We start from the raw sequence: 57671 nt of genomic DNA, 5'->3' as shown, positions 1-57671 counted from the left end.
TATTATCATGCTACCTATGTCGACTCCTATCATCATTGTGGCTGTCATTATGCAGGTGACAAACATTTGGAATGACTTTTTGATCGGCTTGGTCTTTGCTGGCAATGATAATCTCCCTATGACTGTACAACTGAATAATATAGTTAATACCACCACTGGTGAGCGAGCCTATAACGTAAATATGGCTGCCACAATTCTCACTTCACTTGTACCTCTAATTATCTACGTCGCTTCAGGACGTTGGTTTGTTCGCGGTATCGCCTCTGGATCAGTTAAAGGATAGTCTCATGGGAAACGTAAATATTAATAAGCTAGACATTAGCTATGACACAACATTTATTCTTAATCAACTGGATTTATCAATAGAGGACGGTGAATTTATTGTATTGCTTGGACCCTCAGGGTGTGGCAAATCTACTTTGTTAAATGCTATTGGTGGTCTTATTGATACGAGTGGAGGGTCCATTCATTTTGATGGTAAAGATGTAACTTGGACAGACCCTAAAGACCGCGGTATTGGTATGGTGTTTCAATCTTATGCTCTTTATCCAACCATGACAGTTGAGAAGAATATGTCATTTGGATTAAGAATTGCTGGAGTTGAAAAAAAGATTATCCAAGAAAAAGTGAATTGGGCGGCAAAGCTATTACAGTTGGAGCCTTTACTTAAACGAAAACCTTCTGCTCTTTCGGGAGGGCAGCGTCAAAGGGTTGCTATTGGCCGCGCCTTAGTCAGGGACGCAAGTATCTATCTTTTTGATGAGCCTTTATCAAATCTAGATGCAAAATTAAGAGCTGAGCTGAGGTTAGAAATTAAAAAGTTACATCAGAAACTTAAATCGACAATGATTTATGTAACTCATGATCAAATTGAAGCCTTGACTCTTGCTGACCGTATCGCAGTTATGAAAGATGGCATTATTCAGCAGTTAGATACGCCTTACAATGTATACAATAAACCTGCAAACTTGTTTGTTGCGACATTTTTAGGGTCGCCTGGGATGAACTGTCTTGAGGGGAGGTTGAGTAAAAAAGGAGGAGGGATAACCTTTATCTCTTCAGATATTTTGATAGATGTAAGTGACTATCAATTTATCAATTCACCTATGGAAGGGCAGAAAGTTACTTTGGGTGTTCGCCCAGAGAATATTGTTGTTCGGGGTGGTTGTGAGCAGGCTAAAAATGTTTTTAGTGGAATGATTGAATTAGTTGAGCCTATGGGGTCAGAAACTCTGATATGGTCTAAATTTAGTGCTAATCAGACTTTGTCTCATTGTGTTAACTCGGATCAAATTTTTACAAAAGGTGATTCTGTTCAAGTTCAGATAGAGGTAACAAAATGTTCTGTTTTTGATACTGAAACAGGCTTCCGTATTTAATTTGAAATAGCGAGTAGAAGGTAATGAATAGGGAAGATAAGAAAATACTTCTTATGGGGGTGTCTGGAACAGGTAAAAGTCTTATTGGTCGTCTTATCGCTGATGCTTTAGGGGTCCTGTTTATTGATGGCGATGATTTTCACACGGAAAATAATTTAAATAAAATGAACAGTGGTATTCCTCTAGATGATAATGATAGAGAGGGGTGGTTAAAAACACTTAACAATGAATTTGTACGCCACTCTAATCTTATTCTTGCTTGTTCTGCTTTAAAACCTGAATATCGGAATATGCTCAGGGAAAATAATCAAGATCTAATAATTGTTTACCTCAAAGGCTCCTTCGACATTATTTTAAGCCGACATAAGAAGCGGCAAGGACATTTTTTTAATGGTGAAAAAATGTTGAGAAACCAATTTGATACCTTAGTGGAGCCCTCTCCTGATGAAGCAATTTTCATAGAGGTTGATCAAGGTGTCGAGCATATATTAGAGCAAGCATTAGCTGAGATAAATAAATGCTCTAGTCCAAGTTAGAGTTGAGTTTGATTACCTCAAATGTTTCTTTATCAAGCCGCGGATTTGGTCATAACTTAGGTTTAGAGCTTTCGCGGCTTGTTTCTGGCTTTGTTGGTTTTGTTCTAATGCTTGAATAAGTAGCGCTTTTTCTAATTGATTTAGTCTTTGTTTAAAATCAATTTGCTGGTTTGATGTTTTAACTAGCTCGGTATGTTGAGTGTCTAAGGCTGATTGCTTGTCTGTTTCTTCTGCGACTTTTTCTTCGGTATTAGTGCTATTAAAATGCTGAGGAAAAGGGTCTATGATGATGTTCTCAAGCGGCTCGTTAGTTTCCCCTTGTCTAAAAACAGAGCGCTCAATACAGTTTTTTAGCTCACGAATATTGCCAGGCCAATTATGTTGTTTTAATGCCTCCATGGCTTTATCACTAAAGCCTGCAAAGCTCTCCCAACCTAGCTCTATGCTCATTCGCATAGCAAAGTAATCAGCCAGTTCTGCTATGTCCTCTTTGCGCTCTCTAAGAGGTGGGGTAGGGATAACATCAAAGGCAAGCCTATCAAGTAAATCCGCTCTAAATTCCCCTTTTGCAGCCATGTTTTTTAAATCAGCATTGGTTGCGGCAATCAAACGTACATCTACCTTTAAGGTTTTGTGGCCACCAAGTCGTTCAAATTCTCCGTACTCTATGACTCTTAATAGCTTCTCTTGCAGTCTAGTAGACATGGCGCCTAGTTCATCTAAAAAGAGAGAGCCCCCATCGGCGCGTTCAAAGCGGCCATGATGTATTTTTTGGGCGCCAGTAAAGGCCCCAGGTTCATGGCCGAATAATTCGCTCTCCATCAAGTCTTCACTAATAGTAGCGCAGTTAAGGGATACAAATGCCTGATCCCAACGGGGCGATAGATAGTGCAGCCTCTCAGCGATTAGCTCTTTACCTGTCCCTCTTTCACCTAGGACAAGTACAGGGCGATTAATGTTGGCAAGGGCAGATGCTTGCTCTAATGCTTGGGCAAGTGCGGCTGAGCTGCCTATTGCTCTTTGTGGGTTCGAGGTCATATTTAGCTTTTCATAAAATTAATGTGATTGAGTGGTTAATATAGCCTTTTGTGGAGGTTTTTAAAGCCACTTTAAGTGGTTTTATTGACCGTTTTAATTTTGTTTTTTCACAGAAAAATATCAGATAAATCTTATCTTATTGATTTTTAATGTTTTTTAAAACTTGGCACGTATCCTGATATAGCTGTAACAAATTCAAAAAAACTTAATGTTAAAAGTTAATTTTAAAAGGAGTAATACAATGGGCATATTTTCAAGAATGACAGACATTATTAACAGCAATATCACCTCTTTGCTGGATAAGGCTGAAGATCCACAAAAAATGATTCGTATGATCATTCAAGAAATGGAAGAAACCCTAGTTGAAGTGAGATCGAGTTCAGCTAGAGTCATTGCTGATCGTAAAACGGCAGCTCGCCGCCTTGCTAGAATTAAAGAAGAAATTGCTGAATGGACAGATAAAGCTATGTTGGCAATTGATAAGGGTCGTGAAGATTTGGCACGTGCTGCTTTATCTGAAAAACAGGCCACAGCAAAAGAAGTGGATGTAATTGAGCAAGAGTTAAGTGAATTAGATGAACACTTAGCCAGTTTGAACGACGAAATTTCCCAACTTCAAACTAAACTAGATGATGCCAAAGCGAAACAAAAAGCCATGCTAATGCGCCAAACCAGTGTTGAGAATCGCTTGAAAGTGAGAAGACAGAATCAGCGTTCTAATCTAGATGATGCTTTTGATAAATTCGAACGTTTTGAGCGTCGTATGGATACCTTAGAAGGTGAGCTAGAGTCTATGGATATTGGAGCGAATGCAAAAACGAATCTTAAATCTGAGATTGATGCTTTAAAAGAAAATGATGAAATTAATGATGAGTTAGCACAACTTAAAGCCAAGATGGCAAGTAAGTAATAAGCTAATTAATTCACGCTTTTTAACGATTAAATTATTAAGGATGTACCTATGAATATGGCTGTTTTCTTCTTTGTGCCAGTCATCATTTTTATGGGGCTTGTTGCCCCGCTTTGGCTTATCTTGCACTACTTTAGCAAAAGGCGTTCAGCAAAAGGGTTAGCGGAGGAAGATAGGGTGGAATTAGATGATCTTTTAAAAACCGCAGATCAATTGACGGATCGAATCGAAATACTGGAAAGGATTTTAGATGTAGATAGCCCTAACTGGCGAGACAAAGAAGCTCAAGGGGCATATCGCAATCAAGAAGGTGAACAGAGAGAGTCTTCTTCGGGGAGAGAATAGTATGAATAAGCATAAACTAAAGAACTTATGTCAGAAAATGTTCAATGAGAATAAACAAAAGGGCTGGAATATGAATCTTTATCGTAACCCTGATAAAGGCTATATCGGTGGTGTTTGTGCAGGTCTTGCAGACCACTTTGATATTGAACCTTGGGTTGTGCGTATTAGCTTTTTTGCAGGCTTTCTCTTTCTTGGCGGCTTTACTTTGTTTGCTTACATTGTGCTTTGGCATATTTTAAAGCCAGGGGGTGGAGAGCTAAAGTATGAGTATGATGAAAGGCGCCACCAGTATGGTCCAAAAAAGATGTTTAAGTATTCGGACTCGTCTTCAATTCGATTAAAGCGAGCAAGAGATAGAATGAATCAAGCGAGTCGTCGTATTGAAGAAATGGAAAAATATGTCACTTCTAAAAAGTATGATTTAGACCGTGAGTTTTCTTCAATGAAGGACAAGTAACAAGTAACAAGTATCTTTAAGCTTGTTCTCTGTTTCAGTAATAGGCTGTTATTTCTAAAAGGATAAATAACAGTGATAGTTAAGAAATCTGCTATCGGGTTTTAACTGACGTAAAGGAGGCTAGGATGTTAACTTGTCCCCATTGCCAAGGACACGATTTAAGGCATGTATTTAATATCTTTATGGGATCTTTTGGTAAAGCGACCTGTCATCTTTGCGGTAACGACTTTAGTGTGACAACGAAAGTCAGATGGGCTGTTCAGGCTTTGTGTTATTTCTCAGGTATGTGTACTTTATTGGCAGCCTTATTAATGCACTCAGCTTGGCCATTGATTATCTATGCTGCCATTGTATTGCAGCTTTTTATTCTGGTTATGTTTAGGTTTGACCTTGTTGAAGAAAAAACTAACCACCTAGATTTAATAAAACAACACTCAGATAAGGAGGATTAAACCTTATCTGAGTGTTGTTTGAATTTCTTGGTTTTTATTTAAACCTAATATTGAGCAAAGTAAGTCTTTGACTAGGTGATAGCACAATATTCTAGACTTTATTATTCCACTCAATACATTCTTCTAATGTAACGCCTTCACCACCAAAAATATCTAAGGCACTACCAATGGTTAGATCGACTTTTCCTTTTGAAAGTGTTTGAACTAAGGCGAGGTCTTCAAGTGTTCTGGCGCCACCGGCATAGGTCGTTGGTATCGAGGAATGCTTACCAAGCAACTCAACTAATTCTTTATCTATGCCTGCCTGTAAGCCTTCAACATCAGCAGCGTGAATTAAAAACTCATCACAATGATCGGCTAGCTCTTGAAGGTTTTCTAAATTGATCTGAGTAGAAGTGACTGTTTGCCAGCGGTCTGTTGCGATATTCCAACCGGTTTCTGTACGACGGCAGCTCAGGTCTAAAATAAGTTTTTCTGTTCCTGTTTCGCGTTTAATTCTATCTAATCTGTCCCAGGAAAATTCGCCATTTTCAAATATGTAAGAGGTAACGATAAGGTGAGATGCGCCGGCTTTTAAGAACTCGCTTGCATTTTTATGATTGACACCACCACCGAACTGCAAGCCATTTGGATAGGCTTTTAATGCTTTAATGGCTTCTTCTATATTACCTGGCCCTAAGGCGATGACATGACCACCAGTTAACTCATGTTCCTTGTAGAGAGCCGCATAATAAGCTGCATCATGTTCACTGATAAAGTTCTCTTTAGCGCCATGATCATTCAAACTGCCGCCAACGATTTGCTTCACTTTACCTTGATGAAGGTCGATACAGGGTCGAAATTTAGTCAATCTAATTGCTCCAAACAATGTCAAAAAAATGCATAAAATAAGCTGAATAAATATGGCCTGATTGTACCTTATTCAAACCTCTGCTTCCTCTAAATGTCTTTATGTTTAGGATAACTGTTACAATATGCCGCTTTTATCAAATCTAGACTAGGTAAATCACACAACTTTAGTCTAATGCCTGTCTATTTTGTACGGAAAATGTCCATGTTAAAAATATCAATTGCAGTTTCTATTGCGGATCATGAAATGGAGTTGACTGCAATTCGCTCTCAAGGTGCGGGTGGGCAAAACGTTAATAAGGTTTCTTCTGCAATTCATTTAAGGTTTGATATTAAAGCATCTTCGCTACCTGAGTTTTATAAAAGTCGATTGTTAGCGCTTAAGGACTCACGTATTACCAAAGAGGGTGTTGTGATTATTAAAGCACAGCAGCATAGAACTCAAGAGTTAAATAGAGAGGATGCGCTCGCTAGACTGAAAGCCTTGATTCTAGATGCAATTAAGGTAGAGAAGGTGAGACGGGCAACCAAACCAACTAAATCTTCGCAACGTAAACGCGTTGATCATAAAAAGCAAAAGGGCCAGATTAAGGCGTTGCGTAAAAAGAACTGGGACTAGGTCTGATTAGCCTATATAGACAGTTTTGAAATAGGGCTATCTAGCCCCATTTCTCTTTTCTAAATAGTGAAATAACAGGGCAATAATACCTGCTAAAAACAAGTATATCCCTGTCATTAAGAGTAATGGTTCATAGACGATATAAGTCTCCTGTCGTATTTTTGAAAATACTGCATAGGTGTCAATGAGAGTAATAGTTGCCACTAAAGGTGTTGCCTTGAGTTGTAAAATGACCTCTCCTCCGATGACTGGCAATGTGCGCTGTATGGCTCTGGGTAGCCAAATACGCGATAAGATTTTAAATGGTGGCATACCAAATGCCTTGGCCGCTTCTAATTCTCCATTAGGAACACCAGCAAAAGCCCCACGCATGATTTCTCCTTCATAAGCGGCAACAGATAGTGTTAAAGCAATAAAGGCATAAGGCCAAGCATCGGTTAAATAAGGCCAAAGAAATGATTCCCGCAACCAGTCTATTTCTGGAAAGATAGAACCAACACCATAATAAAGGAGCCATATTTGTAGTAATAGAGGTGTTCCTCTTATAAGAGTACAAAAGCTCTGGGCTAATTTTGCTAGAAAACTAGGGCCTGTTACTTGAACTAGACCAATTGGAATCGCGAGTAAGAAGCCCGTGATAAAGCTTGTTACTAACAAAATGAGGGTTCGCCAAAGGCCTTCTAAAATAGCGTCTTGATATTCCGGAATCCAGTACCAGCTAAGGTTGTTAACTAGCCCAGCTATCGAGCCTAATGTAATAACAATCAGTAGTATTCTATGAGGCATAAACCAAGCTTTTATTGCCGATAGATCAAGTATGGATGCCGCTTTTTTTTCTTGAGATAAGTTAGGTTGAATTAAAGGCTGATTATCCATGCATTTGTCCTTTATTTGAGCGACGAATGAAGTACTTAAATAAAGCATCCGAAACTAATGAGATACATAAGTAAAGCCCTCCTGCCACGGTCAGAAATAATAGCTGCTCTTTTGTTGCCCCTGCCGCTTGTCTTGCCGCTAATGTTAATTCAGTAAAGCCCACGACAGCGAGTAGTGCGGTATCTTTAGTTGCAATTAGCCAGAGATTGGAGAGACCAGGTAAAGCGTGAGGGAGCATAGCTGGCAAGCTGATACGGTATAGAATTTTGTATTTAGGCATAGCAAATGCGTGGGCTGCTTCTATTTGACCTGCTGGTATCGCAAGCATCGCTGAGCGTATCACTTCAGTTGCATAAGCGCCTTGAACAAACGATATGACCAGTACACCTGCGATAAATCCATTAATTTCAATGTTGCTTATCCCTAATAGGCTGAGCAGACTATTTAGCAAGTTTGGTAAAGCAAAATAAATTAATAAGATTAGAACGAGTTCTGGGATGGCTCGTACCGCCGTTGTGTAGCACGCCCATAAATCACGACAGACAATACTGTTACCTAGTTTGCCAAGCGCGCCCAAAAAGCCAATAACAAGTCCAAATAAGAAGCCTAGAATAGCTATCTCTAATGAGAGAAGAAGCCCAGATAATAAGGTGCCACCCCATCCTGGCGCTTCAAAAGCTAATAACTGCCAAACAGACATAGATTGATAATCAATAAACATAAGTCACCCTAACGTTAACAAGCAAAAACTAAGCAAGTTAACTTGCTTAGTTTTTGTTTATCTTATTCGCCGTAAATATTGAAGGAGAAGTAAGCTTGGGATATTTGCTCGTAAGTGCCATTTTTTCGAATGGCGTCAATGGCATTGTTAAGCTGCTCTTTTAGTTCTGGGTTACCTTTACGTAGGCCAAAACCAATACCTTCTCCTAATAAGGATTCATCATTAACCGCCATCCCCTTTAGATCGCAACAATTCTTTCCTTGCTCTGAATTAAGGAAACTTTCAAGGGTGAGAGCATCTGCTTGGGTTGCATCTATGCGGCCAGAGTAAAGGTCTTGGTTAGCTTCGTCTTGGCTCTGATACTCTTTAATCGTGGCATTAGGGTAATACTTTTTTGCAAACTTCACGTGAATGCTGGCGGCTTGCAAGCCGATTATTTTATTATCGAGTTCAGCTGGTGTACTGCCGAAACTTGCTTTTTTTGAACCTATGACGGAGGCGCCTGATTGATAATATTTATCTGAGAAATCGATTACACGCTTACGGTCAGATGTTATAGAGAGTGAGGCTGCAACCACATCTACTTTTTTGGCGAGTAATGCTGGAATAATGCCATCCCAAGCGGTAGCCACAATTTCACAATCTAGTTTGGCTTGTGCGCAAATTGCCTTAGCTATGTCTATTTCCCAACCTGAATAATTACCAGATGCATCTGGCACAGAAAAGGGTGGGTAAGGTTCGGTGGCAATACCTACTTTAATCGTTTGGGCTGCTAGTGTTGTTGAGAAAAAGCCAATAACAGAGGCGCTAATTAACGCAATAGATGCTTTTAGTTTCATGATTTACTTCCTCTAAATAGATTGTTTTATGTTTGGTATTTCTATTTTTCTTTTTGTTAGCAAACTGACTGGATGAATTGTTTTAGCCTTTCTGATTTTGGCGCATTGAATATCTCTGCTGCAGAGCCAAACTCTTCAACTTTGCCTGCATTCAAGAACATGACTTTATTGGCGACATCCGCCGCAAACTTCATTTCATGCGTCACTATGATCATGCTTCTGCCTTCAGTTGCTAAATCATGCATAACAGCTAAAACTTCACTGACAAGTTCTGGGTCTAAGGCCGAGGTTGGCTCATCAAAAAGCATTAGCTCAGGGTTGATTGCGAGAGCTCTGGCTATGGCTGCTCTTTGCTGTTGGCCGCCGGATAGGTTGCAAGGGTATTGGTGCTTCTTATCGTAAAGCCCAACGCGTTTTAGTAGCTGGTGGGCATTGATTAAGGCTTCATCTTTGGAAATGCCAAATACCTGAGTCGGCACTTCGATAATGTTTTGCTCTATATTCATATGCTGCCAAAGATGAAAGCCTTGAAAAACCATGCCAAGTTTCTGACGGATAAGGCGAAGCTGCTTTTGGTCTTTTGCAACCATGTCACCTTGTTTATTGCGAATGAGTTCAATCTTTTTACCGAAAATATGAATGTCACCAGCACTGGGTGTTTCAAGCATATTTATGCAGCGAAGCGTGGTGGACTTACCTGATCCACTGCCACCAATAAGCGCAATGACATCTCCTTTGTTTGCACTTAGATCTATTCCTTTTAGAACCTCCAATTCGCCAAAGCTTTTCCTTAGATTGGTAATTTCAAGAATGGTGTTGTTTGTATCTATCTCATTTATGGCCATGTTAGGAGTCTCTAAATGATTTCGAAAATAATTAAATTATGCGCTTGCATAAATTTATACACTTGCATAATAATGATGTCAACAGAATCACTTTGAGCAATAAGTGAACAAATAAAAGTGCAATTTAGGAGAATGAAAAAATGAAACTATTTGGTAGTCAGTCAATGGTTGCGCCGATTCAGCGTGTTCTTATGAGGCGCCCAGGAGCAAGCTTACTTGCTGCAGATGCAAAAAAGTGGCATTACGGCACTATGTTTGATGCCCCAAAGGCGATTGAGCAATATGCCGCTTTCGCTGATCTTGTTGCGCAGTCTGGAGCAGAAATTAGCTGGATAGAAGATGATAATGATGGACTTTGTGATGCAATGTTTACTCAAGATGCTTCTTTAGTCACTGATCATGGTGCTGTTTTACTAAACATGGGGAAGGTGTTAAGAGTGCCTGAACCTAACCTTCATAGACAGGCTTATCAAGCTGCTGGTGTTCCTATCTTGGGGGAGTTAACAGGTAGTGCAATGATAGAGGGCGGTGACTTCATTTGGTTGAATGAAAATACTATAGTGGTAGGTTGTGGCTTCCGTTCAAACCGTGAAGGCATTGATCAGCTTAATGAAATTTTAAATCCGTGTAATATTAATGTGATAGGTTTTGATTTGCCGGTATGGCATGGGGCTGAAGCTTGTTTACATTTAATGTCAATGATTTCTCCTCTTGATGAAAAGTTAGCGTTAATATATTCGCCTCTCATGCCAACGGCTTTTTATAATTTACTGTTGGAGGAGGGCTACACATTGATAGATGCGCCAGCGGAAGAGTATCTTGCAAGCGGTGGCTTGAACTTAAATGTTCTGCCAGTTAAGCCTAAAGAATGCATTATGATAGATGGATTCCCTTTGACTAAAGCTATGATGCAAGATGCGGGATGCAAGGTTCATGTGTTTGAAGGAGATGCTCTTTGCATTGCATGCGAAGGAGGGCCAACCTGTTTAACTAACCCAATATTACGAGGCTAAAGCATACCCAGTATGTCTACTAAAAGAAGAGAAGGAAATAATCGACGTCAGGAGCTGATTGAAGCCGCTTTAGACTGTATTGAAAATGAAGGCTTGCAAGGAGCAACAGTCAGAAAAGTGGCTGACTATGCTGGAGTAACCAATGGTTTGATTCGATTTTACTTCTCTAGTAAAGATGAGTTGATAAGGGCGGCTTATGCTGCCCTTTTGGAGAAAATTTATGCAAGTGCTAGGGTAAATATTGAGGACTCTCAATTACCAGCGAAAGAGCGCTTGCGCCGTTTTATAGAAGCGACCTTATCTTTCCCTATTGTGTCGCCAAGAACAGTCTTGCTATGGGCTAACTTTTTGCCTCTTACTTATATTGACGAGCAAATGGCTGCTATTAGAAGTGATGGTTATGTGGAAACAACTAATATTTTACAGCCATTGATAAAAGCCACGTTGGAAGATCATGAGCAATTAATTACAGATCAAGAGTCTGCTCGATCAGCGGTTAAGATTAATGCCGTTATTGATGGTTTATGGTTGGAAGGAAGCATGGCTGGTTATAAGTTTGAAAACGGTGAGTTGGCTCAGATGGGGTTAGAAACAGCGTCAGCCATTTTAGCGATCGAACTTTAAATAAAAGCCCTAATCAAACACTTGATAAGGGCTTTAGTAAAATAGGTTTTATGCCGTTGTTGTTTGTGCTTTTCTTAGCATGCTAACAAGTTCATCTTTTAAATAAACGCGGCGGTGTTTAGCTTTCTCTTCTTCTGCAGTGGTTGCTAATGTCACCTCGTTTTCCATATTTTCAATACTACGAGTTAGCTCATGGTATTCATCAAACAATTTTTTAAAGTGAGCATTCTCCATTTTAAGCTGGTGAATTTCATGCTTAAACTCAGGTAAATCATTAGCAAGAGTGTGGTGTTCTACAGGCATAGTGTCTTCCTTAATTTTTATGTTGATAATTATTTGATCCTGTTTAGAGCATAAGGCGGTATCAGAAAATTATCTTGATCTAGGTTAAGAAAAGCGTAAACCCACAAGCTTTGCTGAAGAATACTCATGTCATAAGGTCAATGACTGCAATCAAAGCAATGCTTAATGTCTGGCAGTATTGTTAATCGATTTTCATCAATGGGTTTGTGACAGGATTGGCAAAGACCATAATTATGTTCTTGTGTTTTTTGTATTGAAGCTTGTAATGCTTCTAAAGCCAAACGTTCAGATTTTTGACACTCATCTAGCACTTCATTAATCATGGGTGAAGCATTCTGCTGTTGTTTGATTTGCTTAATCCTTTCTAGCCTTTCTTTGTAACTATCTAAAAGTCTTGCTTCAGCTCGACTTATCGAGTGGTCAAAGGAGGCAATTTTAATATTTCGGGTAAGGCTCTGACTAACAGGGAAATAAGACATAAGATGCTCCTTTAAAGTTTTGCGGCTAGGGCATGTTTGACTAACATTGATTGAATGGTTTGATTTAGCACTTGGTGTCGTTTTTGATATTGACGTAACTTGTTGCTTGGGTGTGACTCGTCTAGCGCTTGGATCTGTGTTGTTAGTTGCTGGTATTCAATCGCCATGGTTTGAAATTCAGCGTTATACAAGTTTAATAGTCTGATCTCATCAAGATAGTGCGGGTGTTCAAGCATGAGATATGAAAGGTTATTGGCCATCTGAATCTCCTTACTCAGTGTTAGTTTTATGGTTATCAGCTTAGTTTACTTTTTTGATTAAAAAATAGACTAATTTAAAAGCTTTTCTTCGTCCTGATATGTATCAAGTTAACGCTTGTTTATGACACTTTATCGAAACTCAATATCTTATTTTGTGAGAAGAAATGCTTATTTAATGAGGGGTAAAACAGGTCTGTGATTAGCTTGATTCAGCTCTTAGGGGAAGGCGAAGCAAATAGATACTGACACAGATACCTATGCAGATGAGTGATAAAGTCGCCCAAAACTTTCCAACAAGAAATATAGATAGCCCCATACCACACCACATAAAAATAATGGCTCGATTGCGACTCTTTTTAGGTATGCCTTTGTCAGACTGCCAATCCTGAATAATAGGTCCAAAATATTTGTGGGCTGTGAGCCAGTTATGAAAGCGTGTAGATGATTGAGAAAAGCACCAAGCACTTAATAAAATAAAAGGCGTAGTTGGAAGAAGGGGAAGAACTACACCGATAATGCCAAGGACTAATGAGACCCATCCTGTTGCTAAATAAAGTAAGCGTTTAAAAGGGCTTTGTTTATGCTTAGCTGGTTTGGCCATGTGTATTGAGTGTCCTATTGGCAAAGCAAGTGCTTTTACAATAAACCCTATCGTATCAATTGAGAGAGTACAAACTAATTGTATAGGGGAAGCTTTAAGGAGCTATTTGCTTGTTGCTAACAACCCCTTAAAAATTTGATTAAACAAAAGATGACATGTCATCCATTGATTCAGGTGCTGCTAAGCTCCAACCACCTAGACGTTTCCATCTATTTACAATCTCACAGAAAAGCTCAGCGGTTTTCTCTGTATCATATTTTGCTGAGTGTGCTTCTGCATTACTAAATGGAATGGCAGCTGCTTCACACGCTTTAGCTAATACTGTTTGGCCAAATGCAAGACCAGCAAGACTTGCTGTGTCAAAGCTAGAGAAAGGGTGAAATGGATTACGTTTGATATCACAACGTTCGATAGCTGCATTTAGGAAGCCATGATCAAATGCTGCATTGTGACCCACAAGGATGGCGCGTTTACATCCAACCGACTTAAGCTCTTTTCTTACCTTACTAAAAATTTGGCCAAGCACTTCTGCTTCAACAACATCTTTACGTTCAGGGTCAAAAGGATCAATACCTGTGAACTCTAAGGCAGACTTTTCAAGGTTTGCACCTTCAAATGGTCTAACATTGAACTCAATAGTTTCATGGATATAAAGCTCGCCATTTTCATCCATTCTCAGGATGCTGGCAGCAATTTCTAATAATGCGTCAGTTTTATTATTAAAGCCTGCGGTCTCAACGTCGATAACAACAGGTAAGAAACCACGGAAGCGGTCTTTAATTTCGTGCATGGTGGAATTTTGGTGGTTTGACAAGACTAATCCTTAATGTGCCACTTGCTCGTAATGTTATTGCTGGATAGGATTGCAGCATAACACATTTGTTAGCTTGAACGAGATATCTAATGGGAAATGCGGTACTAAAAAAAATGAAAAATATACTAATACCAGCGGTTTGTGCGCTCGGTATTGGATTTAGTGCTTCGTCACAGGCAATAACTCGTTATCAATCTGACTTGACTGAAGCTCAATGGCTTCTTTCTGGTGATATTTTCTCCTGCAGTTTAAGTCATCCCATTATGTATTATGGGGAAGGACATTTTATTAAAAATGCCGGTGAACCCATGAAGTTTATTCTTAACCCAGGTAATGAAAAGTTAGGCCCAGGAAATGTCTATATTATTTCTCAGGCACCAAATTGGTCTCCTGGGTTAAAGCCTGAGACATTAGAGGTTTTGGCTTATCCTGGCTACGGAATGACGGTAGAGGTTGGTGGAAAGGTTGCAGAACGCATGCTTACCAGCCTGAATAAGGGGTTACATCCTGTATTAGCTGGCAGTGCTTGGGAAAGTGGTCGCGAAACCATAGAAGTTGCACTCACAAATATTAATTTTGCACCTGCCTATAATGAATTTAGACGCTGTATGGCGAGCTTGCTGCCTGTTAATTACGATCAGATCGCAAGATCGGCTGTGCTATTTCCTGAAAATGGCGTATTGCTTTCAACTAGGATGCAAGACAGATTGGATCTGGTTGCCTTGTATGTGGCGAATGACCCGAGTGTTGAATACATCTATATTGATGGCCATACAGATTCATTAGGTTCTCGAAGGGATAACCGTGAGCTTTCTAAAAAGAGGGCGGAAGCGGTGACTGCTTACTTGTTAGAGCAAGGCGTCGCAGTAGAAAAAATTATTTCTCGATACCATGGTGAGCGTTATCCAACAATAGATAACAAAACACGATCTAATCGTGAGAGAAACCGTAGGGTGACTATACGCCTCGAAAAATTCGATCCTTAATCTGTTGCGAACGGTGAATCAGGGCCTAGGATATCCATGCCAATGTTTATTTCTAGGTTGAATGTTTTTGTTTGCCCAGAGCAGCCTGCATAAACAATTGTCCATGCCTCTTCACTTCCTGGAGGAGGTATGCGCCAGCAAACGCCTTTGATATTGACGTAACGTGTGCCATCCGAGTCCTCTGTTATGGCGTATACTTCCTCTTCTACTTGTGCATTTTCATATTCTGCTTGAGCTTCTTTGGCTAGCATTAACTGGGTTTTAGTTTGCTCCGAAAAGACATTTTCTAATTCTTCACCAGTCGCTTCTAATTCGTAATTGCTATCAAAGTGATCTGCTTGGGTACTTTCTAAGCTTTGAGACAAGGTTTGTACTGGTGCTTCTAGCGTTTGCCCTTCAATGTGAAATGGTGCCGTGTCGTCAATCAATTTATTGTCTGTCTCAAACTCAGTAGGGGGGGCGCCTTCTAATGGATCTAATAGGTTGCTTTGGCTCGAACTTGATGAGGTTAAGTCTATGTAGCCCTCTATTTCAGTTGAGGTTTGTGAAACAGGAGCTTGTACTTGATTATCTGTTTTTACATTGGCTTCTTTTGGGGCGCTGTCAATCAAGCTTAAACTTAATTTAGGTTTTACTTGTGGTAAAGAGGGAGCGTCTTTTGGCTGATCAAAGCCAATAAACGGGGTTATCCAGGGTGAAAGAATAATAAGGTGCAAGCCGATAGCGATGAGTAGAATAACTAAAAAAGTACGCTTACTTGTTTTGGGTGTAGGAAGAGGCTTGTTCATGATTTCTTATGTGATTAAATTAAGTAAATTTTACCTCTTATAGCGCAGAGAATCGATGTTTTTTGACACTCTGAGTCTACTTGATAAAAGTACTTTTTGGGATTTTGAAAAGGGTATAAGGCTATAGCAAAAAAATGATGTGAAAGCAGTGGCTTTTTAAGCTTCGGGGTTGGGCTTTGAACGCTCCACACGTATACTGTTGGCATATAAATTATGAGAAAAAAATATGTCTAGGTTGATTGCTCTTGTATTTGTCACTTCCCTCTTGATTGCATGCGGTAATAAGGGGGCATTGTATTTACCTACGGCCGATAATGGGCCAGCTCAACCTAGCCAGACCAATCAATAAGGATAAAGTTTAGTGGACTTTTTTAATTATAAAGATCAAGCGTTAATGGCAGAAAACGTTTCTATCGCAAGTATTGCGGAGCAGCATGGAACACCTTGTTATGTTTACTCAAAAGAAACTCTAGAGCGCCATTACAAGGCCTATGCAGATGCATTTTCTTCTCACCCCTCTTTAATCTGTTATGCCGTTAAAGCTTGCTCAAATATCGCTATTTTGAATGTGCTAGCAAAAATGGGAGCTGGTTTTGATATTGTTTCTGTTGGCGAGCTAGAGCGTGTTCTACGTGCTGGTGGTGATGCTAGCAAAGTAATGTTTTCTGGTCTCGGAAAGCAAGCGCATGAGATGGAGCGAGCTCTCGAAGTGGGGATTCATTGTTTTAATATTGAGTCCGAGTATGAGCTGTACCGTTTAAATGAAGTTGCAGAAAAATTGGGTAAAAAAGCACCTGTTTCATTAAGGGTAAACCCAGACGTTGATGCTAAAACACATCCTTATATCTCAACGGGTCTGAAAGAAAATAAATTTGGCATTGATATTAATGACGCGGTACGAATCTACACGATAGCTCATGAGCTTCCGCATCTGAATGTAATGGGGGTTGATTGTCATATTGGTTCTCAGTTAACTGAGTTAACACCTTTTATCGATGCATTTGATCGTCTATTGAAGTTGATTGATGAGCTAGCCTTATCTGGTATCGAAATTAAGCATGTTGATTTAGGTGGTGGTTTAGGTGTTCGTTATCGTGATGAAGTACCACCCGTCCCTGCTGACTATGCCGCACTTGTTTTACCTAAAGTGGCGGATAGAAACTTCTCTCTTGCGTTTGAACCAGGTAGATCTATTGCGGCAAATGCTGGCGTGCTTGTTACTCAGGTCGAGTTCTTAAAGTGTTCAGAGCATAAAAACTTTGCCATTATCGATGGCGCTATGAATGATCTTATTCGTCCGTCACTTTACAGTGCTTGGATGGATATTGTGCCTGTGAAGTTGAAAGCTAAAGCGACAGAAAATAAAAAGGTTTATGACCTAGTTGGGCCTGTTTGTGAAACAGGAGACTTCTTAGGTAAAGATAGAGAGCTTGATTTAGAGGCGGGTGACCTACTCGCAGTTAGATCTGCAGGAGCCTATGGTTTTACCATGTCGTCTAACTATAACAGCCGTAATCGTGCTGCTGAAGTAATGGTTGATGGTGATAAAGCTCATCTTATTCGTTCTCGTGAAACAATTGATCATCAGCTAGCTGGTGAGCAAATTTTGCCAGAATAAAAGAAGGAGCCTAGTTTTGTTGCTTAAATTTACCAAAATGCATGGTCTAGGGAACGACTTTGTAGTGGTTGATGCGGTAAGTCGTAAAGTTTATTTTAATAAAGATATGATAGCTCGCCTGGGTGATCGTCATACGGGTATTGGTTTTGATCAACTACTTTTGGTTGAACCGCCAACTAACCCTGATATGGATTTTAGATATCGTATCTTTAACTGTGACGGTAGTGAAGTTGAGCATTGTGGAAATGGTGCTCGTTGCTTCGCAACTTTTGTTCAAGATAAGGAACTGATTGATAAAGACATTATCAATGTTGAAACCAAAAATGGGCCTATTCAGTTACGAGTTTTAGCGGGTGGTTTAGTTACGGTTGATATGGGGGTTCCAAGCTTTGAGCCTGCTGACTTACCATTCATAGGTAGTGCTAATGGGGATTTTTACGATATTCCCGTTGCGGGCTCACTTTATCAAATAACTCCTGTGTCTGTGGGTAATCCGCATGCTGTTCATAAGGTTGATAAGCTAGATGATGATTATGTGGAGCAGGTCGGTGCAGCGATTGAAAGCCATGAATTATTCCCTAACAATGTTAATGTTGGTTTTATGCAGCTTGTTTCTGAGTCTGAAATAAACTTAAGGGTTTATGAGCGAGGCGTTGGGGAAACCCAAGCATGTGGAACAGGAACCTGTGCTGCAGTTGTGGCTGGTATTAAACAAGGTTGGCTTGCAAGTAAAGTAAAAGCGAACTTATTAGGTGGTGAGTTAACTATCGAATGGCAAGGTGAAGGTCACCCAATTTTAATGACGGGACCTACCGCCAAGGTGTTTGAAGGCCAGATATATCTATAAAGAGGCAGTATGACCGAAGAAGCTAGCGTAATTGAATTCTTAAAAGCAAATCCAAAGTTTTTTCATGATCATTTGGATTTGCTAGAAACCTTGGATGTGCCCCATGCTTTGGAGCCAAATAACACGGTTTCTTTGATTGAACGTCAGGTGTTTTTATTACGTAAATCTGCTGAAGACTATAAAAGCCAGTTTGAGCGCTTAGTTGATGTTGCCCGTGAAAATGAGTCGATTATGCACAAGAGCCGTCGCCTTGTGTTAGCTGGCATGGTTTGCACTAACTTAGATGAGTTTGCCATCATGCTTGATGACGTCATGCGTGATGATTTTCATATTCAGCTTCACTCTTTGGTGCTTTTCTCAGAGAAAGAGTTAGATACTAATATTAGAGTGACACCAATGCATCAGGCAGGTCCAGTGCTTAAAGAGGTTCTGCTAAAAACTGGTTGCTATTGTGGTGCTTTGTCGGTTGATGAAGCTCAATATCTGTTTCAAGATAAAGCTGATCAAGTTATGTCTTCTGCTGTATTGCCTCTGGTGTCCCATTATCAAGGCGCGGATAGGTATATTGGTGTGTTAGCTTTAGGTAGTGAGGAGCTAGAGAAATTTAAACGTGAAAAAGGCGTGATGTTTCTTGAGTATTTGTCTGAAATTCTAAGTGCTATTTTAATAAGGTTGCTACCGTGACACGTTTAATTACCTTTGATCTTGATAATACCCTTTGGGATGTAGAGCCTGTGATAGTAAGAGCTGACCAGGCAATGTTTCATTGGTTTGAAGACAGGTTTCCTGGTTTTAATCAGGCATTTGATCAAGCGGCTTTATTTAAGCTTAAGCAACAGTTACTGGAAGATTCATCTGCTCTAAGAGCTGATATCTCGCGTTTGCGAGTGGAAGTGTATCGAGTGGCATTGCAGGATTTTGGTTTACCAAAGGAAGAGGCTGCTTTAGTTGCTCAATCTGCCTTTGATTACTTTCATGAGTGGCGTCAAAAAGTTGATTTGTATCCGGGTACTAAAAAAGTACTGTGGCAATTAGCTAATCATTATCGCCTAGCTGTGATTACTAATGGCAATGCTGATGTATTTCACCCTGATGTTGGTTTATCTGACTCTTTTGAATTTGCTGTAAGGGCAGACAAAGAAGGGATCGCAAAACCTAATGCGGATATTTTTCTAAAAACGGCCGAGCTAGCAGGTGTTGATGTTAGTAATCTGATCCATGTTGGTGACAATGTGCATGATGATGTGAACGGTATTAATCAGGTTGGTGGACGAAGTATCTGGTTTAATCGTCATGGTGCAAGGCGTTGGCAAGATAAATGGCCAAGCCGCCCAGATGCTGAAGTGCATGCTTTAGAAGAGTTACCAGAAGTAATTGCTGATATGATTGCGCAAAATTAAGTCAGCGAAAGCTTAAGGAATAAGAAAATAGTTTTTTACTATTGAGTTAGTAGTAGGAACTCATTTTTACACCTATAAAAAAGTGCTAAACTAGCACATATTCAAAGATAATATGATTTAAGGAATTTCAAATGGGTGACAATACTATCCAAATTACCGATGCACAATTTCAAGACGAAGTGCTGAATTCTGAACTACCTGTAGTAGTTGATTTTTGGGCTCCTTGGTGTGGTCCTTGTAAAATGATTGGTCCAGTACTTGAAGATGTTGCTGGTGAAATGGAAGGCAAGATCAAAGTTGTTAAAATTAACGTTGACGAAAACCCTGATACAGCGCCTAAGTACAATGTTCGCGGTATCCCAACCTTATTGGTTGTTAAAGGTGGTGAAGTAGTAGCAACTAAAGTTGGTGCTGTTTCAAAAAGTCAGCTTGTTGACTTTATTGATACTGCTATCTAAATCATCTTTTGATTTGGGTAATAAAAAAGCAGCCAATAGGCTGCTTTTTTTGTGCTCATGTTTTGTTTAGTGCATTACTTTTTGATGCTAGCTAGTTTCTGTATATAGTCTGGTGAGTGGTAGCTTTCTAATGCACTTGCCATTGTTTGTGCATAAGGTAAGTAACTCTTGAGCTCTTTCTTTGCCATAGGCTCGTCATTAGGTAGCTTCACTGTTACAGGGTTCTTATGAGTACCATTGATACGGAACTCATAATGCAGGTGAGGGCCAGTTGCGTAACCAGTTTGACCAACAAAAGCAATTGTTTGGCCTTGTTTCACTCTACCACCACGTTTGATCTTACGAGAGAAGCCATTCAAATGAGCATAAAGGGTTGTATAGCCACGACCGTGATCAAGAATCACAACATTACCATAACCATTTTGCTTACCTTTAAAAATGACTTTACCATCACCTGAAGCTTTAACTGGCGTGCCCTTAGATGCTGCGTAATCTACGCCACGGTGTGGGCGAGTTGTTTTGAAAATCGGGTGTAAGCGATTTGGGTTGAATTTTGATGAGATACGGGTGAAATCAACTGGTGTACGCAGAAAGGTCTTACGCATAGAGAGACCATCTGGTGTGTAGTAATGAGCACCTTTGTCAGTCTCGTAACGAATCGCTTGGTAAACACGGCCATTATTTACAAACTGTGCCGCGAGTATGTTGCCAAACCCAATTGATTGGCCGTCTAAATATTTTTCTTCAAATAGAAGACTAAAGGTATCGCCATCTCTTAGGTCTAATGCAAAGTCGATATCCCAGCCAAAAATATTTGCCATTTCAATTAGCATGGATTGGCTTATGCCTGCTTTTAAGCCGTCAAGAAAAAGAGAGTTACTTATCGTCGCTTCCTTGTAGACGTTAACAATCTCGGGCTCTCTTACTAGCTTATTACTAACAAATATCCCTTCTTTCTTTTCAAATGCAATGGTTTCAAGTTGGGATTTTATGAGTTTTAGGCTAATTAGCTCATTGGTGTTTTTGTCTTTGACAAACTCTAGTTCCTGTCCTGGCCTCATTCTTGTTAGTTCTTTAGGCTTTTTATCCGCACTAGAGACACGGTATATATCCTGATTAGAAATGCCATGGGAAGATAGAATCTTAGAAAGTGAGTCGCCAGATTTAACCGAAGCTTGCTGTGTAATATAGCTAGGATCGTGTTTTACCAAACCAGAAGGTGTTGGTAGCTCAGCTGGGTTGTTAATGACAGCTGGGGCTTCTGTGTCTGTTATCTTAGTTTTAACGATTTCTTCGTCAATAGAGATAATTTGCAATGGAACTTCAAGCTTGATTGTTGTTTCTTCAACTTCGGAAGGTGCAAAGCCAACAAGTAATGCCACGATGGAAGTGGTAGCTGCAAGTAAAAAAAGATGTTTTGAGAGATTTGTTCTAGCCAAGAGAATACCTAAAAATCTGAAATAAAGCCTTATAATGTTACCAATAATGCCTTTATAATTGAATGCTTTTACTGAAACAAGATTTTTAATTAACTAACTTATACGAATTTTAGAATTGGGAAATGATTTCGCTATGACAATAGGTAGTAACGACCTTTTAAAAGACCTACAAAATCGTGGGCTAATTGCTCAAACAACAGCTGAAGAAGAGCTGGCTAATCACTTGAATGAGACAAGTCGTACTCTTTATTGTGGCTTTGACCCGACAGCAGATAGTTTGCACATAGGTAGTTTGGTGCCATTACTTATGCTTAAGCGTTTTCAACAAGCTGGTCATAAACCTTTAGCACTTGTTGGCGGTGCGACAGGCTTGATCGGTGATCCTAGTTTTAAAGCTGCTGAACGTAAGTTAAACGGCCCTGAAGTAGTGAATGAATGGGTTGGTAAGCTTAAGACGCAAGTGAGCCAATTTATTGAATTTAACGATAAAGCAAACAGTGCTGAAGTAGTTAATAACTATGACTGGACGAAAGATCTAAATATTCTCGATTTCTTACGTGATGTGGGTAAACATTTTTCTATTAATGCCATGATACAAAAAGAGTCAGTAAAACAGCGTATTAATCGTGAAGGTGAAGGTATTTCATTCACTGAATTTACTTATATGATTTTGCAATCATTTGATTTTGCAGAACTTAATCGTTTGAATGGTTGTAGCCTTCAGATTGGTGGTAGTGACCAATGGGGTAATATCACAGGCGGTACAGAGTTAACTCGTCGCCAAAATGGTAATCAGGTATTTGGTTTGACCATGCCGCTTGTTACCAAATCTGACGGTACTAAGTTTGGTAAGACTGAGTCCGGCACAATTTGGTTAGATGCTAAAAAGACAAGCCAATATGCTTTCTTCCAATTCTGGTTAAACACAGCTGATGCTGATGTTTATAAATTCTTGAAGTACTTCACTTTCTTATCTGTCGAAGAAATAGATGGTATTGAAAAAGCTGATCAAGAAGCAGAAGGTAAGCCTCGAGCTCAAGGTATTTTAGCAAAAGAAGTAACACGCCTTGTTCACGGTGATGAAGGGCTTGCAGCAGCTGAACGTATTACTCAAGCTTTATTTAGTGGCGAAGCAGCTGATTTAAGTGAACAAGATTTGGCTCAGATACAATTAGATGGTCTGCCATCAACTGAGTTTGAGTTATCTGAACTAGCTGATACGCCTTTAACAAGTTTCTTTACTGAATCTGGTCTTGCATCAAATGGTAAGCAAGTTAAAGATGCGTTGCAGCGCAACTCTGTTTTTGTAAATGGGGAAGCGAAAGGGATGCAAGATAACATGTTAGCAAGCAAAATATTTGCAGCTGATAAAGGTTATTACAATAAGTACTTCCTCGTTAAACTAGGTAAAAAGAAACATCACTTGTTTGTATTGAAGTGAGTGATAGTAGAGGCTTGGCTGACTTTATCTGCTTGGTCTTTCAAGTTTCTTTTCGCTAATAAAAAACCCAGCATAAGCTGGGTTTTTTATTTTCGCTTGTTTCAGCTAATTATAAAAATATGCTGACACACATACCGCCTACAGCACTTAATACGATTGTATAAGGAAGGGCCATCCACACCATGCGACCATAAGATAGGCGTAACAATGGCGCAATTGCAGATGTTAGTAGGAATAGGAAGGCCGCTTGACCATTTGGTGTTGCAACACTAGGTAAATTTGTACCCGTGTTAACGGCAATGGCTAGCTTGTCAAAGTGTTCGCGTGAAATTGTACCAGCATCTAGAGCGGCTTTAATTTCATTAATGTAAACCGTTGCAACAAAGACGTTATCACTAATAGCAGACAGGATACCGTTAGCAGCAAAGAACATAATAGGTTGCTGTTGTAATGGTAGTGAAAGTACATAGGTGATAACTGGCTGGAATAGGTGTTGGTGGTGAATAACAGAAACAATGGTAAAGAAGACGACTAAAAGTGCTGTGAAAGGCAGTGCTTCTTCGAATGCATGTCCGATTCTATGTTCTTCTGTAATGCCATTAAAAGCAGTCAAAAGTACGATAATCATTAGACCAACAAGGCCAACTTCAGCAACGTGAAAAGCTAAGGATAAAACAAGAATAACGGCGACGACAGCTTGAACTAAAAGCTTAGCTTTATGAGCTGGTGTGCTGCGTTTGTCTTCTTCTTCATCATAATTCTTAAGAATCTGACGGATGTTGTCAGGTAGATGAGCGCCATAACCAAAGTTTTTTGTTTTCTCTAAAAGTACTACTGTGATTAAGCCAGCAACCAAAACAGGCATAGAAACCGGAGCAACATAAGTGAAGAACTCCGCAAAATCCCAACCAGCAACTTCAGCAATCAGAAGGTTTTGAGGCTCACCAACCAAGGTTGCAACACCACCAAGTGCGGTACCAACGGCACCATGCATTAATAAGCTACGAAGAAAAGCACGAAACTTTTCAAGATCATCACGGTTGGTTTCTAAAACATGATCATCTGAGCCATGGTCGTGATCGTGATGAGGTTTTTTACCAGAAGCGACTTTATGATATACAGAGAAGAAGCCAACGCCGACACTAATAAGCACCGCGGTTACTGTCAAAGCATCAAGGAAGGCAGATAAAATCGCTGCTGAAAGGCTGAAAAGTAGAGATATAGCGACTTTCGAGCGAACGCGAATTAATAGTTTGTTGAAGATGAATAGCAGCATGTCTTTCATAAAGTAAATGCCGGCTACCATAAACATTAGAAGTAAGATAACAGGAAAGTTATTTACTACTTCTTTATAAACCCCATGAGTATCAGTTAGACCAATGGCAACAGCTTCGATAGCAAGTAATCCGCCTGGTTGTAATGGGTAGCATTTTAATGCCATAGCAAGAGTGAAAATGAATTCAACAATTAATAACCAGCCTGCAACAAAGGGCCCTGCTGTCATTAAAATAATTGGATTTAGTATGAGAAATGCAATAATGGTTTGTTTAAACCATAAAGGAGAACTTCCTAAAAAGTTCTTGCTGAGAGCCTGAAATAGGGTCGCAGTCATGGATTTGCTCCTAGTTTGGAATGATAAATATTAATTACGTGAATGATAAGAGATATTGTTAGTGAGAGGAAGTCTGGAGTTTTTAATATAAGACATTGTTTTTAACAAATTTTACCTTATATACCTAGGTAGAGAGTTTTACTTAAAATCTGTTTGAAAATTGGCAAAAAAGGCGAGAAAATTGGAATTTTTAATTGAATATGCAGGCTTCCTGCTAAAACTGGTGACTGTTGCATTGATCATAGTGCTTACTTTCGCTGGTATCTTTGCAAGTAAAAGTAAAGAAAAGCCAGGTGGTCTGAAAGTAACGAAATTGAATGACAGCTATGATGCAGCCAAGTCTCAGTTAGAAAATGAGTTGCTTGATAAAAAGTTGCTTAAACAGCAGCAAAAAGAAAAGAAGAAGCAGGATAAGTTAGCTGCCAAAGCGGATAAGAAATCTAAAAAGCAGGATGTAAAAGCAGAGGATGCTAAAAAGCGGTTATTCGTAATTGATTTTGATGGTGATATTCAGGCAAGTGCGACGCAAGCTTTACGACGTGAAATTACGGCAATCTTATCAATTGCGACACCTAAAGATGAGGTGGTGGTTCGTTTAGAAAGCGGTGGTGGTGTTGTTCATGGTTATGGTTTAGCTGCTTCTCAATTACAACGTATTAAAGATGCTAATCTTTCTTTGACTATTTGTGTTGATAAGGTCGCTGCGAGTGGTGGTTACATGATGGCTTGTGTAGCTGACAAAATTGTCGCTGCTCCTTTTGCTATTTTGGGCTCAATTGGCGTTGTGGCTCAAGTGCCTAATATCCACCGTTTACTTGATAAAAGCCTCGTTGATGTTGAGCTTCATACTGCGGGTAAATACAAGCGTACTTTAACTATGTTGGGTGAAAACACAGACGAAGGCCGTGCTAAGTTCAAGCAAGACCTTGAAGATACGCATGTTCTATTTAAAGAGTTTGTTTCCAGTGCACGACCTGTGATTGATATTGAAGCAATTGCTACAGGTGATGTTTGGTATGGTTCGCAAGCTCTGCAAAATAATCTAATCGATCAAGTTAGTACTAGTGATGCTTATTTGGTTTCTCAGCTTGAGTCTAGTGATGTGGTGTCTATTAAATATCAAGAGCCTAAAAAGCTGGCTGAAAAACTAGGCTTATCTGTTCTAGGTGCTTTTGAGGCCAAGGCAGTTAAGTGGTTTAGCAAAATTAGTCAATACAAAGGTTATTAAACTAGAGGGCTTACGCATAAGTCCTCCCGCCTCAGCGGGTGGATTAAAGTCTTAAAATTTATGGTGAGGGCTAAACTTAATAGTTATTCTATTGATTAGGCCCTCAACATAAAGATAGGGCTTTTAGATCACGTCCTTCGGATCTTTAAAGAATTCCTAAATGGCATTTCAGAAAAAGTAACACCCTGTCTTGTTACTTCTCGAAAGGTGTCTCCATTAATTCAATATAACGCCTTGTGTGATACTTTTCCCTATGTGCCTTAAAAGAGTAGACTGAGAAAAGGTGACTTAATCGCAGCTTTCCTTGAGTTTGCTGTTTGAATTAATCAGTGTCTGCTAAGCTTCTGAGTTAGCTGACACCTGACTTTTTTCTTTGATAACAGGGAGAGAGATAGTAAATGTGCTGCCGACTCCTTGTTTGCTTTCTATGTCAATTTTTCCTTTATGATCTTGGATTATCCCATAAGAGATGGCTAAGCCTAGGCCAGTCCCTTTACCAAGAGGTTTAGTTGTATAAAATGGGTCAAATAGCTTATCTATTTTGTCTTCTGGAATGCCGCAGCCATCATCTTTTATACTGACTGTGATTTGGCCATTTGAAAATTGGCTATTAATTTCAATTGTGCCTTTTTCTTTAATGGCATGGCCTGCATTTATCAGTAGATTCAAAATTACTTGTTTAATCTGGCCTGGAGCGCAGTAAGTTTTAGGTAGTTCTTCTAGGTTTGTTTGTATATCACAATGGTATTTTAGCTCGTTGTTAGCCACTTTTAATGTGCTATTGATGCAATCATTAAGGTCAGAATAGCTATGACTGCTCTCTTGATCTGCATGGGAGAAATCTTTTAAACCCTGAACAATTTCTTTTACTCTGCTTGTGCCTTCTTTTGTGTCTTTAATAAGGCTGGGTAAATCCTGCTCAATGAAGTCTAGATCAATCTCATTTTCAAACGCCTCAATTTGTTTTAACAGTGCTTCCTTATTAGTTGAATCAAGTGAAATTTGTTTGTATAGCATTATGAGTGATAGAAACTGCTCAGAGTACTCTTCCAGAATATCGACATTACTAATGATAAAGCTCATTGGGTTGTTTATTTCATGTGCCACACCAGCTGCGAGTAAACCTACAGATGCCATTTTCTCGGATTGCATTAACTTGGTTTGAGTATCTTTTATGTTTTTATTAGCCGTTTCAAGTTGTTGGTTTTTATCGATAATAATCTTGGTTCGCTTTTGTACAATTTCTTCTAATTTCTGGTTGAAGTCTTTTAATTCAGCTTCGATTAGATCTCGCTTTTCACTTGCTTCGTGTAGGTTTTTAGCCATTAAGTTGAAGGCGCTGGAAACTGCTGCTAGTTCATCTTTGCCTGAAACTGGAATATTAATATCTAGCGTGCCGTCGGCAATGCTTTTTGTGGCTTTCATAAGCACTTTTAATTGCTTAGTGAGATAAGTGCCAAGTGCAAATGAGAAGAGAGCTACGAGTAACATTTCTATGCCAGCGATAAAAATACTTCGCTGTTCGGCTTCTTCAATTGTATTTAGGATGCCAGTAATATCTATACCAATTTCTACTTGGCCATAAACAACGCCACCTTCTTCTATGACAGAGTGTGTGTCGAAAATACCGTCATCTATCATTTCAACATTCTTGTCGTCCTTAAAGGTTTTATTAAGCCCTTTAGGGTCTCCACCACTTGCAAAAATTTCGCCGTTTGGCCCTAACACTCTGGCATAGCTTAGATCTGGATTTTTTAAAACTTCACTTACAAAGGATTCAAGTGATGCGAGATCATAAGATAAGATGGCATCTTTGGTTGTAGTTGAAAAGAGTTCTGCAGTGGTTGTGGCACGTTTTGCTAAGCTGGAATAGTTGGTTGTTTTCAGGTAATTAAGCGTCATGCTGACGAGTAAAATGAGTAATAAGGCCTCAATTAGAGCAACGCCAAAAATAGTTTTAACTCTTAATGACACGCTTGTCTCCTACTTAAGGCCAGCTTCTTATTTTAGTAAGTGTTCTAAAAGGGTGATATTTAAATCCCTAACATCGTCCCAATCTTTGTCTTTGGCAAGCTCCATTCCTTTGAAATTAATGCTTTTCAGTAATGCTTGGCCTTCAGGGTCTGTATTCATTTCAATTAGAGCTTTTTGGAGCTTGTTTTTGATGTTATCACTTAATTCTGGGTGAGTTGCAATAGCATGAGGTGTGTAACCCGGTGTTGTCCATAGCACTTTTAGTTTATCGCTAACATCTGAGGCTGTGTTGTTCAAAGTTCTTTGAACACCACCGCCTGCAGGAAAAATGCTTCTTGAAACGGTTAGGTAAACTGAGTCGTGAGAGGAGACATATTTGGGGGTAATCTTGATACCATCTTGGGCCATTTTGGCTCTCGGTAAAACGCTAGCAGCAAAGGCCGCTGGCGCTGGAAAAGCCAGTGTGCGGCCATCAAGCTCTTCAAGCTTGGTTAAATTGCTATCTTTAGGGACAACAAGAATGCCTTTGATTTTTTTATCTTTTTGTTTGGCTATGGCGTTATACCCAGGTCGTTCATGAAATACCGTATAGTGGTATGGGTTCATATAGGCAATATCGTATTGGCCTTCAAGAACGCGTTTTTCAAAAGTAGGTATGTCATTTGCTGTGCTGAAGCGTATTTCGTGGCCAACTTTTTCACTCAAATACGTACATATGGGGGTCCAGAGCCTAGCCAGTTTTTTTGCCGACTGCTGAGGCACTATGCCCAAGGTTAATGTTTGGGCTTGAACTGAACTAAACACACCTAAAACACAAAGTGTTGCTAACAACTTAACAATATTCGCCATAATTTCGTCCTGTCTTTATGAGTGTCTATTTGTTTGTTTTAAATATAGTTAATACTCATTTTGAGTTTAGATGAGTTTTAAGTCCTAGCCAATGAAATATCTATTGGTTTTTTTCTAGGGGATTATTGAGCTCTGACTGGTTTAGTAGATTGTCTAAACTTTCTAGCGGTTCAAGGTTGATGCTTGCTTCTGCATCTCTCACCATTTCCTCTTCTGTTAATGCTTGGAGCATGAGTTCATGTTCTGCATCATCAACTGAAATAGGTTCGAAATACAGTAAGCTGCCAATGATTGGGTGGTCAAGGTAATTCAATTTCTTACTGGCAGTTTTTCTTTCAAGGTTGAATGAGAGCACTAGTGCTGGCTCGTATAGCTTAATAATCTTTTCTTCTGGCTGTATTGGATTAAAAGGCTCAACTTGCTCAAGTGGGTCAAGTTCATCAAAAATTATGCTTTGGGTCTGATTTGTTTGTGCCACAGGCGCTGTAAAGCTATCAAATAGAAAGTGTTGATATTGAACGTTTGTTTCTAAATAGCGACCTAGCTTAACTTGCACTTTCCCCACAAGTTCAGGGTATCCATCAAAAAGCTGCTTGCTATGAAAATCTTCGAAGACTACGCTGCCTTGTTCTTCAAAAATCATGGGCCAAGTTTGATTGGATAAAATGGTGACCCTTTTACCCATCTTAGCTTGATATTGTAAAAATGGATTTGGTTCACTAGTTTCATCTAATTCCTGTTCTACTGAATCAATGATGCTTGCGCTTTGGATAGCGTCTTCTTCATTGGTGAAACGCTGAATATTATCTAACTGATAAATGTTTTGATAATTAACCTGCTCGCTGCTCATCTTGTCAGACCAAATAAAGCTTAATAGATGGGCTCTATAGGCTCTAGCGTTTGATTTCTCTGGCTCGTCAACGCTTGCATCGTCGGCAGCAAGGGCGATTTGAGCCAAGCATAAGCCTAGTATTGAGAGAGATAAGGACTTAATAAACATTAATGCAATAATTCCAATAGTTTGTGGATGTTTTCAAACCTTTGCTCGGCAGTGAGCATTTTTGCTTGGACCTTGAGTGCAGTTGGTCCAGCTAATTTATATGTGTCTGGTTTGGTTTGAATTAAGGTGATTAACTTCATTGGGTCAATCGGTGTCTTTTCTTTGAAGGATATTTTGGCTTCTTGTGGCCCTGCTTCAATTTTGGTGATACCTAGCTTCTCAGCTTTTAGCTTGATTTGAGTTTGCTGAAATAAATTTTTGGTCGGGTTTGGAAGTAAACCAAAACGATCTATCATCTCAACTTGAAGGTCTTTCAGCTCTTTTTCGCTTGATGCGCTTGCAATGCGTTTGTATAAAATGAGGCGGCTATGAACATCTCCCAAATAGTCATCAGGGATGAGGGCTGGCACTCTCAAGTTAATGTCGGTTTGTGATGGTGTGCTGATGTCGACATCTGGTGCTTCACCTTGCTGAAGTGATTTTACAGCGCGATCAAGCATTTCCATGAAGAGTGAAAAACCAACGTGTTCAATATGTCCACTTTGCCCTTCGCCAAGTAGTTCGCCTGTTCCGCGTATTTCTAAATCATGGGTGGCAAGTGTAAATCCTGCCCCAAGAGTGTCTGCTAGTTGTATGGCTTCTAATCGCTTCTCAGCATCTTTGGTAATGTTTCTATCTTCAGGGGTTAGCAAATATGCATAAGCCTGATGATGAGAACGGCCAACGCGTCCTCTTAATTGGTGTAATTGTGCTAAGCCGAACTTGTCAGCTCTATTAATAATGATGGTGTTCGCGTTAGGGATATCTATGCCTGTTTCTATTATGGTTGAGCAGACAAGTATGTTTGCCCTTTTGTGATAAAAGTCAGACATGACTTGCTCAAGTTCTCTTTCACGCATTTGCCCATGGCCAATTAGAATGCGCCCTTCAGGGATGAGTTCGGCTAGCTCCTCAGCAGCTTTGGCAATTGTTTGCACGTCATTATGTAGGAAATAGACCTGACCACCACGATGAAGTTCACGTAAAATAGCCTCTTTCACCGTGTGATTGTCTTTTTGCTTAACGAAAGTGTTTACAGATAGACGCTTAGCAGGAGGTGTGGCAATTATGGATAGATCTCGAATGCCAGAAAGAGACATGTTTAATGTTCTTGGAATCGGTGTTGCTGTTAAGGTTAGAATATCAACTTCAGAGCGTAATGCTTTAAATTGATCTTTCTGTTTAACGCCAAATCTATGCTCCTCATCTATGATAACCAAACCTAGATTGGCATACTTTATGTCGCCTTGAATGAGTTTGTGGGTGCCGACCACAATATCTGCTTTTCCTTGCTCTAATCTATCAATGGCTGCGCTTGATTGTTTGCCACTTCTAAAGCGGGAGAGGAGTTCGACTTCAATTGGCCAATCTGCGAACCTATCGCAAAAATTTTCATAGTGCTGTTGAGCTAGTAGCGTAGTGGGAACAAGTACTGCAACTTGTTTTCCGCCCTGTACAGCCATGAAAGCGGCTCGCATAGCGACTTCGGTTTTACCAAAACCAACATCGCCACATACAAGTCTGTCCATAGGTTTTTTACTGACCATGTCTTGTACAACTGCACTAATCGCTAGTTGCTGGTCTGGGGTTTCTTCAAATGGAAAGCCTTGAGAGAAGAGGGCGTAATCTTGATCTGGTTTGTTGAATGCGTGCCCTTCGCGAGACTCTCGTTTAGCATAAATTTCAAGTAGTTCAGCCGCTGTGTCACGGGCTTTTTCTGCCGCCTTTTGTTTTGCTATGCTCCATTTTTCTGTGCCTAGCTTGTGTAGTGGTGCGTGGTCTTCATCAGCGCCTGTGTAGCGTGATATTAATTGCAAAGAAGAAACGGGTACGTAGAGTTTTGCCTCATTGGCGTAACCTAGAGTTAATAGTTCAGTTTCTTGTCCATCTATTTCTAGATTAGTTAATCCAAGGTAGCGGCCAACACCATGGTCAATATGAACAACCGGAGCATTTAGTCTCAGCTCGGTTAGGTTTCTAATAATGGCATCTTGGTTTACGTCGCTGCTGTTTTGTCGTCTATGTTGAGAGACTCTTTCGCCTAGAATTTGTTGTTCCGCAATAACAGCAATACTTTGATTAATAATAAAGCCTGTTTCTAATGTACCTATCGTAATTTGTAGGCTGTCTTTCGCGGCTAAAAATGATTGCCAGTTATCACAAGGAGCAGGTTTTATTTTATATTCATTAAGCAATTCGAGTAGCGCTTCCCTCCTGCCTGCTGTTTCAGCCACAATAAGTGTACGCTGCCCTTGAGTGCTAAGAAAGTTAGCCAGTTTCTGAATAGGGTTCTTAGCTTTAGATTCAAGAATTAAATCTGGTAATAAATCAAACTCTTCCTGCTTACCTTGGCTCACTTTAATTTGAGCAAACTGCTTTAGGTGGTGAAAAAACTCTTCTTTTCTTAGATTGATCTCATGGGGCTCAAGGATTGGACGCTCAATGTTATAACCTAAAGATTCATGCCTTGCCTTGAACTCACTTTCTAAAAAGTCTAGTTGAATTGAGATTTTGTCATCAAGAATGATGGCGCTATTAGCTGGCAGATAGTCGAAGAAACTATTAGTTTGGCTAAAGAAAAGAGGTAGGTAGTACTCAATGCCTGCTGGGATAATGCCATTGGATATGTCTTGGTATATCGGGGGCTGCAAAGGACTAGAGCTAAAGCGCTCACGCCACTTTTGTCTAAAAGTCTGGCAGCCTTCTTGGCTTGCTGGGATTTCACGAGCAGGTAGCATTTTAAGAGCGGATAGTTTTTCTGTACTTCTTTGGGTTTCTGCATCAAACCAGCGTAAGGAATCTATTTCGTCGTCAAACCAGTCAATACGAATAGGATTGTTTGCCCCCATAGGGAAAACATCCATAAGTGCACCTCGTATGGCAAATTCACCATGCTCCCTCACACTCTCTACATTTAAATAGCCGCCGCTTGTTAATTGTGAGGCAAGCTTTTCTAACGATAAGTTTTGTCCTTCACTCACGACAAAACGTTGCGCATCTATATGAGATTTAGGACATAAGCGCGAATTGGCAGAGGCAAGTGTTGTCAATACGATCGCTTGGCGTAAGTCTGCAAGCTGGGAAAGCGTTTCAAGTCGTGAGGAAATAATATCTTGATGAGGTGAGAATGCGTCGTAGGGCAGAGTTTCCCAATCAGCAAACCTTAATACAGGTACTCTTTTACTATTTAAGAAAGCTAGTTCACTTTCTAACTGGTTTACCTTGGCAACGGAATCAAGCAGTAAGACCAGAGGCCCGGACATTTGTTGACAAATTTCTAAAAGTTGTAACGCCAATGTGGATCCATTCTCGGCATGAAGTGAATTTTCATAGCCTGGACGTAACGTAAGCTCGAGCGAAGGTAGTAGCGACATCTTTAAAACAAATTTCCTTGTTACTTATGAAATGCTTGAGTCAATTGGAAGTGATCTAGGGTGTTCAAGTGTACGTAGTTAATTAAAAGGGAGCAATGAGATTGGTGCTGAATAACTCGCTCCAGAAAGTTATTTTTGACTGGTGGAAGGGGATAAATGGCTCAATTTAAATAAAACACATAAAGAGTGGGTGGTTTGAATGAAAAATTAAGACAAAAATCTTTAGTTTACGAAAATATATTCTAGAGTTTGATAACGCCATCTAGCTAAGGTTATCTATGAAAATTGTAATTTTTTCAGGTGAATATGACTTATGACAAAAAAATATATGCTGAGTTACGAAAATAGTCATTTTAGTTAGAGATAGGATGAAAGCGCCTATTTTGAGTCGTTTTTCACTATAAGAATGTCTTTAATCGTTAAACAATTGGCCGATCTCGCTAGCTAGCAGTAGTCAATTAGCATAATGATCTTTATAATGCGTCGGTTTTTTGGTGAAGTGAGTTTACGTTAAAAGGCTGGTTTAGTAACAGTCGATGGATTGTGAATGTTTTCCCGGAGGGGGTCACAGATATCACGTAATGCGCTTTTGTGTTCAATTTTTGTTGGGCAGAACATATGTTTAAAATTACTAAGGGCCTAGATCTCCCGATTAGTGGCGCTCCCAATCAAGTGATTGAGAATGCTGCAGCAGCGAGTTCCGTTGCTGTGATCGGTCCTGACTTCCATGGTATGAAACCTACTATGGCAGTTGCGGTCGGAGATAAGGTAAAAAAAGGGCAATTGCTCTTTACAGATAAAAAGACTGAAGGTGTAAAGTATACTTCACCTGCAGCAGGTACCGTTGCGGCGATTAATCGTGGTGATAAGCGTGTGCTTCAATCCGTAGTGATTAATGTTGAAGGCGATGAGAAAGAAGTGTTTGCCTCTTTTTCTGGTTCAGAACTTAAATCTCTTGATCGTCAAGTAGTCGTTGATAACCTTGTTAACTCAGGTCTTTGGACAGCATTTAGAACGCGTCCATTCTCTAAAGTACCTGAAGTTAATGCAGCTCCAAGCTCAATTTTTGTAACTGCAATGGATACCAACCCATTGTCAGCATCTGCAGAAGTTGTATTGGCTGAAAAAGCAGAAGCTTTTGCTGATGGATTGACAGTATTATCTCGTCTTACTCAAGGTAAGGTGTTTGTATGTAAAGCACCTGATACTAAAATCCCTTCTACTACTGATGTTAGTGTTCAAGAGTTTGCTGGTGTTCACCCAGCGGGTCTTGCTGGTACTCATATCCATTTTCTTGATCCAGTAAGTGATAAGAAAACAGTATGGTCAGTTAACTATCAGGATGTTGTTGCAATCGGTAAGTTATTTGTAACAGGCGAACTTGATGCTGAACGTGTTATTTCTTTAGCAGGTCCTCAAGTTTCTAAGCCTCGTTTGCTTCGCACTCAATTAGGTGCAAATCTTGATGCTTTAACTTCTGGTGAATTGCTTGAAGGTGATAATCGTATCATTTCCGGCTCTGTATTATCTGGTCGTAAAGCGTTTGGTCCTTATGCTTTCTTAGGTCGCTACCACAATCAGGTTGTTGTCATTTCTGAAGGCCGTGAACGTCAAATGATGCACTACTTACGTGCCGGCGTTGAAAAACACTCAGTATTGAATGTTTTCTGGTCGAAATTGACTGGCAAAGAGAGCTTTGCAATGAGCAGTACTACTAACGGTAGTGATCGTACAATGTTGCCACTTGGCCACTTTGAGCGTTTGATGCCAATGGATATTTTGCCAACACAGTTGCTAAGATCCATAGTGGTAAAAGATACGGAGCAGGCTCAACTACTAGGTGCTTTAGAGCTAGACGAAGAAGATTTGTCGCTTTGTACTTATAGTTGTTCTGGTAAATTTGAATATGGCCCGATCCTTAGGGATTGCCTGACTTTGATCGAAAAAGAGGGTTAATTCATGGGGCTTAGAAAAGTACTTGATAAAATGGAACCTGAATTTCATTCAGGTGGAAAATACGAAAAATGGTATGCCCTGTATGAAGCAGTGGATACTATCTTCTATCGTCCAGGCTCAGTAACGAAAGGTGGTTCACACGTTCGTGATGCGGTTGATATGAAGCGTATTATGATCTTGGTGTGGATGTGTACCTTCCCTGCTATGTTCTTTGGTATGTACAACATTGGCTTCCAGGCAAACACTGCAATGGACGCTATGGGCGTAACAGGTGGTGATGGTTGGCAGCATGCTATCATTGGCGCTTTGACTGGTTATGATGCCAGCAGCCTTTGGGACAATATGATATATGGTGCGATGCACTTCTTACCAATTTACCTCGTTGCCTTTGCGGTTGGTGGATTCTGGGAAGTTTTGTTTGCAGCTGTTCGTAAGCACGAAGTGAACGAAGGTTTCTTCGTAACATCTATTCTTTTTGCGTTATCACTACCTGCAACTGTGCCGCTATGGCAAGTGGCGTTAGGTATTACGTTTGGTGTTGTGTTAGCGAAAGAAGTATTCGGTGGTACAGGTAAAAACTTCCTGAACCCTGCGCTTGCTGGTCGTGCATTCTTGTTCTTCGCATATCCTGCTTCTATGTCTGGTGATGCTGTTTGGACTGCTGTTGACGGTTTCTCTGGTGCGACTGCATTGAGTGTTGTTGCTGCTGATGGTTTCCAGAATCTAGCTGCACACGGTATTGCATGGTCTGATGCCTTCTTTGGCTTTGTACAAGGCTCTATGGGTGAAACATCGACACTTGCTATTTTGATTGGTGGTAGTGCACTCTTGATTATGCGCATAGCATCTTGGCAAATTGTCGCGGGTGTCTTAGTCGGTATGATAGCAACATCAAGTTTGCTAAATCTAATCGGTTCTGATTCAAACCCAATGTTTGCTACTCCTTGGTATTGGCACTTAGTAATAGGTGGTTTTGCTTTTGGTATGATGTTTATGGCAACAGATCCTGTGTCTGCGTCTATGACTCAAAAAGGCAAATGGTTCTACGGTGCGCTTATCGGTCTAATGGTTGTACTGATTCGTGTAGTAAACCCTGCCTACCCAGAAGGTATGATGTTGGCGATCTTGTTTGCAAACTTGTTTGCACCATTTATCGACCATTTCATCGTCCAAGCTAACATCAGCAGGAGGAAAGCACGCAATGTCTAGTGGTAACGACAGTACTAAAAAAACAGTTCTGGTTGCGCTATCTTTGTGCCTAGTGTGCTCAGTATTTGTTGCAGCTGCGGCAGTTGGCCTGAAGTCAACTCAGCAAAATAACAAAGACCAGGACCGTAAGAAAAATATTCTTGCAGCGGCAGAGCTACTTGATCCAGCTATGTCTATTGATGCGTCTTTTGAGCAAATCGAAACTCGTATTATTAACTTTGATACTGGTGCATTCGCATCTGAAAGTGAATTAGCAACGGCTGGAATCGATGTTGCAAGTTACGATCAGAAAGCGGCGGCGAAAGATCCTGCATTATCTGTTTCTTTGAATGGAGAACAGGATATTGCGAGCATCAAGCGTCGTGCAAAATTTGCAACTGTATACTTAGTTAAGCAAGGCGATGCTATTGATAAGGTTATCTTGCCTGTTCATGGTTACGGCCTATGGTCAACTATGTATGGTTTCATGGCGCTTGAGAACGACTTCTCAACAGTTGTTGGTTTTGGTTTTTATGACCAAGCTGAAACTCCTGGGCTAGGTGGTGAAGTTGATAACCCTAACTGGAAGGCGCTTTGGAAAGGTAAAACTGTTTACAATGACCAAGGTGAAGCTGTGTTGAGCTTGGCAAAAGGTTCAGTTGATAAAGCAGATCCTAATGCAAAGTACAAAGTTGATGGTTTATCTGGTGCGACCTTAACAAGTCGTGGTGTAACTAATCTAGTTCACTACTGGTTAGGTAACGAAGGCTTTGGTCCTTTCTTAGCAAACTTGCGTGGTGAAGGAGCTTAATTATGTCTGAAGTTAAAAAGGTCTTATTTACGCCAATTTTTAACAACAACCCAATCGCACTTCAGATTCTGGGTATTTGTTCTGCTTTGGCTGTAACAAGTAGTTTAAGTGTCAGCTTTGTAATGGCGATTGCTTTAACTATGGTAACAGCGTTTTCCAACCTGTTTATCTCGATTATTCGAAGCAATATTCCAAGTAGCATTCGTATCATTGTACAAATGATTATTATTGCATCTTTGGTTATTGTGGTTGATCAGGTATTGAAAGCTTTTGCTTATGAAATTTCTAAGCAACTTTCTGTATTTGTTGGTTTGATTATCACAAACTGTATCGTAATGGGTCGTGCTGAAGCTTACGCTATGAAAAATGGCCCAGTTATGAGCTTTATCGATGGTATCGGTAATGGTCTTGGCTACAGTATCATGCTTATCATTGTTGCTTTCTTCCGTGAGCTACTTGGTGCAGGTAAGCTATTTGGTGTAGAAATCTTTACCACAGTACAGAATGGCGGTTGGTATCAGCCAAACGGCTTGATGTTACTACCACCTAGTGCTTTCTTTGTGATTGGTTTGGTTATTTGGGCGCTACGCGCTTGGAAATCTGATCAAGTTGAAGAGGCTGATTTCAAAATTGTTGCCAATTCTAAAGCGCAGGAGGCTCTATAATGGAACATTATATTAGCTTATTTATTAAGGCTGTTTTTGTTGAGAATATGGCACTAGCCTTCTTCTTGGGTATGTGTACTTTCTTGGCGCTGTCCAAAAAAGTTGAAACTGCCATCGGCCTTGGTATCGCAGTAGTTGTTGTATTGGCAATCACTGTTCCTCTTAACAACCTTATCTATACTAACTTGTTAGCAGATGGGGCACTTGAGTGGGCTGGTCTTCCTGGTGTTGATCTAAGTTTCCTTGGTCTATTGAGTTATATCGGGGTTATCGCTGCAGCGGTACAGATTCTCGAGATGTTGCTCGATAAATACATGCCTGCGTTATATAACGCCTTGGGTGTATTCCTACCTTTGATTACAGTGAACTGTGCCATCATGGGTGCATCATTGTTCATGGTAGAGCGTGACTACAACTTTGGTGAAAGTGTTGTCTATGGCGTAGGTGCTGGTGTTGGTTGGGCTCTTGCAATTGCAGCGTTAGCTGGGATTCGTGAGAAGCTTAAATACTCTGACGTACCTGTTGGTCTTCGTGGTTTAGGTATTACTTTTATCACTGTAGGGCTAATGAGTTTGGGCTTCATGTCATTCTCGGGTGTTCAGCTTTAATCGGCTGGCCAAGAATAACCAAGAATAAGGTTTAAATAGATGCTGAACTTAGAAATCATTCTAGGTGTGGTGATGTTCACAGCAATCGTTTTAGCGTTAGTAGCTATCATTTTGGTAGCTCGCGCACGATTAGTGAGTTCTGGTGACATCACGATACGACTAAATGGCGAAAAAGAAATTAAAGTAGCGGCAGGTGGTAAGTTGCTGCAAACACTAGCTGAGAGTGGCGTATTCTTGTCATCAGCTTGTGGTGGCGGTGGTACTTGTGCCCAGTGTAAATGTAAGGTTCTTGATGGTGGCGGCTCAATGCTAGCGACTGAAGCATCTCACTTTACTCGTCGTGAAGAAAAAGAGGGTCTTCGCTTATCTTGTCAGGTTGCTGTTAAGCAGGACATGGAAGTAGAAGTACCTGAAGAAGTCTTTGGTGTTAAGGCTTGGGATTGTACTGTTGAGTCTAACCCTAACCTAGCAACCTTCATCAAAGAGTTGACGTTGAAGCTTCCTGAAGGTGAGAACGTTGACTTCCGTGCCGGTGGTTATGTGCAATTAGAAGCACCTGCTCATACTGTGCACTATAAAGACTTTGATATTGAAGAAGAATATCGTGGTGATTGGGATAAGTTTAACTTGTGGAAGTTTACTTCTACAGTAACTGAGCCAGTAATCCGTGCTTACTCTATGGCTAACTACCCAGAAGAGAAAGGTTTGGTTAAGTTTAATATTCGTATTGCTTCACCGCCTCCTGGTAAAGATGAATTGCCACCAGGGCAAATGTCTTCTTACGTATTTAGCCTTAAGCCAGGTGATACAATTAAAGTATACGGTCCTTTTGGTGAGTTCTTCGCTAAAGATACTGATGCTGAAATGGTATTTATCGGTGGTGGTGCGGGTATGGCGCCAATGCGCTCTCATATCTTCGACCAGCTTAAACGCCTAAAATCAACACGTAAAATGTCATTCTGGTACGGTGCTCGTAGTTTGCGTGAAGCATTCTATGGTGACGAGTACGATATGCTTCAAGACGAAAATGAGAACTTTAAGTGGCATCTTGCCCTTTCTGATCCTCAACCAGAAGATAACTGGGAAGGTTATCAAGGCTTTATTCATAATGTACTTTATGAAAACTACTTGAAAGATCACCCAGCACCTGAAGATTGTGAGTTTTACATGTGTGGGCCGCCAATGATGAACTCGGCGGTAGTGCAGATGTTGCTTGACTTAGGTGTCGAGAATGAAAATATCTTGCTAGATGACTTTGGTGGTTAATCTACCTAGTTGATAAAGACCCACCTATTGGTGGGTCTTTATTTTTGTTGTACTCGAATATCAAAATAAAATTTATGCCTAAAAAAATTATCTTAATTGCTGGTGCTGTCTTAGTTTTAGCTTTCTTGATCAGACTGTTTTCCTTTACGCCTGAATTGGTCAGTTTTTCTGGTCCTACTATGGGAACCACTTATACGGTAAAATTCTATACCAATGAGAATTTGGACTCCGCATGGCAATACAAAGATGATGTAGATGCAGTTTTAGTTCGTATTAATGAACTCATGTCTACTTATGACTCACAATCAGAGCTTTCACGATTAAATCAAACAGCTGTAAATACAGAAGTGAAAGTTTCAACTGATTTGGCTTATGTTATCGATCAGGCGCTTATGATTAGTAAAATGTCTAAGGGTGAATATGATGTCACTGTAGGGCCTTTAGTTAATTTGTGGGGGTTTGGCCCAGGTAAGAAAACAGATACAGTTCCTAGCGCAAGAGATATTGTTCTAGCTAAACAGCAAGTGGACTTTGCAGCAATTAACTTGTCTGATCAGACATTAGTAAAAGAAAAAGATATTTATATTGATTTATCATCAATTGCTAAAGGGTATGGTGTTGATGCAGTTGCACAAAAACTTGAACAGCTTGGAATTGAATCCTACTTAGTTGAAGTTGGCGGTGAAATTGTTGCTAAGGGGGCTAAGCCTGATGGCGAACCTTGGCGTGTGGCAGTAGAGAGTCCTAATGGTGGCCATAGTGTTGCGCAAAAAGTCGTTGAGCTGGCTGATGTTGCAATAGCAACTTCTGGTGATTATCGTAATTATTTTGAAAGAAATGGTGTGCGTTATTCGCATACTATTAACCCTAAAACAGGTAAACCAATAACTCATAGGTTGGTATCTGTTACAGTAATAGAAAAAAATGCCACATTAGCAGATGGTTTTGCAACAGCGATAACTGTATTAGGGCCTGAGAAAGGCTTGGCGTTTGCAGAAGATAACGGACTTGCTGTTTATATGTTGGTAAAAGAAGATTTAGGTTTTATAGAGCAGTATTCAAAGGCGTTTGAACCTTATTTAGGCGTCCAATAAGTTTATTAATTTAAGAAATGTGAGGTGATTCTATGCTTACTATCGTGTTGGCATTTGTCGTTATGTTGCTACTTGTTACTGCAATGGCAGTTGGTGTACTGATGGGGCGTAAGCCTATTTCAGGTTCATGCGGAGGCATGAGCGCATTGGGTATGGAAGTTGCCTGTGATATTTGCGGTGGCGACAAAGGAAAGTGTGACGAAGAAAATAAGAGTGTAGCTGCAACTGTTCAGTCTGATGATCAGTTTTACGATGCGTCTAAGTAAATAAAGATAAGGGGATACTATGACAACTAGGCATTATGATGTCGTGGTTTTAGGTACTGGTCCTGCAGGGGAAGCTGCTGCGATGAACGCAGCAAAGGCAGGTAAGCGAGTTGCCGTTGTTGAAGCAAGCGATCAAGTGGGAGGTAGTTGTACTCATTTAGGTACAATTCCTTCAAAAGCACTTAGGCATGCGGTTAAAGAGATTATTGTATTTAATACTAACCCCATGTTCCGTGATATTGGTGAGCCTCGTTGGTTCTCATTTCCAAAAGTACTTAAGCGAGCTAACAATGTAATCGGTAAGCAAGTAAAAAGCCGTACAGAATATTATGCCCGAAATAGAATCGATATTTACTTTGGTCGTGGTAAGTTTAAGGGACCAAATACGATTGAGGTTGCAACTGAGCAAGGGCCTGAGCTTCTAGGTGCAGAAAAGATAGTTATTGCAACTGGCTCAAGGCCTTATCGTCCTGCTGATATTGATTTTGACCACCCAAGAATTTATTGCTCAGATACAATTTTGAGCCTAAATCATACTCCGCGAACCATTATTATTTATGGTGCTGGGGTAATTGGTTGTGAATATGCTTCTATCTTTTGTGGTTTGGGTGTAAGGGTAGAGTTAATTAACCCTGGTCCTAAACTTCTTAGCTTCCTTGATGATGAAATTACAGATGCGCTAAGTTATCACCTGCGTGATAATGGTGTATTGATTCGTCATAATGAGTCTTACGAAAGAATTGAAAGTACTGAGCGCGGTGTGGTTATGCACCTAAACTCAGGTAAGAAAATGCGTGCTGATGCCTTCTTGTTCTGTAATGGTCGCTCAGGTAATACCGATGGAATGGGTCTTGAAGATGTTGGTATTGAAGCTAACAGTCGTGGACAGCTAGCAGTAAAAGATAGTTATCAGACTTCTGTTGAGCATATTTATGCTGCAGGTGATGTAATTGGTTGGCCAAGTCTCGCTAGTGCTGCTTATGATCAGGGGCGCTCAGTTGCTGCTAATATGTATGGTTTAGAAGGCGGTCACTTTATTAGTGAGGTTCCGACGGGGATTTATACGATTCCTGAGATTAGTTCTATTGGTAAAAATGAAGCCGAATTGACGGCTGAAAAAGTACCTTATGAAGTAGGTAGGGCTTTCTTTAAGCATACTGCGCGAGCACAAATTACCAACGAAGGTGTTGGTATGTTGAAGATTTTATTCCATCGTGAAACGCTTGAACTATTGGGTATTCACTGCTTTGGTGACCAAGCATCTGAAATCGTGCATATCGGCCAAGCTATTATGAAGCAAAAAGGGGAGGCTAACTCTCTTAAATACTTCTTGAATACGACATTTAACTACCCAACTATGGCAGAGGCATATCGTGTTGCTGCACTGAATGGGTTTAACCGAGTTTTTTAAGAAGCTTAGTTAAATTTAGTTAAGTAATAAAAAAAGCGCCTATTGGCGCTTTTTTTATTACTGCCTTTAGCGGGCAATATAATATCTCTTAGCTGCCTTTTACCGCATAAATACCTGGAAGGTTACGGAAGAAGCCTTTGTAGTCCATGCCATAGCCAAATAAGAATCTATCGTCTACATCAATGCCGACATAGTCAGGTCTCATTTCAACTTTTCTATCATGTAATTTGTTAATGATAGTCGCGCTATATACTTTTGCTGCTCCATGGTTTTTAAACCAATCGATGATTGATTTTAAGGTGTGGCCTTGATCAAAAATATCATCAATGACTAAGATTTCCCTTTCTTCTAGTTCTGACTGAGGATAACAAAGCCATTTGAGGGCATCGCCTTGTGTCTCCATACCGTAACGAGTGGCATGAATGAAATCTATTTCTAATGGAAAATGTAGTCTTTGTAAAAGTGCTGAGCCTGGTACTAAGGCACCATTCATGACGCAAACAACAAGTGGCAGTTTGTCGTTTAGGTCCTTGGTTATGTTTGCAGCCATTTTATCCAAAATGCCATTAAGTTGATCTTCTGAAACAAGGCAATCTGCTTCATCTAAAACTTTATTTAATTGTTCGATTTTTGTCTTCATTTAAAACTGACTCTGTTGGTTTAAGCAAAGTTTACAGTATGCGAGAGTCTTTGCTAAGGCTTTGTTGGTGTAGCGCCGCATTTAAACTTGCTGAAACTAGGATTATGGTCCAGCTAACTTGCAACCAAATAATGAGTGTTGGTAAGGCTGCAAATGCGCCGTAAATAATTTGGTAGTTAGCAAAGAGTTGAGCGAAAGAGCTAAAGATATAGTTATTTAAGGAGAGAAAGCCTGTTCCTATTAAGGTAGCGATTAAAGTTGGTTTAATTTGAGTATTAATGTTTGGGGTTAGGTAGTTGAAAGTGAAGAGTAATAAAAAATATAAAATGAAAGAACTCAAGCTTGCCAAATGGGTAAGGAAGTCAGCAATCTGAACACCTTGCCACTTTAATGTGAGTAGGGCGGCATAAATGCTGAGTCCTAATCCTAATAGAATTGGACCTAATGTAAGCATGGCCCAATAGGTCAAGAGCCTCTCTTTGAGGTTTCTGTTTGATTTGATTTGCCATATGGATTGAATTGCTTGTTCACAGCTATTCAATAAAAAAAGCGCGGTAAGAATAAGAATAATTAACCCTAGAATAGGAAGGTTTTTTGCCTGTTCTGAAAAGCTAATTAGATAAGGTAGTAAAATATCGCTACTTCCTGGAGCTAAATGAGACTGTAAAAAAATTATGATGTTAGCTTGCATCGTTTTAAGTGTTGGTGTGAAGCCTAGAATACCTAGGATTATGGTGATAATAGGAACTGCAGCTAATAAACTTGCTAGCGTTAGTTGGTATACCCTTAGTGAGGCATTGGCTTGTCGATAGAGTTGCAAGCTTAGTTTTAGTTGAGGAAAAACTGTGCTCTGTAAAAAGTGCAGCATAAATTTAAATCGTCCTAGTGATTAACTTTTAAACAGTCTTTCTTTGATCTTATATAAAACAGAAAAATAAACTGCATATTTATGATTTTATTTGCTTTTTTATTTGTATTTAAGGTGGCAAACGTTGCGCCAAGTATAAGCTTCTTGTATTATCCTTCGCATTCTTTTTAGCGGTATTTTTACGGTTGTTTTTAACTCAAAAACACGTTTTGAACAAAAAACAACCATGCCTAGCGGACTTATCCGTGTTTTTGGCTTAAAATGTCTAGCTTTTTATAGAGACCCTGTTGACGCAGGCGTTAGCTTCCCTATAATAGCCCACCACGAAAAAGCAATGAGTAATGCGCCTGTAGCTCAGTTGGATAGAGCATCCGCCTTCTAAGCGGAGGGCCAGGGGTTCGAATCCCTTCAGGCGCGCCATTCATCTCATTGTTAATAATCAACTTAATTTTTTAAGCTTTGCTGTCAAAAGTTGCTTGTATATCGATATCTTTAATTGATATTCGACAAGGATAGCAAGGTTCCCAAGGGGAGTTATATGCAAGTTTCCGTAGAGACAACATCGACAATTGAACGCGTACTTACTATTAGTGTTCCTGCTGCTCGTATCGAAGAAAAAGTAAGCGCAGAAGTTGCTAAAACTGCGAAAACTGTTCGTATCGATGGCTTCCGTAAAGGTAAAGTGCCAGTAAGCGTTGTTAAAAAACGTTACGGTCAAGGTATTCGTCTAGAAGCTGTTGAGCAAATTATGCGTGATGCATATGTTGAAGCAGTTCAAAAAGAAGAATTACAACCAGCAGGTATGCCTTCAATCGAGCCTAAGAAGATGGAAGAAGGTGCTGACCTTGAATTCGTTGCGAAAGTAGAAGTTTATCCTACAATCGAATTAAATGACCTAACAAAAGTATCTGCAGAGCGCGTTCTTTCAGAAGTGACTGATGCTGATCTAGATACTATGCTAGAAACATTGCGTAAGCAGAATTCTGAATGGAACCCTGTTGAGCGTGAAGCTGCTGACGGTGACCAAGTTGTAATTGACTTTGTTGGTTACCTAGGTGATGAGGCATTTGAAGGCGGTGCTGCTGAAGGCCATAAACTAGTTCTAGGTTCTGGTACTATGATTCCAGGATTTGAAGATGGCATTCTAGGTGCTAAAGCGGGTGAAGAGAAAACAATCTCTGTTACCTTCCCAGAAGATTATCAAGCTGAAAACTTAAAAGGTCAGGAAGCTAGCTTCAAAATTACTGTGACTGAAGTTGCAGAGCAAGTTCTTCCTGAGCTAGACGATGCTTTTGTTGAGAAATTTGGCTTAGCTGAAGGCACTCTTGACGCGCTACGTGCTGAAGTACGTAAGAATATGGAACGCGAACTGAACCAAGCGATCAAAGGTAAGCTAAAAACTGGCTTATTTGATTCATTGGTTGAACTAAACCCAATTGAAGTGCCTCAAACTGTTGTTGATCAAGAGATCGATGTATTGCGTAAGCAAGCTGCTCAACAGTTCGGTGGTGAAGGCTTTGATGCTTCTCAACTTCCAGGTGAGTTATTCCAAGAAGAAGCTAGCAAACGCGCTAAACTTGGTCTACTAATTTCAGAAGTTGTTAAAGTTAACGACATTAAAGTTGAAGACGACCGTGTTCGTGCTTTCTTGGAAGATATGGCGCAAGCTTACCAAGAGCCACAGCAAGTTATCGATTTCTACTTGAAGAACAAAGAGCAACTATCTCAAGTTCAATCTGCTGTACTTGAAGAGCAAGTTGTTGATAAACTGCTAGAATCTGCTCAAGTTACTGAAATTACTTTGGGTTATGAAGACGCTATTAAGCCAAACGCTCCTGCTACTGCTGAAGTAGAGGAAGGCGAAGAAGCATAAGATAACTCTTATCTTTCTAATTAAGGCCGACATAGCTCATGCTATGTCGGCTTTTTTGTTTTAAGGAATGGAATATGAATTTGACGAACCCAACTACTGGTCCTGTTGCAATTACAAGTTCAGGCCTAGTGCCTATGGTGATAGAGCAAACTGCTCGTGGTGAGCGCTCTTTTGATATTTATTCGCGCTTACTGAAAGAACGCGTTATATTTCTGGTTGGTCAAGTAGAAGACCACATGGCTAATTTAGTTGTGGCTCAGCTATTATTTTTAGAGTCTGAGAACCCAGATAAGGACATTCATTTATACATAAACTCTCCTGGTGGCTCTGTGACAGCAGGAATGTCTATTTACGATACAATGCAGTTTATTAAGCCAGATGTCAGTACTATGTGTATTGGTCAAGCTGCAAGTATGGGGGCCTTGTTGTTAACAGCAGGAGCTGCTGGTAAGCGTTATTGCTTACCTAATTCACGCGTTATGATTCACCAGCCTTTAGGTGGTTATCAGGGGCAAGCTTCTGATATAGAGATTCATACTCGTGAAATCCTAAGTATTAAACATAGGTTGAATGAAATTATTTCATTCCATACAGGTAAACCTATTGAAGAAGTTGCTGAAGATACAGATCGTGATAACTTTATGGATCCGGCTGCAGCAAAAGAATATGGTTTGATTGACGATATATTGTTAAAACGCGAAGTTTAATTGGTGAATTTTAATGTCAGACGATAAGTTCAGTCGAGGAGAGCATTCCGATCGACTTTTGTATTGTTCTTTCTGTGGTAAAAGCCAGGATGAAGTTAAAAAGTTAATCGCTGGTCCTTCAGTGTATATTTGCAATGAGTGTGTTGATTTATGTAATAACATCATCACACAAGAGCTACTGCAAGGTGAAGAGACGAGTGAAGAAAGTGATGAGTTGCCAGCACCGGCTAAACTTAAGTTTGCCCTTGATGAATATGTAATTGGTCAAGAGAAGGCTAAGCGTGTTTTAGCGGTAGCGGTTTATAATCACTATAAGCGCTTAAAGCATCAAGGTAAGACTGATGGAGTGGAGTTAGGTAAGAGTAATATTTTGCTTATAGGTCCAACTGGTAGTGGTAAAACGCTATTGGCACAAACTTTAGCTCGCGTATTGGATGTTCCATTCACTATTGCTGATGCAACCACTCTGACTGAAGCGGGTTATGTGGGTGAAGATGTTGAAAACATCATTCAGAAGCTATTACAAAAATGCGATTACGATGTTGAGAAAGCCCAGCGTGGTATTGTTTACATTGATGAGATAGATAAAATTTCACGTAAATCAGATAACCCTTCAATAACGCGTGATGTGTCAGGTGAAGGTGTGCAGCAAGCATTGCTTAAGCTGATTGAAGGTACGGTTGCATCTGTACCTCCTCAAGGTGGACGTAAACATCCTCAGCAGGAGTTCTTGCAAGTAGATACTTCAAATATCTTGTTTATTTGTGGTGGTGCTTTTGCCGGTCTTGATCGTGTTATTAGTGATAGAACAGAAAAAGGTAGTATTGGTTTCTCGGCCGTTGTGAAGAGTAAAGAAGAAGATAAAGTCTTCTCTGAAACTGTTCATAATGTTGAAACTGAAGATTTAGTTAAGTTTGGTTTGATTCCTGAATTCGTTGGCCGTTTGCCTGTGGTGGCTACTCTAGCTGAATTGGATGAAGCTGCGCTTATCACTATTCTGAGTGAGCCAAAAAATGCTTTAACTAAGCAGTATCAACACTTGTTTGAATTAGAGGGTGTTGAGCTTGAGTTTACAGCTGAATCTTTGCAAGCAGCCGCTGAGTTAGCGCTTGAGCGTAAAACGGGTGCACGTGGATTGAGAAGTATCCTAGAGTCTGCTTTATTAGATTGTATGTATGACTTGCCGTCACGTGGTGACGTAGCAAAAGTAGTTATGGATGCAAACTCTATGAAAGGAGAAGCTGCGCCGCTTATGGTATTAGAGAAAGGAGACGAAGCGGTTAATAACTAATGAGCTAATTTAGCTTTTATTATACTGTTTTTGTTCGAGTTTTAAGAAAAGGTCATACTTTATTGTATGGCCTTTTTTTTGTTTATGGAGTGAGGTTATGCACTTTACAATAAGCGCTATGTCAGTCAATCTAGTATTCTTTACTATATTAAATTAATGCATTTTACATTTGTCATCCTTAAGAGCTTGTTTTTTTACATCCTGCCCTTATGTCTTCTGGATAACTTGATATAAGCGCCTTTATATTTATGCGCACTAATTGGAACCTATTATGTCTGAAATGTTAACTTTACCAATGTTGCCTTTACGTGATGTGGTTGTTTATCCACACATGGTATTGCCTTTGTTTGTCGGGCGGGCTAAATCTATCGCAGCTTTAGAAAAAGCAATGGAAAATGACAAGCATGTCTTTCTTGTTGCTCAGCAAGATGCTTCTAAAGATAACCCTGAGAAAGAAGATTTGTATGAGATAGGCACCACAGCGAAGGTGATGCAGCTTTTACGTCTTCCTGATGGCACAGTAAAAGTATTAGTGGAAGGTGGTGTAAGAGCAAAGCTATCCAGCCTTGAAGATGAAGGTGAGTTTGTTAATGCGAAAGTCATTCCAATGGAGGAAGCTGTTGAGGAGGCTGGCACTGATTATGGTCCTATGCGTGCGGCTTTATTAAAGCAGCTTGATGAGTATGTCTCTGGTAGCAAGAAGATACCAAGTGAAGTTGTTACCTCTGTTAAAGCAATTGAAGAGCTGGGCTCTTTGATTGACAGTATTGCAGGCCATATGAGCCTTAAGCTTGAAGATAAGCAGCAATTACTTGAGGCTGCCTCTTTAATCGAACGTGGTGAATACCTAATCGCTTTAATGGATGGTGAACTTGATATTGCCCATCTTGAAAAGAGTATTCGTAGCCGCGTGAAAAAACAGATGGAAAAAAGTCAGCGTGAGTACTATTTGAATGAGCAGATGAAGGCGATTCAAAAAGAACTTGGTGACATGGATGAAGGTAGTAATGAGCTAGATATACTGCAAGATAAAATTCAAGAATCAGGCATGAGTAAAGAGGCTGTGGAAAAGGCCGATGCAGAGCTTAAAAAGCTACGAATGATGTCGCCTATGTCAGCTGAAGCAACTGTTGTTCGTGGTTATATTGATTGGCTTCTATCTTTACCTTGGAAACAGAGAAGTAAGGTAAGAAATGATCTTGCTTATGCTGAGAAAGTTTTGAATCAAGACCATTATGGCCTTGAGGACGTGAAAGAGCGTATTTTAGAGTTCTTGGCAGTTCAACAAAGGGTTAAAAAGGTAAAAGGTCCTGTGCTTTGTCTAGTGGGGCCTCCAGGTGTTGGTAAGACTTCATTAGGGCAGTCAATTGCTAAGGCGGTTAACCGTAAGTATGTGCGTATGTCACTTGGTGGTGTGCGTGATGAAGCTGAAATTCGTGGTCATAGACGTACTTATATTGGCTCTATGCCGGGTAAACTTTTGCAGAAGTTAGCTAAAGTAAAAGTGAAAAATCCTCTGTTCTTGTTAGATGAAATTGACAAAATGGGTATGGATCAACGTGGCGACCCTGCATCAGCTTTACTAGAAGTGCTAGATCCTGAGCAAAATCACACTTTTAATGATCACTACTTAGAAGTTGATTATGACTTGTCAGATGTGATGTTTATTTGTACATCTAACAGTATGAATATTCCTGGTCCATTGTTGGATCGTATGGAAGTTATTCGTATTCCTGGTTATACCGAAGATGAGAAATTAAACATAGCATTAAGATATTTACTGCCTAAACAAATTAAATTGGCAGGCTTAAAAAATCATGAAATTGAGGTCTCAGATGAGGCTTTAATGGACCTAATTCGTTACTACACCAAGGAAGCTGGTGTGCGAGGATTAGAGCGAGAATTAAGCAAAGTTTGTCGCCGTGTTGTGAAACAACAGGCTTTAAACAAAAATAAAAATGCAATTTCTGTGACTAAAGACAACCTAGAAGACTTTTCTGGCGTGAAGCGCTTTAGCTACGGAAAAGCAGAGGATAAGAACCAAATTGGCCAAGTAACAGGCTTAGCTTGGACCTCAGTTGGTGGTGAATTGCTTACGATTGAGGCTGCTGGAATGGCGGGTAAAGGACGCCATGTTAAGACGGGTTCTTTGGGTGATGTGATGCAAGAATCCATTCAAGCTGCATTAACTGTTGTTCGTAGTCGAGCATTAGGTTTAGGGATTGCAGAGGACTTTCATGAGAAAGTCGATTTGCATGTGCATGTGCCTGAAGGAGCGACTCCTAAAGATGGCCCAAGTGCAGGTATAGCAATGTGTACAGCGATTGTGTCAGTGCTTGCTAAAGTCCCTGTGAAGGCCTCTGTAGCCATGACTGGTGAGATTACACTTCGTGGTGAGGTCTTACCAATAGGAGGGCTTAAAGAGAAGCTCTTAGCTGCGCATAGAGGTGGTATTAAGACCGTTATTATTCCTCACGAAAATACTCGTGATTTAAAAGAGATTCCGGATAATATAAAGTCTGATATCGAAATCGTGCCAGTTAAGTGGATCGATGAGGTGCTGGATGTGGCTTTAGAGTATATTCCTTCACCAAAAACAGCAGAAAGTCCTTCAAAGGCTGAAAAAACTGTTGATGAACAAGAAGCTGTGAGTCATCATTAGGTCAAACTCTGTATTGACATGGAGTGGGTTGGGCTTGTATAAATGCTCAACCTTACAGCATTAGTATGCTGATAATAATACTAAGGAACCACGAGAATACTGAAGGGGTACAACGTGAATAAATCTGAACTTATTGATGCAATTGCAGCATCTGCTGATCTTTCAAAAGCGGCTGCAGGTAATGCTCTAGACGCAACACTTGAAGCAATCACTGGCGCACTAGCTAAAGGCGACCAAGTAACACTAGTTGGCTTTGGTACATTTGCAGTTAAAGATCGTGCTGCTCGTACTGGTCGTAATCCACAAACTGGCGAAGAAATTGCTATTAAAGCGGCTAAAGTTCCTGGTTTTAAAGCGGGTAAAGGCCTTAAAGACTCAGTTAACTAAGTGAGTTTTAGGAGCAGTAGTTCAGTTGGTTAGAATACCTGCCTGTCACGCAGGGGGTCGCGAGTTCGAGTCTCGTCTGTTCCGCCATTAAACGAAAGGGTGTGCTCCTTACCAGGGGTACACCCTTTTTTATATAGTCATAACTTAACACGGAGGCAACATGCTCCAAGATATAAGAGATAAGTCACAAGGTATTGTCGTAAAGATAATCATAGGTTTTATCGTAGTGACTTTCGCTCTGTTTGGGGTGGATGCGCTTGTAACAGGTTTTACTACATCAGATACGGTAGCTGAAGTAGATGGCGTAGAGATAACAAGAACTGAATTGTTACAATCTGCAGAAATACAAAGACGTCAATTAATTTCAATGATGGGCGGTCAAATTGACCCTGCATTATTGGAAGATACACTATTACAACGTCGTGCATTGGAAGAGCTTATTCAAAGAGCTGTTTTGACAAATAACGCTAATGAAATGAATTTAGCTGTGTCAGATGCGCAAGTTGATCAATACCTTGTTCAGGCTGAGCAGTTCCAAACTGATGGTCAGTTTGATCAGAATAAGTATCTAAACTTTATTCAAACCTTAGGTTATACACCTTTGGCATTTAAACAAAGAATTAAACAGGACATCTTGCTTCAGCAAGGTCGTATCGCTTTATCCAGCTCTGATTTTGTGTTGGCGAATCAGGTAGATCAGGTTTTAAAGCTGCAAAATCAGCAACGTAGCTATGACTATGTTCGTTTCTCTTTAGCAAACGAAGTTGAAGCTACTCAAGTAACAGATGCTGAAATTAAGAAATACTTCGATGAAAATACAGAATCTTTTCAGAACCCAGAGCAGGTTAAGTTAGATTACGTCATTATTTCATCTGTTGATTTTCAAAACAAAGTGAGTGTATCCGCAACCGAGTTGGAGCAAGCTTATCAAGCGGCTACATCTGGGGCTCCTCAGGAAGAGCGTTTAGCGTCTCATATTTTGATTGAAACTAATGCTGATCGTGATGATGATCAAGCACGAGCTTTAGCGGAAGAGATTAAAGCTAAGATTGACTCTGGTACTAAATTTGAAGTCTTGGCAAAAGAATATTCAGATGATTTAGGTTCTAAAAATAACGGTGGTGATCTTGGTTATGTAAGCCCTGGTATGATGGTTCCTGAGTTTGAGAATGTGCTATTTAGCATGGTTGTAGATCAAGTTTCTGCCGTTGTTGAAACTGAGTTCGGCTTCCATTTGATTGAACTTAGAGAGATCAGTAATGTTGATACACCAACATTGGCTGAGCTAGAGCCAGAACTTAAGCAAGAGATTGTTGACCGTAAAGCTCAAGATGCTTTGCTTGGTGCGCAGGAAGATATTACAGATCTTGCGTATGCTAGCGACGATCTAAATACATTGGCTTCAGAGTATAATGTTAACATCATGCATTCTGACTGGTTTGGCAGGCAGGGTGGTGCTGAGCTAATTTCATCTAATGCCCAAGCAATCGCGGCTGCTTTTAGTCCTGAATTACTTGAGGATGAGCTGAATAGTGGTTTGATTGAGCTTAATGAAGAGCAGGTCGCTATCGTTCGTATCAATGAGCATAAAGCACAATCTGATATGAACCTTGATGAAGCTAAGCAGGATGTACAGTCAATTCTTCTTAGAGAAAAAGCTACAGCAAGTCTAAGACTTAAAGCTGATACTCTTATGTCAGCGCAAGATAAGTCTAGCTGGACACATGTAGAGCTTGCGAGTCGTGGTCGTGATGATATCAGTGAAATTGTTTTCAGAATGGCGCGCCCACAAGGCGAAGAAGCGACAACTAAGGTTGAAGCTTTAAATGACGGCGATCTGGTATTGATCAGCTTATTGCAAGTTCAGGATGGTGATGCGGGTGAAGATGAAGCTCAACGTGATTATATTGAGCGTTATCTGAATCAAAGTGGTGTGTCTCAGACAATTGCTGCTCACCAAGCAGCGTTAGAAAGTGCTGCTGTAGTTGAAAGGTAGTTAGTTAAAAGAAAGTATGCTTTTAACGATTTAATCATTTCCTAAAAAGTGATTAAGAGATATAAAAAAACCCATCGTATGATGGGTTTTTTTATATCTAGTACTTAGGCTTAAGTTTGTTCGAACCAGCTAATGCTTGGGGCAAAGAAGGCTTGTCCTGTTACTGCTTTGGTATATTGCATGAGTTTGTCTGTGTGACCGGATCCATCCCCTAGCATCATGTTTTCTAGCATCTTGCTAAAGTTAATAGGGCTACTGCAATAACTGGCAAATAATAAGCCTGCTTCAGAAAGGTTTGCATAAGGCATGCTGTGACGAAGTATCTCTAGGCCTTGCCCATCCTTGCTTTTAGCTGAAGCGCGTTTTACATGAGCTGTAAGAGGCTTATCTTCGCTTTTATACTCAATGTTATCCTGTTTAGTTCTGCCTATTATGTCTTCTTGCTCTTTTACTGCTAGGTTTTGCCAGTTTTCAAGATTGTGAATGAAGCGTTGTAAATGGATATAGGAGCCGTTTGCATATTCTGCATCCTCATCTTTTTTGACCAAGGCAACATTCGCTCTTTGGCTGCCTTCAGGGTTCTCTGTCCCATCAATAAAGCCAGTTAGATCTCGGCTGTCTAAATATCTAAAGCACGAAACTTCTTCAACCAGCTCAACATAGCCGGATAGAAGTGTCATGATTTCTTTGGTTAGCAAATAAGTTAGATCGCGTCGATTTGATCTAATGTGTAAAAGTAGATCGACAGGTGTGACTGGCGTTTCTGGAGTCGATTGAATGTCTGGAAATGAGGTTAATTCTTTAGGCTGAGAATTAGGGGAGATTTCTTGCCAAAATTCACTACCAATGGCAATAACACCATGAGGGTTACTAGCAGCATGGGTTTGTTGAAATTTAAAGATTAATGACTGCGCCTTATTAAGCTGAGATTTAATGTTGTTTTTTTTATGCGGCAAGACATTAAGCGTAATAAACAGGGCATCAGTGTTTGCTGCTGCTGTAATGCCTGATTGATAAATGTTTGACAAAATAAACTCCTAGGCAGCACGAAAGCATTTGTGCTGCTGATTAGGTTAAAAGTTTGGATATAAAGTTTTTAGTTTACTCGATTGGCTTGGTTTAGCCTCACCGCTATAAAACTCTTCTAAAGCATCTGCAAGGTCACTACCATCCCAGTCTGTTGCAGCTGTGTTGGAATACATAATTAATTCCGCTTCCATGATAAGTTGGCTTAGGCTGCTTGATTCACTTAAATGCTTAATATCATCAAGGCCATTTATTCTATCTTCACCCCATCTGTGTCTTGCCCACTCAAGGCATTTGCCTCTTAATGATTTTAGATCATGATTTTGACAAGCATTGATTAGCTCTTGATATGCTGTCTTTTCATCATGCGTATTAAGAGGGGCGAAAACTTGTAATGTTGGAACTTCTTCTTGTTTGTCGCTATTAATTGTTTTGCGCTTTTTCAGCATGAGAAAAGTTGCACTTATCAAGGTTGTTCCAGCGATGAATAATAGAATTGCTATTATGATGCTTTTTACACTCCAAGATGAGCCAGTTTCTTGGGTTGTTAATTGAACCTCACCCTCTAAAATATCGGTTTCATCAGATTTCGTTTTTTCTTCTGGCTTAGCTAAAGATATAGGCGCAACTGATCCTGTTTGAGGTGCAAGTAGTTTCTGGGCTTTGCCTTTGCCTGTGGGGTCTACAAGGGATATTCCAGTAACTTCTACACTAGGCGGAACAGCGTAAGTACGTTCAAGTTGTCGTGTTTTTGTATTCCAGTAAACAATTTCTATTTCTGGCAATATTAGCTTTCCAGGTATGGTTGGTACAACTTCTATGCGTATAGATTGTTCTCCTGTGATACCTGTGTCAGATTTATGGCTACTCAATTTAGCTGGCTGAGGGTAAAGCTTATAATCTCGTGTGCTAGCATAAGCAAAAGCTGGCATTTGCTCTGGTAAGGCGCCTTTCGCAAATGCTTCAATTTCCCAAATAAGTGTATCGCCAACTTTTACATCTGCCGTTGGAGATAAAGAGTTTGATAAGCTAACTTGGGTTGCAGGTAACCAATCATCACTTGGATAACTGGCAGGAATAGGTAAAACATCAAGCTTTATCGCTTTACTCTGGGCTTTTATTAGGCGCCTCCCCAAATTGGTGTTAATCATTGCGGAGATTTTTTGTGGAGGAATTTCTAACTGACCACTTTGCTGAGGGAAAGCTAAATAATCACGAGTAATGACCTGATATTGAGTACCGTTGACTTCTTCATAATGAATTTGGTCGTCAGCTAGCCTCTCGATCAAAAGATTTGGGTGGTTTGGAGTTGAAATATTGGCATTTTGCAGAGCAAATGCGGAATACAGCTTCAAACTAATAATAAGCTCTTGCTGTAAATAAGGTTGCTCTTGTGACACCTCTAAATCAATGATGACAGGTGGGTTGCCGTTTTCATCCAGAAGTTGTTGGGCTGTTTTTACCTTCAGTTTGATTGGCTCAGAAGCTAGGTTACCGACTTGAATTGCAGGGATAACAAAATCTCCCGTCGATTTTGGCATGAGCGAAATTACCCAAAAACTGAGAGATTGACTCGTACCTAGATTAAAACGGAATTGGCTATTCTGACTCTGGCTTAATACTTCAAAGTCCCGTTTTAATACGCTTAAATCTGGCCCTTGGCCTGTTTCAGGGAAGTCGGTTCTAATGGTTAATTGGACTACGTCGTTTTCATAAATTGTTTGTTTATCTAAGGTCGCGGTGACGCTTGCTGCATATAGGTTGCTGCTAACAAGTAAAAATATGAAAGACAGTGTTAGATTTAATCCCCTTAAAAGGGCTGTTTTTGGCAGCATAATACTCTTGCTATAAAAAGTCTGTGAAATCAAAAATGTATTTACTACCATATTGGGAGTCCATCCTGTTGTCTATAGCGATTTTCTGCTCGTTTTTCCTGATGTAAATACCATAACTTTCTTTTTAGTAACCCACCTGGGTCATCTTGAATTTGCCTCATCCACTGGTTTAAAGCGACTTGTTCTTCTGAAGTGAGCGGGTCGTCTTCTTGTTTAGGTGGTGTTTGCTCTTGCTGCTCTTGGGTTGTTGCGTCTTTATTATCTTGATCAGGCGAGTTTTCAGGCTGTTGTTCTTCCTCTTGCTTATTTTGCTCATCCTTTTCTTTACTTGGGTCCGATTGAGAATTGGATTGAGAGTCTTGATCTTGATCTTGATCCTTGCTTTCTTGCTCTTCATCTTTAGATTGTTGATTGTTTTCGTTTTGCTGTTTCTCTTGGTTTTGTTTTAATTTTTCTAAATAGTCTAAATTTTGTTGGGCTTCTGTGAATTCTGGTTTAATTTTGAGTGCGTTTTTATAGGAGGCAATGGCATCATCTAAGTTACCTGCAAGCGCTAGGCTATTTCCTTTATTGTATTCAAGACTCGCTGAATTTTGTTGCTCGTTTAAGAGGTTTAGCTGTTCAGCTGCGGCATCATAATTACCTAGTGCGTATTGGCTGGCAGCTTGCCATTTTGGGTTCTCAAATAATGCCTGTGCAGATTCCCAGTCTCCTTGATCAACCAATTTTTGTGCCTTTTGATCTTGGGTGTAAAACCAGTCAAGACCAATTGCATCTGCTTTAGGAGAGAAAGGTAAAATAGCAACAAATAGTGCTAGCATGACACCAGCTCTAAATTGATAGAGTAGCCAGATAAGAAAAGGTAGAGCAAACCAATGCCCTTTATCGACCCAATCAACAGATTGGCTTTTAGCTTCTACTGCCTTATCTTGATTGCTAATCGGAGTTGATAAAATAGCTTCAATATCACTTGGTAATAGGTCACTAGAATAATAATTTGCCCCTAACTCTCTGGCTAACTGGTTGAGTTCTTTGACAGGAAGTTTCGCGATTACTTGGCCTGCTGAAGTGCGTAAAGTATTACCATCTGGTAGTAGTATGCTGGCGCCTTCATTACTACCAACACCAATTATGTTTAATTTTACGTTGTAACCTGAAAGTTGCTGTTTAATGTTTGCAAAGTCGCTTTCATTAACGTCATCTGTAAAAAGAATGATGTTTGTATATTGTGCTGGGTCACTGATAAGACCGAGCGAAGTGCTAAAGGCTTGTTGGATATCGCTGCCATAGAGAGGCATGATAAGTGGATCAAGGGCCAATAAAAAGTGTTTTAGGGTCGACTTATCTTGGCTAAAAGGACTAATTACAAAAGCATCGCCAGCATAAGCGGTTAGTGCAATGTAGCCTTCTTTTATGCTAACTAATAGGTCTTGTACTTTTTGTTTTACCCGAGTTAAGCGGTTGGGCTTAATGTCAGTCGCGTACATGGACAGAGACTGGTCAAGTATGAGAATGGTCTGCATTGGGGTAATGTATTTCTTTTCTACCTTCTTCTCCCAGCTGATTCCGGCTATGCCAACTATCAACAGGCTAACTAGCACAATGCCAACCCAACTAGGTAGGCGTTTTCCTGATTTATCACTCACTAGATGTCGAAGTAACTTGGCATCGATAAAGCTGGACAGCTGATTTTGCTCAACCTTGTTTTCTTTCTTCACTATGTAGAGGAAAATAACAAAAGCAATCAGAATCAAGTAATTGGGATCTGAAAAATAAATTAGATCAAAAAATGTCATTAGAAACTACCTCTTCTAATTGCATTCCAGCGAGTATAAAGCGCTAAAAAGAGAAAGAATAAGCTTCCTAGGGCAATCATATTGAAGAGCGTGGTCTTTGGTCTTTGCCATTGATCTTCACCTGGTGTGGGCTCTAACTCATCCAAAGTGGCGTAAATCGACTCAAGTTCTTGGGTGCTTTTTGCTCGAAAGTATTGACCTTCAGTCATATCGGCTATTTTTTGAAGTAACTCCTCGTCAAGGTCGGTAGAGGGATTAATCACTCTTGGCCCAAAAAAACCTTGGCTTATCATCTGTTCTGCACCAATACCA

Annotated in this window: 58 protein-coding genes and 2 tRNA genes (2 of these 60 cut by a window edge); 36 read left to right on the top strand and 24 right to left on the bottom strand. The window is 40.1% G+C overall.

What is annotated here, in order from left to right:
- The 3 genes in view from OA91_RS07035 to OA91_RS07025 are tightly spaced (at most 23 nt apart) and all read left to right on the top strand, a layout consistent with a single transcriptional unit that may run on beyond the window.
- Positions 1-283, top strand: partial view of a carbohydrate ABC transporter permease gene (locus tag OA91_RS07035; RefSeq protein WP_197477757.1) — the 3' portion only. 563 nt of this gene lie to the left of the window's left edge; 283 of the gene's 846 nt are visible here — the last part of the coding sequence; its start codon lies beyond the left edge, outside the window; it ends in the stop codon at positions 281-283.
- 4 nt (positions 284-287) lie between these two features.
- Positions 288-1379, top strand: a complete 1092-nt coding sequence (locus tag OA91_RS07030; RefSeq protein ID WP_063337387.1) for an ABC transporter ATP-binding protein — start codon at positions 288-290, stop codon at positions 1377-1379.
- A 23-nt stretch (positions 1380-1402) separates the two neighbouring features.
- The gene (locus OA91_RS07025) at positions 1403-1915 is read left to right on the top strand and encodes a gluconokinase (RefSeq protein WP_063337386.1); all 513 of its coding nucleotides are present in this window, start codon (positions 1403-1405) and stop codon (positions 1913-1915) included.
- Between the two features lie 12 nt (positions 1916-1927).
- Here the strand turns inward: OA91_RS07025 and pspF are convergent, their stop codons facing one another.
- Complete coding sequence (gene pspF, locus OA91_RS07020; RefSeq protein ID WP_063337385.1) at positions 1928-2953, bottom strand: phage shock protein operon transcriptional activator; 1026 nt, start codon at positions 2951-2953, stop codon at positions 1928-1930.
- A gap of 241 nt (positions 2954-3194) precedes the next feature.
- Between pspF and pspA the strand changes: the two genes are divergently transcribed.
- The 4 genes from pspA (at position 3195) to OA91_RS07000 (ending at position 5117) form a co-directional block, all read left to right on the top strand.
- Positions 3195-3863 (top strand): phage shock protein PspA, encoded by a 669-nt coding sequence (pspA, locus tag OA91_RS07015; protein ID WP_046016951.1) that lies wholly within the window; start codon positions 3195-3197, stop codon positions 3861-3863.
- Between the two features lie 51 nt (positions 3864-3914).
- Positions 3915-4208, top strand: coding sequence for an envelope stress response membrane protein PspB (gene pspB, locus OA91_RS07010; RefSeq protein WP_046016952.1), 294 nt, complete (start codon positions 3915-3917; stop codon positions 4206-4208).
- A gap of 1 nt (position 4209) precedes the next feature.
- Entirely contained in the window at positions 4210-4665 is a 456-nt protein-coding gene (locus tag OA91_RS07005; RefSeq protein ID WP_063337384.1) for a PspC domain-containing protein, read from the top strand.
- A gap of 125 nt (positions 4666-4790) precedes the next feature.
- A complete protein-coding gene (locus OA91_RS07000; protein WP_063337383.1) occupies positions 4791-5117 on the top strand; it encodes a hypothetical protein in 327 nt (108 codons plus the stop codon).
- A 91-nt stretch (positions 5118-5208) separates the two neighbouring features.
- On the opposite strand, the gene hisA is transcribed toward OA91_RS07000, so the two are convergent.
- A complete protein-coding gene (hisA, locus tag OA91_RS06995; RefSeq protein WP_063337382.1) occupies positions 5209-5967 on the bottom strand; it encodes a phosphoribosylformimino-5-aminoimidazole carboxamide ribotide isomerase in 759 nt (252 codons plus the stop codon).
- A 204-nt stretch (positions 5968-6171) separates the two neighbouring features.
- On the opposite strand from hisA, the gene arfB reads away from it, so the two are divergent.
- Positions 6172-6585, top strand: coding sequence for an alternative ribosome rescue aminoacyl-tRNA hydrolase ArfB (gene arfB, locus OA91_RS06990; RefSeq protein WP_063337381.1), 414 nt, complete (start codon positions 6172-6174; stop codon positions 6583-6585).
- Between the two features lie 36 nt (positions 6586-6621).
- Here the strand turns inward: arfB and OA91_RS06985 are convergent, their stop codons facing one another.
- From OA91_RS06985 to OA91_RS06970, 4 genes are all read right to left on the bottom strand, one after another.
- Entirely contained in the window at positions 6622-7461 is an 840-nt protein-coding gene (locus OA91_RS06985) for an ABC transporter permease (protein WP_063337380.1), read from the bottom strand.
- Positions 7454-8182, bottom strand: coding sequence for an ABC transporter permease (locus OA91_RS06980; RefSeq protein WP_063337379.1), 729 nt, complete (start codon positions 8180-8182; stop codon positions 7454-7456). The genes OA91_RS06985 and OA91_RS06980 overlap by 8 nt, the downstream gene beginning before the upstream one ends.
- A gap of 62 nt (positions 8183-8244) precedes the next feature.
- A complete protein-coding gene (locus OA91_RS06975; RefSeq protein WP_063337378.1) occupies positions 8245-9021 on the bottom strand; it encodes a transporter substrate-binding domain-containing protein in 777 nt (258 codons plus the stop codon).
- A 56-nt stretch (positions 9022-9077) separates the two neighbouring features.
- Positions 9078-9866, bottom strand: coding sequence for an ATP-binding cassette domain-containing protein (locus OA91_RS06970; RefSeq protein WP_046016960.1), 789 nt, complete (start codon positions 9864-9866; stop codon positions 9078-9080).
- Positions 9867-10006: 140 nt separating this feature from the next.
- Here OA91_RS06970 and OA91_RS06965 point away from each other — a divergent pair, with 140 nt between their 5' ends.
- The gene (locus tag OA91_RS06965; protein WP_063337377.1) at positions 10007-10879 is read left to right on the top strand and encodes a dimethylarginine dimethylaminohydrolase family protein; all 873 of its coding nucleotides are present in this window, start codon (positions 10007-10009) and stop codon (positions 10877-10879) included.
- Between the two features lie 12 nt (positions 10880-10891).
- Positions 10892-11503 (top strand): TetR/AcrR family transcriptional regulator, encoded by a 612-nt coding sequence (locus OA91_RS06960; protein WP_063337376.1) that lies wholly within the window; start codon positions 10892-10894, stop codon positions 11501-11503.
- Positions 11504-11551: 48 nt separating this feature from the next.
- Here OA91_RS06960 and OA91_RS06955 read toward each other — a convergent pair whose 3' ends face one another.
- From OA91_RS06955 to rnt, 5 genes are all read right to left on the bottom strand, one after another.
- Positions 11552-11806, bottom strand: coding sequence for a YdcH family protein (locus tag OA91_RS06955; protein ID WP_046016963.1), 255 nt, complete (start codon positions 11804-11806; stop codon positions 11552-11554).
- Positions 11807-11943: 137 nt separating this feature from the next.
- Entirely contained in the window at positions 11944-12285 is a 342-nt protein-coding gene (locus tag OA91_RS06950) for a TraR/DksA C4-type zinc finger protein (RefSeq protein ID WP_063337375.1), read from the bottom strand.
- A gap of 11 nt (positions 12286-12296) precedes the next feature.
- The gene (locus OA91_RS06945) at positions 12297-12545 is read right to left on the bottom strand and encodes a hypothetical protein (RefSeq protein WP_063337374.1); all 249 of its coding nucleotides are present in this window, start codon (positions 12543-12545) and stop codon (positions 12297-12299) included.
- A 199-nt stretch (positions 12546-12744) separates the two neighbouring features.
- Positions 12745-13146 carry a YbaN family protein gene (locus tag OA91_RS06940; protein WP_063337373.1) on the bottom strand — a complete coding sequence of 134 codons (402 nt, stop codon included), beginning with the start codon at positions 13144-13146 and terminating at the stop codon, positions 12745-12747.
- A gap of 139 nt (positions 13147-13285) precedes the next feature.
- Positions 13286-13936, bottom strand: coding sequence for a ribonuclease T (gene rnt, locus OA91_RS06935; RefSeq protein WP_046016967.1), 651 nt, complete (start codon positions 13934-13936; stop codon positions 13286-13288).
- Positions 13937-14073: 137 nt separating this feature from the next.
- Between rnt and OA91_RS06930 the strand changes: the two genes are divergently transcribed.
- The gene (locus tag OA91_RS06930; RefSeq protein ID WP_046017088.1) at positions 14074-14946 is read left to right on the top strand and encodes a flagellar protein MotY; all 873 of its coding nucleotides are present in this window, start codon (positions 14074-14076) and stop codon (positions 14944-14946) included.
- Here OA91_RS06930 and OA91_RS06925 read toward each other — a convergent pair.
- Positions 14943-15734, bottom strand: coding sequence for a hypothetical protein (locus OA91_RS06925; protein WP_063337372.1), 792 nt, complete (start codon positions 15732-15734; stop codon positions 14943-14945). The genes OA91_RS06930 and OA91_RS06925 overlap by 4 nt on opposite strands.
- A gap of 226 nt (positions 15735-15960) precedes the next feature.
- Between OA91_RS06925 and lptM the strand changes: the two genes are divergently transcribed.
- The 6 genes from lptM to trxA all read left to right on the top strand — a co-directional run bounded on the left by lptM (position 15961) and on the right by trxA (position 20057).
- A complete protein-coding gene (gene lptM, locus OA91_RS24005) occupies positions 15961-16083 on the top strand; it encodes an LPS translocon maturation chaperone LptM (protein WP_082827817.1) in 123 nt (40 codons plus the stop codon).
- A 12-nt stretch (positions 16084-16095) separates the two neighbouring features.
- Positions 16096-17352 (top strand): diaminopimelate decarboxylase, encoded by a 1257-nt coding sequence (lysA, locus tag OA91_RS06920; RefSeq protein ID WP_063337371.1) that lies wholly within the window; start codon positions 16096-16098, stop codon positions 17350-17352.
- Between the two features lie 16 nt (positions 17353-17368).
- A complete protein-coding gene (gene dapF, locus OA91_RS06915; protein WP_063337370.1) occupies positions 17369-18199 on the top strand; it encodes a diaminopimelate epimerase in 831 nt (276 codons plus the stop codon).
- Between the two features lie 9 nt (positions 18200-18208).
- Positions 18209-18883, top strand: a complete 675-nt coding sequence (locus OA91_RS06910; protein WP_063337369.1) for a DUF484 family protein — start codon at positions 18209-18211, stop codon at positions 18881-18883.
- Entirely contained in the window at positions 18880-19599 is a 720-nt protein-coding gene (locus OA91_RS06905; protein ID WP_046016972.1) for an HAD family hydrolase, read from the top strand. The genes OA91_RS06910 and OA91_RS06905 overlap by 4 nt, the downstream gene beginning before the upstream one ends.
- A gap of 131 nt (positions 19600-19730) precedes the next feature.
- Complete coding sequence (gene trxA, locus OA91_RS06900; protein WP_063337368.1) at positions 19731-20057, top strand: thioredoxin TrxA; 327 nt, start codon at positions 19731-19733, stop codon at positions 20055-20057.
- Between the two features lie 74 nt (positions 20058-20131).
- On the opposite strand, the gene OA91_RS06895 is transcribed toward trxA, so the two are convergent.
- Positions 20132-21496, bottom strand: coding sequence for a peptidoglycan DD-metalloendopeptidase family protein (locus tag OA91_RS06895; RefSeq protein WP_231870330.1), 1365 nt, complete (start codon positions 21494-21496; stop codon positions 20132-20134).
- A gap of 133 nt (positions 21497-21629) precedes the next feature.
- On the opposite strand from OA91_RS06895, the gene tyrS reads away from it, so the two are divergent.
- On the top strand, positions 21630-22937 hold the full coding sequence (tyrS, locus tag OA91_RS06890; protein WP_063337367.1) for a tyrosine--tRNA ligase: 1308 nt from the start codon (positions 21630-21632) through the stop codon (positions 22935-22937).
- A 109-nt stretch (positions 22938-23046) separates the two neighbouring features.
- Here the strand turns inward: tyrS and nhaB are convergent, their stop codons facing one another.
- Positions 23047-24549, bottom strand: coding sequence for a sodium/proton antiporter NhaB (gene nhaB, locus OA91_RS06885; protein WP_063337366.1), 1503 nt, complete (start codon positions 24547-24549; stop codon positions 23047-23049).
- A 181-nt stretch (positions 24550-24730) separates the two neighbouring features.
- Between nhaB and sohB the strand changes: the two genes are divergently transcribed.
- A complete protein-coding gene (gene sohB / locus OA91_RS06880; protein WP_063337365.1) occupies positions 24731-25777 on the top strand; it encodes a protease SohB in 1047 nt (348 codons plus the stop codon).
- Positions 25778-26113: 336 nt separating this feature from the next.
- Here sohB and OA91_RS06875 read toward each other — a convergent pair whose 3' ends face one another.
- From OA91_RS06875 to mfd, 4 genes are all read right to left on the bottom strand, one after another.
- Positions 26114-27751 (bottom strand): ATP-binding protein, encoded by a 1638-nt coding sequence (locus OA91_RS06875; protein ID WP_063337364.1) that lies wholly within the window; start codon positions 27749-27751, stop codon positions 26114-26116.
- Between the two features lie 27 nt (positions 27752-27778).
- On the bottom strand, positions 27779-28600 hold the full coding sequence (locus tag OA91_RS06870; RefSeq protein WP_063337363.1) for a phosphate/phosphite/phosphonate ABC transporter substrate-binding protein: 822 nt from the start codon (positions 28598-28600) through the stop codon (positions 27779-27781).
- A 100-nt stretch (positions 28601-28700) separates the two neighbouring features.
- Positions 28701-29600, bottom strand: coding sequence for a hypothetical protein (locus OA91_RS06865; protein WP_063337362.1), 900 nt, complete (start codon positions 29598-29600; stop codon positions 28701-28703).
- Positions 29600-33013: a transcription-repair coupling factor gene (gene mfd, locus OA91_RS06860; RefSeq protein ID WP_063337361.1), complete on the bottom strand. Its 3414-nt coding sequence runs from the start codon at positions 33011-33013 to the stop codon at positions 29600-29602. The genes OA91_RS06865 and mfd overlap by 1 nt, the downstream gene beginning before the upstream one ends.
- A gap of 618 nt (positions 33014-33631) precedes the next feature.
- On the opposite strand from mfd, the gene OA91_RS06855 reads away from it, so the two are divergent.
- The 9 genes from OA91_RS06855 (at position 33632) to sthA (ending at position 42278) form a co-directional block, all read left to right on the top strand.
- Positions 33632-34969 (top strand): Na(+)-translocating NADH-quinone reductase subunit A, encoded by a 1338-nt coding sequence (locus OA91_RS06855; RefSeq protein WP_046016980.1) that lies wholly within the window; start codon positions 33632-33634, stop codon positions 34967-34969.
- A gap of 3 nt (positions 34970-34972) precedes the next feature.
- Positions 34973-36178 carry an NADH:ubiquinone reductase (Na(+)-transporting) subunit B gene (locus OA91_RS06850; RefSeq protein ID WP_063337360.1) on the top strand — a complete coding sequence of 402 codons (1206 nt, stop codon included), beginning with the start codon at positions 34973-34975 and terminating at the stop codon, positions 36176-36178.
- Positions 36171-36968, top strand: a complete 798-nt coding sequence (locus OA91_RS06845) for a Na(+)-translocating NADH-quinone reductase subunit C (protein WP_046016982.1) — start codon at positions 36171-36173, stop codon at positions 36966-36968. Before OA91_RS06850 ends, OA91_RS06845 begins: the two co-directional genes overlap by 8 nt.
- A 2-nt stretch (positions 36969-36970) precedes the next feature.
- Positions 36971-37633 (top strand): NADH:ubiquinone reductase (Na(+)-transporting) subunit D, encoded by a 663-nt coding sequence (locus OA91_RS06840; RefSeq protein WP_009833700.1) that lies wholly within the window; start codon positions 36971-36973, stop codon positions 37631-37633.
- Positions 37633-38241, top strand: coding sequence for an NADH:ubiquinone reductase (Na(+)-transporting) subunit E (gene nqrE, locus OA91_RS06835; RefSeq protein WP_009833701.1), 609 nt, complete (start codon positions 37633-37635; stop codon positions 38239-38241). The genes OA91_RS06840 and nqrE overlap by 1 nt, the downstream gene beginning before the upstream one ends.
- 39 nt (positions 38242-38280) lie before the next feature.
- A complete protein-coding gene (gene nqrF, locus OA91_RS06830; protein ID WP_046016983.1) occupies positions 38281-39507 on the top strand; it encodes an NADH:ubiquinone reductase (Na(+)-transporting) subunit F in 1227 nt (408 codons plus the stop codon).
- Positions 39508-39581: 74 nt separating this feature from the next.
- Positions 39582-40601, top strand: a complete 1020-nt coding sequence (locus OA91_RS06825; protein WP_063337359.1) for an FAD:protein FMN transferase — start codon at positions 39582-39584, stop codon at positions 40599-40601.
- A gap of 32 nt (positions 40602-40633) precedes the next feature.
- Positions 40634-40867 (top strand): (Na+)-NQR maturation NqrM, encoded by a 234-nt coding sequence (gene nqrM / locus OA91_RS06820; RefSeq protein ID WP_009833704.1) that lies wholly within the window; start codon positions 40634-40636, stop codon positions 40865-40867.
- A 19-nt stretch (positions 40868-40886) separates the two neighbouring features.
- The gene (sthA, locus tag OA91_RS06815; RefSeq protein WP_063337358.1) at positions 40887-42278 is read left to right on the top strand and encodes a Si-specific NAD(P)(+) transhydrogenase; all 1392 of its coding nucleotides are present in this window, start codon (positions 40887-40889) and stop codon (positions 42276-42278) included.
- Between the two features lie 88 nt (positions 42279-42366).
- Here sthA and OA91_RS06810 read toward each other — a convergent pair whose 3' ends face one another.
- On the bottom strand, positions 42367-42918 hold the full coding sequence (locus OA91_RS06810; RefSeq protein WP_046016986.1) for a hypoxanthine-guanine phosphoribosyltransferase: 552 nt from the start codon (positions 42916-42918) through the stop codon (positions 42367-42369).
- Positions 42919-42949: 31 nt separating this feature from the next.
- Complete coding sequence (locus tag OA91_RS06805; protein WP_063337357.1) at positions 42950-43786, bottom strand: YihY family inner membrane protein; 837 nt, start codon at positions 43784-43786, stop codon at positions 42950-42952.
- A 343-nt stretch (positions 43787-44129) separates the two neighbouring features.
- On the opposite strand from OA91_RS06805, the gene OA91_RS06800 reads away from it, so the two are divergent.
- From OA91_RS06800 to OA91_RS06765, 8 genes are all read left to right on the top strand, one after another.
- Positions 44130-44206 (top strand) — tRNA-Arg (locus OA91_RS06800).
- Positions 44207-44324: 118 nt separating this feature from the next.
- Positions 44325-45659, top strand: coding sequence for a trigger factor (gene tig / locus OA91_RS06795; RefSeq protein WP_063337356.1), 1335 nt, complete (start codon positions 44325-44327; stop codon positions 45657-45659).
- Positions 45660-45733: 74 nt separating this feature from the next.
- Positions 45734-46366 carry an ATP-dependent Clp endopeptidase proteolytic subunit ClpP gene (gene clpP / locus OA91_RS06790; protein WP_046016989.1) on the top strand — a complete coding sequence of 211 codons (633 nt, stop codon included), beginning with the start codon at positions 45734-45736 and terminating at the stop codon, positions 46364-46366.
- Positions 46367-46379: 13 nt separating this feature from the next.
- The gene (clpX, locus tag OA91_RS06785) at positions 46380-47657 is read left to right on the top strand and encodes an ATP-dependent protease ATP-binding subunit ClpX (RefSeq protein WP_063337355.1); all 1278 of its coding nucleotides are present in this window, start codon (positions 46380-46382) and stop codon (positions 47655-47657) included.
- Positions 47658-47928: 271 nt separating this feature from the next.
- On the top strand, positions 47929-50319 hold the full coding sequence (lon, locus tag OA91_RS06780; RefSeq protein ID WP_063337354.1) for an endopeptidase La: 2391 nt from the start codon (positions 47929-47931) through the stop codon (positions 50317-50319).
- A 99-nt stretch (positions 50320-50418) separates the two neighbouring features.
- Entirely contained in the window at positions 50419-50706 is a 288-nt protein-coding gene (locus OA91_RS06775; RefSeq protein ID WP_269447904.1) for an HU family DNA-binding protein, read from the top strand.
- Positions 50707-50716: 10 nt separating this feature from the next.
- A tRNA-Asp gene (locus OA91_RS06770) sits at positions 50717-50793 on the top strand.
- 73 nt (positions 50794-50866) lie between these two features.
- On the top strand, positions 50867-52702 hold the full coding sequence (locus tag OA91_RS06765; RefSeq protein WP_063337353.1) for a SurA N-terminal domain-containing protein: 1836 nt from the start codon (positions 50867-50869) through the stop codon (positions 52700-52702).
- 110 nt (positions 52703-52812) lie between these two features.
- On the opposite strand, the gene OA91_RS06760 is transcribed toward OA91_RS06765, so the two are convergent.
- The 4 genes in view from OA91_RS06760 to OA91_RS06745 are tightly spaced (at most 45 nt apart) and all read right to left on the bottom strand, a layout consistent with a single transcriptional unit that may run on beyond the window.
- Positions 52813-53730, bottom strand: a complete 918-nt coding sequence (locus OA91_RS06760) for a Dyp-type peroxidase (protein ID WP_063337352.1) — start codon at positions 53728-53730, stop codon at positions 52813-52815.
- A gap of 45 nt (positions 53731-53775) precedes the next feature.
- Entirely contained in the window at positions 53776-55563 is a 1788-nt protein-coding gene (locus tag OA91_RS06755) for a BatD family protein (RefSeq protein WP_231870329.1), read from the bottom strand.
- A 44-nt stretch (positions 55564-55607) separates the two neighbouring features.
- Positions 55608-57359 (bottom strand): vWA domain-containing protein, encoded by a 1752-nt coding sequence (locus tag OA91_RS06750; RefSeq protein WP_063337350.1) that lies wholly within the window; start codon positions 57357-57359, stop codon positions 55608-55610.
- A protein-coding gene (locus OA91_RS06745) for a vWA domain-containing protein (protein WP_063337349.1) crosses the window boundary here: on the bottom strand, positions 57359-57671 show its end. It continues 689 nt past the right edge of the window; the window shows 313 of its 1002 coding nt (coding positions 690-1002); its start codon lies beyond the right edge, outside the window; the stop codon is at positions 57359-57361. The genes OA91_RS06750 and OA91_RS06745 overlap by 1 nt, the downstream gene beginning before the upstream one ends.

It is taken from the genome of Marinomonas sp. SBI8L (assembly GCF_001624705.1).
GTDB lineage: Bacteria > Pseudomonadota > Gammaproteobacteria > Pseudomonadales > Marinomonadaceae > Marinomonas.
Note: the sequence above shows the minus strand (reverse complement) of the source record. Positions and strands in the feature narration are given on the sequence as shown.

What these genes read in the sequence shown, in the direction of transcription:
- OA91_RS07030 (WP_063337387.1), top strand. Translation starts at nt 288, where the DNA reads ATGGGAAACGTAAATATTAATAAGCTAGACATTAGCTATGACACAACA.
- OA91_RS07025 (WP_063337386.1), top strand. Translation starts at nt 1,403, where the DNA reads ATGAATAGGGAAGATAAGAAAATACTTCTTATGGGGGTGTCTGGAACA.
- pspF (WP_063337385.1), bottom strand. Translation starts at nt 2,953, where the DNA reads ATGACCTCGAACCCACAAAGAGCAATAGGCAGCTCAGCCGCACTTGCC.
- pspA (WP_046016951.1), top strand. Translation starts at nt 3,195, where the DNA reads ATGGGCATATTTTCAAGAATGACAGACATTATTAACAGCAATATCACC.
- pspB (WP_046016952.1), top strand. Translation starts at nt 3,915, where the DNA reads ATGAATATGGCTGTTTTCTTCTTTGTGCCAGTCATCATTTTTATGGGG.
- OA91_RS07005 (WP_063337384.1), top strand. Translation starts at nt 4,210, where the DNA reads ATGAATAAGCATAAACTAAAGAACTTATGTCAGAAAATGTTCAATGAG.
- OA91_RS07000 (WP_063337383.1), top strand. Translation starts at nt 4,791, where the DNA reads ATGTTAACTTGTCCCCATTGCCAAGGACACGATTTAAGGCATGTATTT.
- arfB (WP_063337381.1), top strand. Translation starts at nt 6,172, where the DNA reads ATGTTAAAAATATCAATTGCAGTTTCTATTGCGGATCATGAAATGGAG.
- OA91_RS06985 (WP_063337380.1), bottom strand. Translation starts at nt 7,461, where the DNA reads ATGGATAATCAGCCTTTAATTCAACCTAACTTATCTCAAGAAAAAAAA.
- OA91_RS06980 (WP_063337379.1), bottom strand. Translation starts at nt 8,182, where the DNA reads ATGTTTATTGATTATCAATCTATGTCTGTTTGGCAGTTATTAGCTTTT.
- OA91_RS06975 (WP_063337378.1), bottom strand. Translation starts at nt 9,021, where the DNA reads ATGAAACTAAAAGCATCTATTGCGTTAATTAGCGCCTCTGTTATTGGC.
- OA91_RS06970 (WP_046016960.1), bottom strand. Translation starts at nt 9,866, where the DNA reads ATGGCCATAAATGAGATAGATACAAACAACACCATTCTTGAAATTACC.
- OA91_RS06965 (WP_063337377.1), top strand. Translation starts at nt 10,007, where the DNA reads ATGAAACTATTTGGTAGTCAGTCAATGGTTGCGCCGATTCAGCGTGTT.
- OA91_RS06960 (WP_063337376.1), top strand. Translation starts at nt 10,892, where the DNA reads ATGTCTACTAAAAGAAGAGAAGGAAATAATCGACGTCAGGAGCTGATT.
- OA91_RS06955 (WP_046016963.1), bottom strand. Translation starts at nt 11,806, where the DNA reads ATGCCTGTAGAACACCACACTCTTGCTAATGATTTACCTGAGTTTAAG.
- OA91_RS06950 (WP_063337375.1), bottom strand. Translation starts at nt 12,285, where the DNA reads ATGTCTTATTTCCCTGTTAGTCAGAGCCTTACCCGAAATATTAAAATT.
- OA91_RS06945 (WP_063337374.1), bottom strand. Translation starts at nt 12,545, where the DNA reads ATGGCCAATAACCTTTCATATCTCATGCTTGAACACCCGCACTATCTT.
- OA91_RS06940 (WP_063337373.1), bottom strand. Translation starts at nt 13,146, where the DNA reads ATGGCCAAACCAGCTAAGCATAAACAAAGCCCTTTTAAACGCTTACTT.
- rnt (WP_046016967.1), bottom strand. Translation starts at nt 13,936, where the DNA reads ATGCACGAAATTAAAGACCGCTTCCGTGGTTTCTTACCTGTTGTTATC.
- OA91_RS06930 (WP_046017088.1), top strand. Translation starts at nt 14,074, where the DNA reads ATGAAAAATATACTAATACCAGCGGTTTGTGCGCTCGGTATTGGATTT.
- OA91_RS06925 (WP_063337372.1), bottom strand. Translation starts at nt 15,734, where the DNA reads ATGAACAAGCCTCTTCCTACACCCAAAACAAGTAAGCGTACTTTTTTA.
- lptM (WP_082827817.1), top strand. Translation starts at nt 15,961, where the DNA reads ATGTCTAGGTTGATTGCTCTTGTATTTGTCACTTCCCTCTTGATTGCA.
- OA91_RS06910 (WP_063337369.1), top strand. Translation starts at nt 18,209, where the DNA reads ATGACCGAAGAAGCTAGCGTAATTGAATTCTTAAAAGCAAATCCAAAG.
- trxA (WP_063337368.1), top strand. Translation starts at nt 19,731, where the DNA reads ATGGGTGACAATACTATCCAAATTACCGATGCACAATTTCAAGACGAA.
- tyrS (WP_063337367.1), top strand. Translation starts at nt 21,630, where the DNA reads ATGACAATAGGTAGTAACGACCTTTTAAAAGACCTACAAAATCGTGGG.
- nhaB (WP_063337366.1), bottom strand. Translation starts at nt 24,549, where the DNA reads ATGACTGCGACCCTATTTCAGGCTCTCAGCAAGAACTTTTTAGGAAGT.
- OA91_RS06870 (WP_063337363.1), bottom strand. Translation starts at nt 28,600, where the DNA reads ATGGCGAATATTGTTAAGTTGTTAGCAACACTTTGTGTTTTAGGTGTG.
- OA91_RS06865 (WP_063337362.1), bottom strand. Translation starts at nt 29,600, where the DNA reads ATGTTTATTAAGTCCTTATCTCTCTCAATACTAGGCTTATGCTTGGCT.
- mfd (WP_063337361.1), bottom strand. Translation starts at nt 33,013, where the DNA reads ATGTCGCTACTACCTTCGCTCGAGCTTACGTTACGTCCAGGCTATGAA.
- OA91_RS06855 (WP_046016980.1), top strand. Translation starts at nt 33,632, where the DNA reads ATGTTTAAAATTACTAAGGGCCTAGATCTCCCGATTAGTGGCGCTCCC.
- OA91_RS06850 (WP_063337360.1), top strand. Translation starts at nt 34,973, where the DNA reads ATGGGGCTTAGAAAAGTACTTGATAAAATGGAACCTGAATTTCATTCA.
- OA91_RS06845 (WP_046016982.1), top strand. Translation starts at nt 36,171, where the DNA reads ATGTCTAGTGGTAACGACAGTACTAAAAAAACAGTTCTGGTTGCGCTA.
- OA91_RS06840 (WP_009833700.1), top strand. Translation starts at nt 36,971, where the DNA reads ATGTCTGAAGTTAAAAAGGTCTTATTTACGCCAATTTTTAACAACAAC.
- nqrE (WP_009833701.1), top strand. Translation starts at nt 37,633, where the DNA reads ATGGAACATTATATTAGCTTATTTATTAAGGCTGTTTTTGTTGAGAAT.
- nqrF (WP_046016983.1), top strand. Translation starts at nt 38,281, where the DNA reads ATGCTGAACTTAGAAATCATTCTAGGTGTGGTGATGTTCACAGCAATC.
- OA91_RS06825 (WP_063337359.1), top strand. Translation starts at nt 39,582, where the DNA reads ATGCCTAAAAAAATTATCTTAATTGCTGGTGCTGTCTTAGTTTTAGCT.
- nqrM (WP_009833704.1), top strand. Translation starts at nt 40,634, where the DNA reads ATGCTTACTATCGTGTTGGCATTTGTCGTTATGTTGCTACTTGTTACT.
- sthA (WP_063337358.1), top strand. Translation starts at nt 40,887, where the DNA reads ATGACAACTAGGCATTATGATGTCGTGGTTTTAGGTACTGGTCCTGCA.
- OA91_RS06810 (WP_046016986.1), bottom strand. Translation starts at nt 42,918, where the DNA reads ATGAAGACAAAAATCGAACAATTAAATAAAGTTTTAGATGAAGCAGAT.
- OA91_RS06805 (WP_063337357.1), bottom strand. Translation starts at nt 43,786, where the DNA reads ATGCTGCACTTTTTACAGAGCACAGTTTTTCCTCAACTAAAACTAAGC.
- tig (WP_063337356.1), top strand. Translation starts at nt 44,325, where the DNA reads ATGCAAGTTTCCGTAGAGACAACATCGACAATTGAACGCGTACTTACT.
- clpP (WP_046016989.1), top strand. Translation starts at nt 45,734, where the DNA reads ATGAATTTGACGAACCCAACTACTGGTCCTGTTGCAATTACAAGTTCA.
- clpX (WP_063337355.1), top strand. Translation starts at nt 46,380, where the DNA reads ATGTCAGACGATAAGTTCAGTCGAGGAGAGCATTCCGATCGACTTTTG.
- lon (WP_063337354.1), top strand. Translation starts at nt 47,929, where the DNA reads ATGTCTGAAATGTTAACTTTACCAATGTTGCCTTTACGTGATGTGGTT.
- OA91_RS06765 (WP_063337353.1), top strand. Translation starts at nt 50,867, where the DNA reads ATGCTCCAAGATATAAGAGATAAGTCACAAGGTATTGTCGTAAAGATA.
- OA91_RS06755 (WP_231870329.1), bottom strand. Translation starts at nt 55,563, where the DNA reads ATGCTGCCAAAAACAGCCCTTTTAAGGGGATTAAATCTAACACTGTCT.
- OA91_RS06750 (WP_063337350.1), bottom strand. Translation starts at nt 57,359, where the DNA reads ATGACATTTTTTGATCTAATTTATTTTTCAGATCCCAATTACTTGATT.